Source organism: Martelella limonii (assembly GCF_013344475.1).
GTDB lineage: Bacteria > Pseudomonadota > Alphaproteobacteria > Rhizobiales > Rhizobiaceae > Martelella > Martelella limonii.
Genome location: NZ_JABUOU010000004.1, coordinates 198,399 through 256,069, shown reverse-complemented (window position 1 = coordinate 256,069; position 57,671 = coordinate 198,399). Strand labels below are relative to the sequence as shown.

The window sequence follows — 57,671 nt, the reverse complement described above, 5'->3', positions numbered from 1 at the left end:
GGGATTTTTAAATTGGCAATTCGTATCATATTAGGCTTGACCGTTTTAATTTTGCTGACTTAGTGTATCAGTCAGTTGAAACAAAGGGGAACATAAAATGACAAAGTCATTCCTGAGATCCGCCGTTACGGCGCTTGCCTTGATGGCCGCCGCTCCGTCCGTCTATGCCGAGGATCTGATCATCGGCCTGCGTGCCGGCCCGGATTCGATCGACCCGCACTGGTCGACGCTTGGCAGCCAGGCCGAAGCGCTCCGCCACATCTACGACACGCTGGTTGATGTCGATGACAAGCTGCAGCTGAAGCCCGGCCTTGCCGTCAGCTGGGAGCCGATCGACGAAACCACCTGGGATTTCAAGATCCGCGAAGGCGTCAAATTCCATGATGGCACGGACCTGACCGCCGAAGACGTGAAATTCTCGATCGAGCGCATTCCGGAAGTCACCGGCCCGATGCCGATGACGCTCTACACCAAATATGTCGACAGCGTCGAAGTCGTCGATGACTACACGCTGCGCGTTCACACCAAGGGCAAGGCGCCGGCGCTGCCGAACGACTTTACCCGCCTGTTCGTCGTGCCGTCCGAAACCGGCATGGAAGCCCGCAACGAGGAGTTCAACTCCGGCGAGGCGGCGATTGGAACCGGCCCCTACAAATTCGTGTCCTGGCAGCCGAAGGGCGATCTGGTCCTCGAGCGTTTCGATGATTACTGGAATGGTCCCGCCGCCTGGGACAAGGTCGTCCGCCGCGAAATCCCCGATGATGCCGCCCGCGTTGCCGCTCTTCGCTCCGGCGAAGTCGATCTCATCAACTATGTCCCGGCCTCAGACTATCTGGCGTTCAAGAACGACAGCGATCTCGAGACTTTCGTCTCGGATTCGATCTACATCCTCAACATCGCGCCGAGCGTGAAGGATGAGGAGCCGCAGCCGATCACGGTGAACGGCGAGCCGGTCGATGGCAACCCGCTGCAGGATCTGCGCGTGCGCAAGGCGCTTGATCTCGCCATCAACCGCGACGTCCTCGTCAACGTCGTGCTCGAAGGCCTCGGCAAGCCCGCCAACCAGCTGATGCCGGAAGGCTTCTTCGGCTACTCGGACGATCTCCCGACCCGCGAATACGATCTGGAGCAGGCCAAGGCGCTGCTCGCCGAAGCCGGTTATCCGGACGGGTTCGAGATCGACTTCACCTGCACCAACAACCGCGTTCCCGGCGATGCCGTGGTCTGCGAGGCGCTGGCGCAGATGTGGGCCCGGCTTGGCCTGAAGGTCAACGCCCAGGCGCTGAACGGCACGGTGTTCTTCCCGGCGGCAGCGCGTGAGGAATACACCATGACGATGTCGGCCTGGGGCACGCTGACAGGTGAGGCGGCCTATACCTACGGCGCGCTGACCCACACCAAGGATGCGGAAAAGGGCTTCGGCAACTTCAACCGCACGGGATATTCCAATCCGGAATTCGACAAGGTGTTCGACGAAGGCACGCAGACGCTTGACGCCGACCAGCGCAAGAAGCTCTACGAGGAAGCCTCCGTCATCGCCATGGAAGACCGGGCCATGATCCCGACCGTCATCCTGCAGACCGTATGGGCGGCCGATGCCGACACGCTCAACATCACGCCGCGCGTCGACCAGGAAACCCGCGCCTATGAAATCACGCCTGCCGAATAAGGCGTGACAAGGCCGCAACAGCGCGCTCCCGCTGTTGCGGCATCCTCTTTTTACGGACGGTGGCGGGCTTTCGGCAGGAACGGCTTTTCCCGGTCCGTCCGTTCCCGCATAGTGAGGGCGGCGGCAGCAGGCGCCATCGTGTCTCTCCGCCCCCATCAGTTCACGAGGCTTTCATGCTCGCATTCCTGATCAGACGGTTGCTGCAGGCCATCGTCGTGGTGTTCGCGATGTCGCTGATCGTGTTTCTCGGCGTCTACGCCATCGGAAACCCGATCGATGTGCTGATCGATCCGGGCGCGACCCAGGCGATCCGGCAACAGCTCATCGAGCAGTATGGTCTCGACCAGCCGCTGTGGCGGCAATATCTGACCTTTCTCGGCAATGTCGCCCATGGCGATCTCGGCAAGTCGATGGTCTACAACATTTCCGTGACCGGTCTTGTGTTCTCCCGCCTTCCGGCGACCGTGGAACTGGTGGCCGTTGCCGTTTTCATTGCCACCGCCATCGGCATTCCCGCTGGCCTTTATGCCGGTTACCGCCCGAAGAGCCTTGCCGGCCGCGCCATCATGGCGCTCTCCGTCCTCGGCTTCTCGGTTCCGACCTTCTGGATCGGCATGCTGCTGATCATGGCATTCGCCGTCAATCTCGGCTGGCTGCCTTCCGGCGGCCGCGGCGATGTCGGGGAGATCTTCGGGATACCCACGTCGCTTGCGACCGCTGATGGCTGGCGCCACGTGATCATGCCCGCCTTCAACCTGTCGCTGTTCATGATGGGGCTTTTGATCCGGCTTACCCGCGCCGGCATGGTGGAGGCGATGCAGGCCGACTACGTCAAGTTCGCGCGCGCCCAGGGGCTGCCGGACCGCCAGATCGTGTTCCGGCATGTGATGCGCAACATCTCGATCCCGATCGTCACCGTCTTCGGCCTTGAGGTCGGCTCGACGCTTGCCTTTGCCGTGGTCACCGAATCCGTGTTCAACTGGCCCGGTGTCGGCAAGCTGATCATCGATTCCATCCTCCAGCTCGACCGTCCCGTGATGGTCACCTATCTGGTGCTGGTGGTGATCCTGTTCGTGCTGATCAATCTGATCGTCGACATCGTCTATGCCCGCCTCGATCCGCGCGTGCGTCTGAAGGGAGGCAAATGATGGCCGATACCGTTGCCGCCCCCGTCGAGGCCCGTCCGGCGCGCTTTCGCAATTTCTGCGCCGATTTCGCGCGCTCGCCCGTCGCCGTCGTCTCGCTGATCCTGATCTTTGCCCTGCTGTTCGTGTCCTTTGCCGCGCCGCTGGTTTCGCCGCAGGACCCCTATGATCTCGCCAATCTCGACTGGCTCGATGCCTTTCTGAGACCCGGCACGGTCGGCTCGGGCGGCTATGTCCATATCCTGGGCACCGACAATGCCGGGCGCGACATGCTGTCTGCGATCTTCTACGGTCTGCGCACCAGTTTCGTGATCGGGCTTTCGGCAGGCGTTCTGGCGCTTGTGATCGGCATCTGTCTCGGCCTTGCCGCCGCCTATTTCGGCGGCCGGCTGGAGGCGCTGATCATGCGCGTCGTCGATCTGCAGCTGTCGATGCCGGCGATCCTTCTGGCGCTTGTGCTGGTCGCCGTGCTGGGGCAGGGGGTCGGGCAGATCATCCTGGCGCTGGTGGTCGCGCAATATGCCTATTTCGCCCGCACCACCCATGGCGCTGCGACCGTGGAGCGCGGCAAGGACTATATCGAGGCCGCCCGCTCGACGCCGCTGCCCACGGCGCGGGTGCTGTTCCGTCATCTGCTGCCGAACGTGCTTCCGCCTCTGATCGTGGTCGCGACCGTGCAGGTCGCAAGCGCCATCGCGCTGGAGGCGACATTGTCCTTCCTCGGCGTCGGCCTGCCGTTGACAGAGCCCTCGCTCGGCTCGCTGATCGCCAACGGCTTCAAATATATCCATACCGATCGCTACTGGCTTTCGATCTATCCGGGCATTTTCCTGATGGTGACGGTGGTCGCGATCAATCTGGTCGGCGATCAGGTCCGCAACGTACTCGATCCGAGGCAGAACCGATGAACAAGGCACTCGATGTCCGCGGGCTGACCACCCGGTTCGAAACCCGCGGCGGCATGGTGACGGCCGTCAACGGGGTTAGCTTTTCCGTCGAGCGTGGGCGGATCATGGGGCTGGTCGGCGAAAGCGGCTCCGGCAAGAGCGTCACGGGCTTTTCGATCCTCGGCCTCATCGACGAACCGGGCAAGGTGACGGACGGCGAGGTTCTGGTCGACGGCAAGGATTTGCGCGCGCTGTCGCCTGAAGCGATGCGCCGGCTGCGCGGTTCCAAGGTTGCGATGGTGTTCCAGGACCCGATGATGACGCTGAACCCGGTTCTCCGCGTCGGCGATCAGATGGCGATGGCGGTCCGGGTGCATGAGAAGATGTCGAAGAAGGCGGCCTGGGAGAGGGCGCGGCAGACGCTTGAGATCGTCGGCATTCCGGCCCCCGCCGAGCGGCTCAAAGCCTATCCGCATCAGCTGTCCGGCGGCATGCGCCAGCGCGTGGCGATCGCGATCGCGCTTCTGCATCGCCCGTCGGTGATCATCGCCGATGAGCCGACGACGGCGCTCGATGTCTCGATCCAGGGACAGATCCTCGCAGAAGTCCGCCGCCTTGCCGATGAAACCGGAACGGCGATCGTCTGGGTGACCCATGACCTCGCCGTGATCTCCAGCCTCGCCGACGATATCTGCGTGATGTATGCCGGGCGGATCGTCGAGCGCGGACCGGCGGCTGACGTGATCGCCACCCCGCGTCACCCCTACACCGTCGGCCTGATCGGGTCAGTGCCAAGCCTGCATGAGCCTGGAACGCCGCTGCCGCAGATCCCGGGATCGACGCCGCAGCTTTCCAGCCTGCCCTCCGGCTGTCCGTTCCGGCCGCGCTGTCCGCGCGCGAGCGATATCTGCGCAACCGAACCGCCGATCGTCGGCGAAGGCGACCATACCGTTTCCTGCCACCACCCGATGGAGGCCCCATGAAAGAGCCGCTTCTTATCGTTGAAGGCGTTCACAAGCGCTTCACCCGCAAGCCTGGCCTCGTCATGCGCGGCATCGACAAGCTGTCGGGCAAGCAGTCGGGCTCCACCGTGCATGCGCTCTCCGATGTCACGCTTTCGGTTGCAGCCGGCGAGGTGCTTGGTCTCGTGGGCGAGTCGGGCTGCGGCAAGTCCACGCTCGGGCGCATCATTTCCGGGATTTATACGCCGAGCGATGGGCGCGTGCTGCTCGAAGGCAAGCCGGTCGCGCGGGAGCGGGGCAATAATGTCGAGAAGCTCACCACCCGCGTGCAGATGATCCATCAGGATCCGTTCGCAAGCCTCAACCCGCGCATGAAGGTCGGCGAGACCATTGCCGAGGGGCCGCGCGTCCACAAGCTCGCAGGCGCCGAGGATGTGCGCCGGCGCGTGCGCGATCTCTTGCAGCAGGTTGGGCTTGAAGGCGCCTATGCCGACCGGCTGCCGCACCAGTTCTCCGGCGGCCAGCGCCAGCGCATTGCCATTGCCCGCGCGCTGGCGATGGAGCCCGATCTTCTGGTGCTGGACGAGGCGGTCGCCTCGCTCGATGTTTCGATCCAGGCGCAGGTGCTGAACCTGTTCATGGAGCTCAGGCGCAAGCTCGATCTGACCGCCGTTTTCATCAGCCACGATCTTTCCGTCGTGCGCCATGTCTGCGACCGGGTGGCGATCATGTATCTCGGCCGGATCGTGGAACTCGCCTCTGCGCGCGAACTCTACGATAAGCCGCAGCATCCCTACACGAAGGCGCTGTTCGCCTCCGTGCCGACGCTTGGCACCGGACGCGCTGCATTCCAGCCGATCAAGGGTGAAATTCCCTCGCCGCTCGATCCGCCGAAGGGATGCGCCTTCCATCCGCGCTGCCCGATGGCGGGGCCGCGCTGCAAGGTGGAGCTGCCGCGCCTGAAGCCGGTCGCGGGAACGGCAACGACGGTCGCCTGCCATCTCAATGATGGCGGCACGGGCATTGAAATGGGGAGACACGCCGCATGACCTTTTCCGAACGGATCGCACGCCTCAACGATATTCTCTGCACCGTCAACGTGCTGCGCTGGGATGCCCGCGTGATGATGCCCGCGGGTGGCGCGGTGTCGCGCGGTCACCAGATTGCAACGCTCCAGGGGCTTGCCCGCGACATGCTTGTCGATCCCGCCATGGCCGACGCCGCCGAAGAGGCGCGCGCGACGGCGCGCGATGCCATTGCAATTTCCGCGGCCGAAGCCGTGCTCCGGGCGCGCGAATGGCATCTGAAGATCCCCCCGCAGCTTTTGCGCCAGCAGGCGGAAACCTCCGTTGTGGCCGGACAGGCGTGGGCCAAGGCGCGTGCCGGGGGCGATTTCGCATCCTTCAAACCCTACCTTGAAGACGTGGTGGCGCTCGCGCGCCAGATGGCTGATGCGATCGGCCACGACGGCCATCCCTATGATCCGATGGTTCAGATCTACGAGCCGGGCGAAACGGCCGCCTCGCTTTCCTCCCTGTTCGACACGCTGCGCGCCGGCATCAAGCCGCTTCTCGACAAAGCCCTGTCGCGGCCGGCCCCGCGCAGCAATTTTCTCTATCGCGACTACCCCGTCGAGGAGCAGAAGGCGCTGTGCGCAGAGCTTGCCGCCGTCATCGGCCTCGACATGGAGCGAAGCCGGCTCGATACCGCTGTTCACCCTTTCGAGGTGTCCTTTACCCGGCAGGATGTGCGTATTACCTCGCGCTGGGACAGGAACTACCTGCCGATGTCGGTGTTCGGGGCCATGCATGAAACCGGCCACGCCCTTTATGAACAGGGCATCGCCGAGGCGCTGACCCGAAGCGCCCACACCACCGATCTGATCGGCCTCTACGCCGTCGGCGGCAGCAGTTTCGGCATGCATGAGAGCCAGTCGCGGCTGTTCGAAAACCACATAGGCAGGTCCGCTTCCTTCTGGTCGCATCATTTCGGCAGGCTCAGGGATCATTTCCCCGAACAGCTTGCCGATGTCAGCGAAGAGGAATTCGTTGCTGCCATCAACCGAGTCGAGCCGGGCCTGATCCGCGTCGAGGCGGACGAGCTGACCTATGACCTTCACATCATGTTGCGGGTCAGGATCGAAATGGCGCTGATGGACGGCTCGCTCGCGGTTGCCGACGTGCCTGATGCCTGGAACCGTGCGATGCGCGAGGATCTCGGCCTGGACGTGCCGCATGACGGTCTGGGCTGTCTCCAGGATATTCACTGGTCGACCGGCTATATCGGCTCGTTCCCGACCTACACGATCGGCAATGTGACCGCTGCCCAGCTGATGGCGCGGTTCGAGGAAACCCGTCCGGAGCTTTCGCGCGCCGCCGCTGCGGGCGATCTTTCGCCCTTGCGTGGGGCGCTCGGCGAGACCGTCTGGCGCCATGGACGGTCGAAAAGCCGTCATGAAATGCTGGCTTCGATCGGGGCGGATGCGCAAGATTGCACACCCTATCTGGCCTATCTCGGCAGCAAGTTCGGCTGAAGGCGGCCGTTCGAGCGTGGGCAAAAACAGCGGGGGTTCGGTGATAAGTCCTAGGCAATCACTGCGGTGACGATGGCATCGAGCGCCTTCACCGCATCTGGGGGAGAAAGCTTCACCTGCAGGCCGCGCTGGCCGCCATTCATCACCACATAGGGCTCGCCAAGGGCTGCCGCTTCAAAAACCACGGGCACGCGTTTCCTCTGGCCGAAGGGCGAGATGCCGCCGACATGGTAGCCGGAAAGCCGCTCGGCTGCCTTTGGGTCCAGCATCTCCGCATGCTTGCCGGAAAAGGCGGAAGCAAGCTTCTTCATCGAGACCTCGGCATTCGATGGCACGACGGCGCAGACCGGCTTGCCATCGACATTGGCCATCAGCGTCTTCAGCACCCGGTCTGCCGGTTCCCCGATCGCTTCTGCCGCCTGAAGCCCGACTCGCGGGGCGTTCGGATCGTAATCATATTGCTGGACGCTGTAGGCGACCCCCGCCTTGTCGAGAAACTGCGTCGCCCGCGTCGTCTTCGCCATCGCTTCTTCCTCAGGCCTTGTCGAACAGCGCCGCGTAGGTCTCGGGCGAAAAGCCGACGGTGATGGTGCCGTCCGTTTCGAGCACCGGCCGCTTGATCATCGACGGATTGTCGAGCATCAGCGAAATCGCCTTGTCGCGGTCAAGGCCGGCCTTGTCCGCCTCGGGGAGCTTGCGAAACGTGGTGCCGGCGCGGTTGATCACGCGCTCATAGCCTGCCGCATCCGCCCAGCGCTCGAGATGCGCCCGGTCGATGCCGGCCTTCTTGTAATCGTGAAAGCTGTATTCGATCCCGCGCTCATCCAGAAAGCGTCGCGCCTTCTTCATCGTGTCGCAGTTGGGAATCCCGAAAATCGTCGTCGCCATGGTCCTCTCCTGTCCGCCTCCGGTCTAGGATATTTTGCCGCGCAAGGAAATCGCCAGCCATCAACAAAAAAGACCACCGGAACGCAGGTTCCGGTGGTCGCCATATCCGCTCGTGCGGGATGAACTATTCGTTGATGAGCCGCTTCAGGAGTTCAACCTCCTGGGAGAGCTTGTTGTCCTTTTCGAGGAGATCCTCGATCTTGCGCACGGCATGCAACACGGTGGTGTGGTCGCGCCCGCCGAAGCGGCGTCCGATTTCGGGGAAGGAGCGCGGTGTCATCGTCTTCGCCAGGAACATCGCGATCTGGCGCGGCTTCACGATCACGCGCGTGCGCCGGTTGGAGACGAGCTCCTGCCGGGTCACGCAGTAATGGCGGGCAACCACGCGCTGGATGTCCTCGATACGCACCCGCTTCGGCTCGCCGGTGCCAACGAGATGCACCAGCAGCTCATCGACGCGCTCGATCGAGAGGTCGGGTTCGAAGGAGCGGCGGAACAGGAGCTGGTTGAAGGCGCCTTCAAGTTCGCGGCCGCTTGCCGTGACCTTGCGGGCGACATGGTCGAGCACGTCCGGCGCGATATCGATCGACGGGTCTTCCTGGCGGGCAAGCTCGAGACGACGCTGCAGCATTTCAAGCCGCATCGGGTAATCCGGCCCATCCATCTCCAGCGAGACGCCGCCGGTCAGCCGCGAACGTACCCGCGGATCAAGCGATTCCAGCTCCCAGGGTGCCCGGTCGGCGGCCACCACCACCTGCTTGGCGCTGTCGAGCAGCGTGTTGATGAGATGGCAGAATTCATGCTGGATCATCTTGCCCTGCAGGAACTGCATGTCGTCGATGACCAGAAGGTCGATGTTGCGGAGCGAATCCTTCAGCGTCAGCGCGTCATTGTCGCGGATCGCGGTGGCGAACTTCCACATGAAGTATTCTGCCGTCAGATAGACCACGCGCTGCTTGTCGGGCGAGGCAAGGGCGGCATTGGCGATTGCCTGCAGCAGATGGGTCTTGCCGAGGCCGACCGAGGAGTGGATGAACAGCGGGTTGAAGCGCACCGCCGCCATGCCGGATTCGGCAATGGTCTTGGCTGCGGCAAAGGCCACGCGGTTCGAAGGGCCTTCGACAAAGCTGTCAAAGGTAAAGAAGGGATCAAGCGGCGATCCGAACACGGTCTGGCCACCGGTATTGGCGCCGCGCGCGACCGGGGTTTCCGGTTCCGGCATCAGCGGCTGGCCTGCATTGGGCCGTGACAGCGGCCGTGCGATCGGGGCCGGTGTCGCGGCAGCCGGCTTCGGCTGATCGACGACGACTGCCTGGCGCGGCGCACGGGTGGCAGAACGCACGAGAACCTCGATCTTCAGCACCTGCGGCCGCTCGCTGCGGGCAATCTCGCCCATGAGGTCGAGATAGTGGTTGTTGATCCAGGATTTCAGGAATGCGGTCGGAACGGAAAAACGGATCACGCTCTTGTCGGAAGAGTGCAGTTTCAGCCGGCCGAACCAGCTGGCATAGACATCGGTACCGACATGCGCCTTCAGCGCCGTGCAGAAACGTTCGAAGAAGATGTCATCCGTGGAATTCATGGCAGCTACCGCCGGTTTCGCGTCATCTCCACCGACCTCAAAATCGCCCGCATTGTCCTCGGTGCGAGAGGCCACCATTCTCATGCTCATCTTTGCCGCCTTTCAAACGTCATCACCTGGCGCAAGCTTATTGTCTGCCTGCTGCCTTTTCTGCCCTGCTGCCGGTGTCTTGCCGGCATGTCTATGGATCCGGCTTCGTGCCGGTAGGTAGATTTCACGCGCCTGACGATCGATCCTCGTATCGAAGGATGCAGGCTGCATGATGTCCGGAGTTTCCGATCCCTGAAGTCTTGTTGTGCCCCCATTCTCTGTCGCAGTGCGCCGAAGACGCACAGCAGCAATCCCGGAATTCGAGTGAAAACCGGAATACAACCTGAAATTGTCGGAAAAACGGTGCCAGATAGCACCGCTCCCAGCATAGGGAAGACAACGTATCCTGTGTGTCGGACACGCCCCTCCCGAAATCTTCGGGAGCTCAATCCGTCGCTGTCGTGAGGGCATTTAGGCAAGAACGACCGACAATTTCAACAAGGAATTTTCCGCGAATCATCGCCCGGCGCATTGACTCTGAGGGGTGACTTTGCCTTCCCGGCGGTCCTTCCAGAAGAATCGCTTTTGAATCAATTAGATTCAGAAATGGGCTGTTTCAGAACGCGGTGCGGGGGCGGAAAAATAAATTTTCCCCATGTCATTTTCGGGGTGCTTTAGCAGGTGCGAAAATGGTGGAAATGTGACTTACCTTCCGCAAGCCCTTGAAAAGGCTCGTATTTATCCGTCATTTTTGTGACATTTGGCTGTGATCGCGCTGTCACACGCGCCAAGTGCATGAAGTCAAAACAAAAAACCCGGCACGAGGCCGGGTTCTGCAAAAAGTATCTAGTTCAGCCGTTGATCAGGCCGAAATTGCCTTCACGCGCTGAGCAAGACGCGACACCTTCCGCGAGGCGGTGTTGCGGTGGAGGACGCCCTTGCTGGCTGCGCGTGCCAGTTCCGGTTCGGCAACCGCCAGAGCGGCCTTTGCCTGATCCAGATCGCCAGCGGCGATCGCTTCTTCCACCTTGCGTACATAACCGCGAACGCGGGTGCGACGGGACTTGTTGACGGCTGTACGGCGGGCCATCTTGCGCGTCGCCTTTTTCGCCGAAGTTGTATTGGCCATGTAAGTCTCTCTTCGAAATCTGTCTCGAGCTCCGACAAATGCGGATTGCCGTTGCCGGCCAATGTCGCTTTTGTGACGGGAGCAAATGATGAAGCCCATTGAGCTTTCAAATACTGTGGCCGGGCATATAAAGGCAATCCGGCTATCCGTCAATGCATAATCCCGCGAAATCGGGCGCCACAGGCCGTTGTTGTGGATTATGGCGGGGTTGCGGGCATTGCCATTGCGTCAAAGCCTCTTAAACTCGAGCGGCCCGCCGATCAAGCAACAGGAACAGCCATGCGCGTCACCGTGTTTTCCGCCAAGCCCTACGACGAAGAGTTTCTGAAGGCCGCGAACGAGGGGCGGCACGAGCTGATCTTCACCGAGGCCGGCCTCCACGCACAGACCGCGCGGCTTGCGGCGGGCTCGAAGGCGATCTGCGCCTTCGTCAATGACGATCTCGGCGCTTCCACGCTTTCCGTCCTGAAAGAGGTCGGGGTCGAGATCGTGGCGCTGAGATGCGCCGGCTTCAACCGACTCGATCTTTCCGCCGCCGAACGGCTTGGAATCACCGCCGCCCGGGTGCCGTCCTATTCGCCCTACGCCATCGCCGAACACACGCTGGCGCTGGTGCTGACGCTGAACCGCAAGATCCACCGCGCTTATAACCGGGTGCGCGAAGGCAATTTCGCGCTCACCGGCCTGCTCGGATTCGATCTGCATGGAAAGACGGTAGGGGTGGTGGGAACCGGCGGTATCGGCCGCAATGTGATGCGCGCCTTTGCCGGCTTTGGCTGCGAAATCCTGGCTTATGATCCGTTTCCGAGCGAGGAGGCCGAATCGCTCGGCGCGCGCTATGTCGGCAAGGACGAGCTGCTCGAGAAATCCGAGATCATCACGCTCCATTGCCCGCTGACGCCGGAGACACGCCATTTCATCGACGAGAAGGCGATTGCGGCGATGAAGCACTGCCGCATGTTGGTCAACACCAGCCGCGGCGGGGTGATCGATACCCATGCGGTGATCGAGGGGCTGAAGTCGGGCAGAATCGGTGCGCTGGCGCTCGATGTCTATGAGGAGGAGGAGGATCTGTTCTTCCGCGACCTGTCGTCGACCGTGATCCGGGACGACGTCTTCGCGCGGCTTCTGACGTTTCCGAATGTGCTGATCACCGGCCATCAGGGTTTCTTCACCCAGGAGGCGCTCTTCAACATCGCCCATACCACAATCGAAAACATCACGGCCTATGAAGAGGACGGGCAGGCGCTGCATCCGATCGGCAAGCGCTAGGCTGGGTCAAAAGCGCGCATAGCCGCATTCGATGGCACCAATCCGCCGCCCGTCCGTTTCAGACTCGAATGTGTTTCACGAAAACGGCACGAAAGGGGTGCGGACATGGCCAAGACTGTTGCAGAAATCGTCGTCGACACACTGGAGAAAGCGGGTGCGCAGCGCATCTACGGCATTCCCGGCGACACGATCAATCACTTCACCGATGCCGTTTCCCGGTCCGCGCTCAGATGGGTTCACGTCCGTCACGAGGAGGCGGGCGCCTTTGCCGCCGGCGGCGAGGCCTATCTGACCGGCGAGCTTGCCGTTTGCGCGGGTACATGCGGGCCCGGCTCGCTGCACTTCGTCAACGGCATCTATGAAAGCCACCGCAACGGCGCGCCGGTGCTGCTGATCGCATCCGAGGTCGACCGTCCGGAAAAGGGTTTCAATTTCCCGCAGGATGTCGACCAGAAGAAAATCTACGAACAGCATTCGGTGTTCTGCGGGCATATCTCTCATCCGGCCCAGGCGCGCCGCATCGTGACGCTTGCAGCACAGGCGGCGCTGACCAAGGGCGGCGTCGCGGTCGTGATCGTCAGCGGCGACATGTTTCAGGAAACCGACAAGGACGAGGCCGACTGGCGCGTCCACCGGCCCCGCCCGATGGCGCGTCCGAATGATGAGGAACTCGGCGAACTTGCCGCGCTCGTCGATGAGGCAAAGCGGGTGACGATCTATGCCGGCATCGGCGCGCGGGAGGCCCGCGATCAGATCGTCGCGCTCTGCCGCAAGGTCAAGGCGCCCATGGTGCATACCACCCGCGCCAAGGAATGGCTGGAGCCCGGCAATCCCTTCAATGTCGGCGTCAACGGCATTCTCGGCAACCGCGCCGGCGTCAATGCGCTGGAAAAGGCCGATCTGGTGATCTCGGTTGGCTGCGACTTCGCCTATACCCAGTTCTATCCCGATCGGAAGATCGTCCAGATCGATATCGATCCCACCCATCTCGGACGCCGCGCGCCGATCCATCTGGGTCTTGTCGGTGACGCCCGCACCACGCTTGAGGCGCTGTTGCCGAAAGTGGCTGAAAAGTCCGACGAGAAGCATCTGAACCGCCACCTCAAGGAATGGGAAGAGGATCTGAAGGGCTATGATACCGAGGGCGATGAACCTGATCCGGGCCTCATCCATCCGCAATTCGTCGCCAACATGCTGAATGACAAGGCGGCTTCCGATGCGATCTTCATCTCCGATGTCGGAACGCCAATGGTATGGATGCTGCGCCATCTTCAGGCCAATGGCAGCAGGCGGTTTCTCAACAGCCTGCTCCACGGCACCATGGCGAACGCCATGCCGCAGGCGATCGGCGCCAAGCTTGCCTATCCCGACCGGCAGGTGATCGCCATGTGCGGCGATGGCGGGTTGTCGATGCTGATGGGCGATCTGTTGACGCTGGTGCAGGAAGAGGTGCCGGTGAAACTGCTGGTGTTCCACAATTCATCGCTCGGCTTCGTCGAGATGGAGCAGCGCGTGGAAGGGCTGGTCGATCACTATACCACGCTCAAGAATCCGGAATTCTCGCGGGTTGCCGAAGCCTGCGGAATTACCGGGCTCAGCGTCGACAAGGCCGACAATCTGGCATCCGCCATGGATGCCTGGCTCTCGACCCCCGGGCCGGCGCTTCTCGATGTGAAGGTCAACCGGATGGAACTGGTGATGCCGCCCAAGGTGAAGGTCGGGCAGGTGGCCTCGACCGCCATGTTCGGCGTCAAGGCGGTGCTCGACGGTCGGGTGAAGGAAGTGGTTTCGCTGGTCAGGAGCAATTTCCTGAAATAGGCGGCTGCCCGTTCACCCCTTCTGGCAGGCCGGGCAATAGAAGGTGGAACGCCCGGTCTGGACCGCGCGGGCCACCGTGCCGTTGCAGTCTTCGTGGCGGCAGGACGCGCCGGTGCGGTCGTAGACGGAGAAGGAATGCTGGAAGTAGCCGAGCGTGCCGTCCGTCTTGCGATGGTCTCTGAGCGTCGAGCCGCCGGCCTCGATTGCTTCCGCGATCACCTCGCGGATCGCTGGCACGAGGCGTTTCAGCCCGTCGCGCGGCTTGCCTGCGGGGGTCACAAGATGGCCGGCTGCCCGAAACGGTGACAATCGCGCCCGCCACAGCGCCTCGCAGACATAGATATTGCCGAGGCCCGCAATATTGCGCTGGTCAAGCAGCGCTGCCTTCACGCTCTGGGTCTTGCCGGCAAAGCGGGTTGCGAGGAATTCGGCGTCGAGGCTGTTGCCGGTCGGCTCGGGGCCAAGGCCGATGAAGCTCGGATCAGCATCGAGACCGGTGCGGGTGAGAAGCTTCATGAAGCCAAAGCGGCGCGGGTCGTTGTAGATCACCCGTCCGTCGCCGAGGTGGAAGACGACATGATCGTGGGTGGCTGCGGCATTTCGCGGCAGGTGAAAGTCTCCGGGCGTCTCCGCAACGCCGTTTGCTTCCACCCTGTAGGAGCCGGACATGCCGAGATGGGCGACGATGGTCATGCCGTCATCGAGATCGATCAGCAGATATTTCGCCCGCCGCCCAAGCGCTGCAATCCGCTTTCCCTCAACCGCGCGGGCGAAATCTTCAGGGAAGGGAAAACGCAGGTCCGCGCGGCGCAGTTCCAGTCTTTCGATGACGCGGCCTTCCATGGCCGGCGCCAGGCCGCGGCGCACGGTTTCGACTTCGGGCAGTTCCGGCATGGGATTTTTAAGCCTTTGACGTTTCGCTTTTTTCGGTTTCGGTTTATAGCCGCAACGGTGTCTGTTGTGTATCGCTCTATCGAACCCGATATAGCAACGAGTGTCGGACAGACAAAACAGCTTCAAGCGTGAGGTGCGTGATATGACGGATAGCCGGACCCGAGCCGATGGCGGCATGGAAACGTCTTTTGGTTTCCGCGATGTTGCAGATGGCGACAAGCAGCCGCTGGTCAATGACGTCTTCCACAAGGTCGCCAAGCGCTACGATATCATGAATGACGTGATGTCGGCCGGGCTTCATCGCGCATGGAAGGCCGGAATGGTCGGCGCGCTGAACCCGCCCGCCAATCCCGATTACCATGTGCTGGACGTTGCAGGCGGCACGGGCGATATCGCCTTCCGCATCGTGGATGCATCCAAGGGCCTTGCGCAGGCAACCGTGCTCGACATCAATGGCTCGATGCTTGGCGTCGGCGAGGAGCGGGCCCAGAAGAAGGGCATTGCCGAAAACCTCACCTTCGTCGAGGCCAATGCCGAGGAGCTGCCCTTCGAGGACAAGACCTTCGACGCCTATACGATCGCCTTCGGCATCCGCAACGTGCCCCATATCGACCGGGCGCTTTCCGAGGCCTACCGCGTGCTGAAGCGCGGCGGCCGGCTGCTGGTGCTCGAATTTTCCGAAGTCGAGGCCCCGATCCTCGACAAGGTCTACGATCTCTGGTCGTTCCACGCGATCCCCCATGTCGGCAAGGCGATCGCGGGCGATGGGGAGCCCTATCGCTACCTGGTCGAATCGATCCGCAAGTTCCCCAACCAGGGCGATTTTGCGAAGATGATCGAGCGGGCCGGCTTCTCGCGGGTCAAGTTCACCAATTATTCAGGCGGTATCGCTGCCCTTCACTCCGGCTGGAAACTCTAGGTATTCACCATGGGCGCGCTTCGATCCTATCTGAACCTTCTCGGCGTCGGCTGGGTGCTCGCCCGCGAGGGCGTGATCAACGCGCTGCCCTCGGAAGGGCTGCCGCCCTATGCCCGCTTCGTCAAGGCGATGCTGGTGCCGTTTGCGCGGCCTGGCGCGCGCAAGCAGGCGCGCTCCGACAGGCTCTCCAAGGCGGTCTCGCGGCTCGGTCCTTCCTATGTGAAGATGGGCCAGTTTCTGGCGACCCGCCCGGATGTCGTCGGCGCCGGCTTTGCCGAGGATCTGGCCGAGTTGCAGGACCGGATGCCGTTCTTCCCCGTGGAGGCCTCCAAGGCCACGATCCGTGCCTCTCTCGGCAGGCCGGTCGAGGAGCTTTATACCGATTTCGAAGATCCGATCGCCGCCGCCTCGATCGCGCAGGTGCATCCCGCCCGCATCGCGACGCCGGAGGGCGAGAAAAAAGTTGCCGTCAAGGTGATCCGGCCCGGTATCCGTCAGCGCTTCAGTGAAGATCTCGGCGCGATGTATCTGGTCGCGCGCATGCAGGAGCGGTTCATCCGGTCCAGCCGCAGGCTGCGGCCGGTCGATGTCACGCGCACGCTGGAACAGACAACAAGGCTTGAAATGGATCTGCGGCTCGAGGCCGCCGCGATTTCGGAAATGTCCGAAAACACCGCGGACGATCCGGGCTTTCGCCTTCCCAGGGTCGATTGGGAACGCACCGGCCGCGATGTCGTCACCATGGAATGGATCGACGGCGTGAAGATGTCCGATCTCGAGGGGCTGAAGGCTGCGGGACATAATCTCGAAGAGCTTGCGGTGACGCTGATCCAGTCCTTCCTGCGCCACACGCTGCGCGACGGCTTCTTCCACGCCGACATGCATCCCGGCAATCTGTTCGTCGACAAGGACGGCATTATCGTCGCCGTCGACATGGGCATTGTCGGAAGGCTTGGAAAGAAGGACCGGCGTGTGCTCGCCGAAATCCTCTATGGCTTCATCACGCGCGATTACATGCGCGTGGCCGAAGCCCATTTCGAGGCAGGCTATGTGCCCGCACACCACAACAAGGCCTCGTTCGCCCAGGCGATCCGCGCCATCGGCGAGCCGATCCACGGTCAGTCGGCCGAGACCATCTCGATGGGCAAGCTGCTGACCCTTCTGTTCGAGATCACCGAAATCTTCGACATGACCACCCAGACCCAGCTGATCAATCTGCAGAAGACCATGGTCGTGGTCGAGGGCGTGTCGCGCATGCTCGATCCGCATTTCAACATGTGGAAGGCCTCCGAACCCGTGGTCGGGCGCTGGATCGAACAGAATCTCGGCCCCCGCCGCCTGCTCGCCGACATGCAGGATGGCGTCAAGGCGGTGATCAAGATTGCCGAGGCAATCCCCGAGATCGCCGACAAGACCGAGCGATTCCACAACGACGTGATTGCCATGACCGAAAACGGTCTGCGCTTCGACGAGCGCACCTCGGAGGCCATCGGCCGCGCAGAAGCCCGCCATACCCGCTCCGGCCGCGTGGCGCTGTGGCTGATCGCGGCCGTGCTGGTGTATCTCGCCGTCGTGGCTTCGGTTGCGGTGTTTTGATGGGTTTGAGGCTGGTCGTTCAGCGGCGCGAGTCGTGTTTTAGGGCGTTTCCTCCCTACGCGGCGTCATCCTCGGGCTTGACCCGAGGATCCAATCACCTTTCACCCCGAGCGGCGTGCCGGGCTACGCGCCATGGAGTGCGGCCGAGTTCGAACAAACCAGCGCCGCGCGTTTGGTCGGCATGGGTGGATCCTCGGGTCAAGCCCGAGGATGACGCAGAGGGGAGGGAGAGGAGCAACCTTTCTCCAACGCTTCGGAATGATTCATCCTTTCTCGCGGTTTGGCGCGCCGCCGCTCAATCACCCCAAGGAGCATAAAACATGCGTATCGGCGGACGTCTTCAGGGCGCGATCGAGGTTCTGGCAGAGGTGGAGGAGCGCAAGCGCCCTATCGCCAACGCGCTGAAGGACTGGGGCACGGCGCACCGGTTTGCGGGCTCGGGCGACCGCGCAGCGATCGGCAACATCGTCTATGATGCGCTGCGGCTGAAGCTTTCGCATGCCTTCCTGATGGACGATGACAGCCCGGCAGCGCTTGCCCATGCGGTGCTCTACCGGCAGTGGGGTTTTACGCCCGAAGGACTTTCCGAAAAGCTCGAGGGCGACAAGTTCGCACCGGAGCCTCTGTCGGAGACGGCAATGGCTGCCTTTGCGAGCCGTGATCTTTCCCAAGCGCCCGATCATGTCCGCGCCGACGTGCCGGAATGGATCGTCCCGTCGTTCAAGGAGAATTTCGGTGACGCCTGGCTTCAGGAAGCCGAGGCGCTGAACCTCAGGCCTTCGCTCGACCTCCGCGTCAATACGCTCAAGGCTGGCGAAGAGAAGGTGAAGAAGGCGCTTGCCCGCGCAGGCGCCGAGCCGACCGCGATTGCGCCCCATGGCCTGCGGATTGCGCCGGGAAGCGGCGCCGACCGGCTTCCCAATGTGACAGCTGAACTCGCCTTTCAGAAGGGCTGGTTTGAAGTGCAGGACGAGGGCTCGCAGATTGTCGCGCGCCTTGCCGATGCCCATGCCGGCCATCAGGTGCTGGATTTCTGCGCCGGCGGTGGCGGCAAGACGCTGGCGCTTGCAGCCGACATGGACAATGCCGGTCAGGTCCATGCCTATGACGCCGACCGCACCCGGCTCGCGCCGATCATCGAGCGGCTGCGGCGCGCGGGAACCCGCAATGTCCAGGTCCATGACGATGCCGCCGCGCTCGAAGGTCACGCCTTCGACCGCGTCCTTGTCGATGCGCCCTGCACCGGCACGGGCACCTGGCGGCGCCGGCCCGACATCAAGTGGCGCTTGTCGGAAAAGAACCTTGAGGAGCGCACGGCCCAGCAGGCCGGCGTGCTGGCCGCAGCCTCGCGTTTCGTCAAGCCGGACGGTCTGCTGGTCTATGTCACATGCTCCCTGCTGCCGGCCGAAAACCAGGCGCAGATCGCAGCGTTTCTTAAGGGCAGGGACGATTTTACGGTCCTCGACATGGCCGAGATCTGGCAGGCCCGCTTCGGCGATGCAGCATTGAGGCCGCACTTCACCGATGGCCGGTTCGTAACCCTGACGCCGGCCTCGACGGCGACGGACGGGTTCTTCTGCGCCGTGCTCGGCAGGAAAGGCTGAGACCACCGCGCTTGACGATCGGCAAGGATGCATCCCAGACCCCACCGAATGATCCAAAATATAACTGGATTATTTGACACAAGTTTGTTTTTCCGCCATGTAGGCGCAATCACAGTGTCATTGAAGGAGAGGGACCCATGATGCACACGATCCGTACGCGCGCCCTGATGGCGGGTGTCGCCGCCCTGTTCGCGAGCCCGGCTTTTGCCGCAGACGTCACCCCGGAAGCGGTTGTCGAGCACTATGCCGCTGTTGCGCATGCGAAGTATCAGGATTCGCTGACGACGGCGAAGGCGCTGGACGAGGCCATCCAGGCCCTTATCGCCGATCCGAGCGCTGAAACCCAGAAGGCCGCCAAGGAAGCCTGGATTGCAGCGCGCGTACCCTATCAGCAGACCGAGGTTTACCGTTTCGGCAACCCGACCGTCGACGACTGGGAAGGCAAGGTCAATGCATGGCCGCTTGATGAAGGCCTGATCGACTATGTCGATGCCTCCTACGGCATGGAAAGCGACGAGAACGGGCTCTATACCGCGAATGTGATCGCCAGCAAGGAAATCCAGATCAACGGCGAAACCGTCGATCTGACCGAGATCACGCCGGCGCTGCTGTCCGACACGCTACAGGAAGCAGGCGATATCGAGGCCAATGTCGCAACCGGCTATCACGCCATTGAATTCCTGCTCTGGGGCCAGGACCTTCACGGCACGGAAGCCGGTGCGGGTGAGCGTTCCTACACCGATTATCTGACCGGGGACGATTGCACCAACGGCAATTGCGACCGCCGTGCCCAGTATCTTGCCGCAGCCTCGGAGCTTCTGATTTCCGACCTCGAGGACATGGTTGCTGCCTGGGAACAGGGCGGCGAGGCCTATGCCTATGTCACCGAAGATCCGACCACCGGGATTGCCGCGATCCTCACCGGCATGGGTTCGCTTTCCTATGGCGAGCTTGCCGGCGAGCGCATGAAGCTCGGCCTGCTGCTGCACGATCCGGAAGAGGAGCATGATTGCTTCTCCGATAACACCCATGCCTCGCATCTCAACGATGCAATCGGCATTCTGCAGGCCTATACCGGCGACTATGTCCGCGTTGACGGCACGGAAATGACCGGACCTTCCGTCTCCGATCTGGTGGCGGCGAAGGACAAGGCTTTGGACGAGGAAATCAAGGCGAAGCTCATCGACACTGTCGAGGCGATGGAAGCCATGGCAACCCGCGCCCAGACTGTTGAAGCCTACGACCAGATGATCGGTGAGGGCAACGAGAAGGGCAATGCCGTCGTTCAGGCGGCGATTGATGGCCTGATTGCCCAGACGCCCTCCATCGAACGCGCGATCGCAGCGCTTGATCTCGGCCAGATCGAGCTCGAAGGCTCCGACAGCCTTGACGCGCCGGAAGCCGTGTTCCAGTAGGAGCGGGATTTAAGGGCGTTGCTGCGGCCCGTCTGGTTCAAGACGCGGCGCTCATCCCAGACTATGCAACATCCCCTGGTCACGCCCGGGGATGTCGCCGAGACGAAAGGCGAGACGGGTGCCAAAGCGCAGGTGCCGGTCCGACAAGGGCGGCTCTGTTCGCCTTGAAGCAACAAGGGGCGGCCGGTACGACCGTGGTAACATGACGAAGCGGCAAATTGTTGGAATGACGACTGCGGCGCTTGCCGCTTGCCTTTGTTTTACGGCGGTTCATGCCGGCGACTGGATGCCGCCTGACCAGCGCAGCGATATCACCGCCGAAGACAAGGCGCGGGTCGAAAAAGTCACCCGGCCGACGCAGGACTTCTCCAAGGCCGAAGCCTTTGAGATCATGCAGGGCGGGGCCGCCACCAGCACGGCCAGTGTCAACCGCGACAGCTATTCCCATTCCTCCGCCAACATCACCTTCGCCGAGGAAGAAACCTTCAAGCTCGGCAATGCGCTGTTCCGCAAATTCTGGGTGTCGTCGCCGTCCTCGACACAGGCATCCGATGGTCTTGGCCCCCTGTTCAACGCGCGGTCGTGCCAGAGCTGTCACCTGAAGGATGGACGCGGCCATCCGCCGGCGGCGGGTGAGGACGCAAGCTCGATGTTCCTGCGGCTTGCCCGGCCTGCCCGCACGCCCGAGGAACAGGCGCGCATCGACAATTACGAGACCATCAACTTTCCCGATAAGGTCTATGGCGGACAATTGCAGGATTTTGCGGTTCCCGGCCTTTCCGCCGAAGGGCAGATGAAGATCGATTATACCGAACGCGAGGTGACGCTTGGAGATGGCACCACCGTTTCGCTGCGTCACCCGACCTACAGCGTCGAAAATCTCGCCTATGGCGATCTGGGTGAGGACACCACGCTGTCGCCGCGCGTTGCCAATCAGATGATCGGTCTTGGCCTGGTCCAGGCAATCGAACCCGCCGACATTCTGGGCCTTGCCGACCCCGACGACGCCGATGGCGATGGCATTTCCGGCCGGCCCAACATCGTCAGCGATACCGTCACCGGTGAGGTCAAACTTGGCCGTTTCGGCTGGAAGGCGCAGAACGCGACGATCCACGATCAGTCCGTCGGCGCCATGAGCGGCGATATCGGCGTGTCCTCGCCGAACGCGCCGAACCCTTACGGCGATTGCTCCGAGGCGCAGGCCGAATGCCTGGCCATGCCGAACGGCGTGCAGCCGCGCCTCGGCGATACCGAGGCGCCCGATCCGGTGATGGAACTCGTCACCTTCTATGCCGAAAATCTGGCCGTCCCGGCGAGGCGCGATGTCGATGATCCGGACGTGCTGCGCGGCAAGCAGGTATTCTACGAAGCTGGCTGCACGGCCTGCCACACGCCGAAATTCGTGACGAGCCGCGACGCGGAAAACCCGGCCCACCAGTTCCAGCTGATCTGGCCCTATTCCGATTTCCTGCTCCATGATATGGGCGAGGGGCTTGCCGACGGTCAGCAGGTGGCGATGGCCTCCGGGTCCGAATGGCGCACGGCGCCGCTCTGGGGCACGGGGTTGACGGAGGTGGTCAACGGCCACTCCTTCTTCCTGCATGATGGTCGTGCGCGCAACAGAACCGAAGCGATCCTCTGGCATGGGGGCGAAGCGCAGCAGGCGCGCGACAATTTCGCCAATGCGCCCAAGGATGACCGCGAAGCCCTGATCAAATTTCTGGAGTCCCTGTGAAACACGTCCTCGCCGCCACGCTCGTTCTTCTGTCAGCCGGCGGCGCAGCCGCCATGAACCGCGATGCCGTGCCGGGCGTCCTGGAACAGGCGGTGGATGGCTTCATCCGCCCAGGTTACCAGACATTCGCCGAAAACAGCGCTCAGATGGCCGCAGCGATGCGCGATTTCTGCGAAAGCCCCGACGAGGCCCGCTACGAGGGCGCAAGGGCCGCCTTTGACGAGACGGTTGCGGCCTGGTCCGAGATCGAGATCGTGCGCACCGGTCCGGTGCTGGACGACCACCGTTTCGAGCGCATCCTGTTTTACCCCGACCGCAAGAGCATCGGTCTGAAACAGGTCCAGGCTGCGATCGCGACCAGCGACGAGACGGCGACCGATGCCGATACGCTTGCGGGAAAGAGCGTCGCCATGCAGGGCCTTCCTGCGCTTGAATTCGTGCTCTTCGGAACGGGCCATGAGGACATGCTCGGCGGAGGTGAAACCTACCGCTGCCGTTACGGGGTGGCGATCGCCGAGAATATCGACCGGATTGCAGGCGAACTCGCTGCTGCATGGGACGCGCCGGCCGGCGTGGCGGATGACTGGAAGGAGCCCGGTCCCGACAATCCGCTCTATCGCACCGACGATGAGGCGCTGACCGCTCTGCTCGGCATTCTCGTGCACGGTGCGGAGACGGTCCGCGACCAGCGGATCGAATATTTCTATGCCGGCGAGGAGGGCCCGAATTTCGCGAAACGCGCGATCTACTGGCGTTCGGAAAACACCTGGCCCTCGATCCTCCATAATCTCGACGGCTTGCAGTCCCTTCTGAACGGCGCCGGAATGGAAGACCTTCTCGATGAGGACGTTCGGTCGATCGTGTCGTCGATCAATTTCCTGTTTTCCGCGCTCGAAGGTGTCGTAGGCAACATGGACCCCGATATCGAGGTTGTGCTCGCCGATCCCGATCAGCGTGCCAAGCTCGACTATCTGATCCTCAACATGAAGGATCTGATCCTCCGCCTGAATGACAATTACGGCAGCGCGATCGGGCTTGGCGCAGGCTTTTCCTTTTCCGACGGAGACTGAGATGGCGGCGCGTTCGGGGCTGATCGACCGGCGCAGTTTCATCCGCGCTGCGGGAGCGGCCTTTCTGGCGGGGCTTTCGCCGCGCGCCGGCTTTGCGCTCGAGCGCACTGATGCCGTCTATGCCACTGGTATTCGCAGGCCCGACGGGCGGTTCGCGCTGGCGCTGATGGGGGAAGATGGCACCTTCATTTCCGACGTGGCGCTACCGGATCGGATGCATGGCCTCGCTGTGTCTCCAAGAACCGGACAGGTCGCGGCCTTTGCCCGGCGGCCGGGTACGTTCATTTACGTGACGCCCGCGCCGGAGGACGGTGCCGACACCATCGTCAACGCGGTGCCCGACCGGCATTTCTATGGTCATGGCACGTTCTCGCCCGACGGCCGGCTTCTCTATGCCAGCGAGAATGACTTCGACAACCGGCGCGGCGTGATCGGCATTTACGATGCGCGGAATTTTCTCCGGCTCGGCGAGTATCCAAGCTACGGCATCGGCCCCCACGATCTGTCGGTAACGCCGGATGGGCGGTATCTGATTGCGGCCAATGGCGGCATCGAGACCCATCCCGATTTCGGCCGCACCAAGCTGAACCTCGATCATATGGAGCCGTCGCTCGCGCTGATCGATGCGGCAAACGGCGCGCTTCTCGAAAAGCATGAACTGCCGGAAAGCCTCGCGCAGCTTTCCACCCGGCACCTTGCGATTGGCGAAAAGGGACGGATCTGGTTTGCCTGCCAGTTCGAAGGCCCGCGCAACGAGACGCCGCCGCTTGTCGGCCATTTCGCCATGGGCGAGGGGCTTTCCTTTACGCCGCTGCCGGAGGACGTCACGCGCGGGCTCGGCAATTATGTTGGTGCAATTGCCTATGGCAACGGCCTGATCGGACTGACCTCGCCCAAGGGCGTGGTGGTCTCGCTCGAAGAGGCTTCGGGCAGGGTGGTGGAGACCCGCGCCGTGCCGGATGCGGCGGGCATCGCGCCTGCAAAGACGGGGTTTGCGGTGGGAACCTATGGCGGTGTGTTCGCGGACCGGCAACACGATCTCGCCTTTGATCAACATGCGGTCCGGCTCTCTGGTCTTTCGTTTTGAACGCGCTATCTTCCCCGCCATGAAAACACTTGTCCACGCTCTCTTCATCATCGGCGTCGTTGCCGCCGGCCTTGCTGCCGGTTTTCTCAACATGCCGGGCGAATGGTACGCCTCGCTTGCCAAACCGCCCTTCAATCCACCAAACTGGCTGTTCGGGCCGGTCTGGACCGTGCTTTACGTCCTCATCGGCTGGGCCGGTGCGCGCAGCTTCCTGCGCAGGAGTGAATATCCCGGCACATTCGGCCTGTGGATCGTTCAGTTTGTGCTGAACATCTGCTGGACGCCCGTATTCTTCGGCATGCGGAACATGGTGCCGGGGCTGGTGATCATCCTGCTGCTGCTTGCGGCCGTTCTCGCCTTCATCGGCCGGGCGCGCCATCACGACAGACTGTCAGCAGCACTCTTCGTGCCCTACGCCCTCTGGGTCGCCTTCGCCTCGCTGCTGAACGCGTCGCTGATCTATCTGAACTGATGTTTTCGTGACCATGGGCGCGCAGCCGTTGCGGCGCGCCTTTGTGCTCGAACGATGCAGTGTGCGCGATTGCCCGGCCGCCCGGGCTTGACCCGAAGCGCGATGCCGGGCTTATCTTGGAAATTCCCGCTTTGATGCGGGCCGCGGCTTCCGCGTGCGGACCAGGGGGATCGATGGCGAATTTCGAGCATGGCGATTTTCACGCGCGGATCGTGGGAAGTTTCGCAAGCCAGGGCGCAATGGAGATGATCGGCGCGGAGCTGACCCGCATCAGCCATGGCGTCGTCGAGATCGAGCTGCCCTTTGATGTGCGGCTTACCCAGCAGCACGGTATTCTGCACGCCGGCATGATTGCGACCGGTCTCGAGACCGCATGCACCTATGCCGCCTATACCATGATCGATACCGATGCCTCGCTTCTGACGATCGAGTTCAAGGTCAACCTGATGTCGCCCGGGCGGGGCAGCCGCTTCCTGTTTCGCGGCGAGGTGACGAAACCCGGCACCAATATCATCGTCACGGATGGACGGGGTTATGCGATTGGCGACGGCCCTGCCAAGCTGATCGCCTCGATGTCCGGCACGGCGATGGTGCTGCGCGACCGGGAAGGGTTTGAAGGCTGATGCGGGTTGAACTGATTGCCGGCCGTCGCGTGCTTTTCGTGATGGCAGCCGCCGCCGAATATGGCGCCTGCCTTCAGGGGCGGATCGCGCCGCTGATGACCGGCATCGGCCCGGTCGAGGCCGCGGTGACGCTGACGAAGGCGCTTGCGATGCTGGACGGCACGGATGCCGCACCGGAACTCGTCGTCTCGCTCGGCTCTGCCGGATCGGCAACGCTCGCGCAGGCCGAAATCTATCAGGCGTCGTCCGTCTCCTACCGCGACATGGATGCCTCTCCGCTGGGTTTCGACAAGGGCCGCACGCCGTTTCTGGACTTGCCGGCGGAGGTGGCGCTGCCATTCACGATACCGGGTCTGCCTCAAGCGCGGCTTTCGACCGGCGCCAATATCGTGACCGGCTCGGCCTATCTTTCGGTCGATGCCGATATGGTCGACATGGAGACCTTTGCGGTGCTGAGGGCGTGCCAGTCCTTCGCCATGCCGCTGATTGCCCTGCGCGGAATCTCCGACGGCAAGGCGGAGCTGAAGCATGTTACCGACTGGACGCAATATCTGCACATAATCGATGAAAAACTCGGCCTTGCCATCGATCGGCTGGAAACCGCCATTGAAACGGGCGCGATTCCCCTATAAGGCCGGTTTTTAGCTTTCACCGACAGGAAGGCCCCAGCCGTGACCCCAGAGATTACCCATCCCGATTCCGTCCTGATCATTGACTTCGGCAGCCAGGTGACGCAGCTGATCGCGCGTCGCGTGCGCGAGACCGGCGTCTACTGCGAGATCGTGCCGTTCCAGAAGGCGGAGGAGGGGTTCGAGCGGTTGCAGCCGAAGGGCGTGATCTTCTCCGGCGGTCCGGATTCGGTGACCCGCGACGGTTCGCCGCGCGCGCCTCAGTCGGTGTTCGACAGCGGCGTGCCGATCCTTGCGATCTGCTACGGACAGCAGACCATGTGCGTCCAGCTCGGCGGCGTTGTCGAGGGCGGCCATGCCGCCGAATTCGGCCGAGCCGATGTCGAGATCCTGAAGGCCTCGCCTCTGTTTGAAGGCATCTGGGACGTCGGCAAGAAATATCCGGTCTGGATGAGCCATGGCGACCGCGTGACAAAGGCGCCGGAAGGCTTCGAGATCATCGGCGTCTCGCCGAACGCGCCGTTCGCGATCTGCGTCAACGAAGAGAAGCGCTATTACACCACCATGTTCCACCCGGAAGTGGTGCATACGCCGGATGGCGGCAAGCTGCTCGCCAACTTCGTGCACAAGATCGTCGGGCTCAAGTCGGATTGGTCGATGGCGGCCTACCGCGCCGAGATGGTGCAGAAGATCCGCGACCAGGTCGGCGACGCACGCGTGATCTGCGCGCTGTCGGGCGGCGTCGACTCATCCGTCGCTGCCCTCCTGATCCACGAGGCGGTCGGCGAACAGCTGACCTGCATCCTCGTCGACCATGGCCTGATGCGCAAGAACGAGGCCAATGAAGTGGTCGCGATGTTCCGCGAGCACTACAATCTCCACCTGATCCATGTCGATGCGGTCGACAAATTTGTCGGCGAGCTGGAAGGCGTTTCCGACCCGGAAACCAAGCGCAAGATCATCGGCCGGCTGTTCATCGAGACCTTCGAGGACGAGGCCAAGAAGCTCGGCGGCGCCGATTTCCTCGGCCAGGGCACGCTCTATCCGGATGTGATCGAAAGCGTGTCCTTCTCCGGCGGCCCCTCGGTCACCATCAAGTCGCACCACAATGTCGGTGGCCTGCCCGAACGCATGAACATGCAGCTGGTGGAGCCGCTGCGCGAACTGTTCAAGGACGAGGTGCGCGTGCTCGGGAAGGAGCTCGGCCTGCCCGATTCATTCATCGGCCGCCACCCCTTCCCGGGGCCGGGCCTTGCGATCCGCTGCCCGGGCGGCGTGACCAAGGAAAAGCTCGACATCCTGCGCGAGGCCGACGCGATCTATCTCGACGAGATCCGCAAGAACGGCCTCTACGACGTGATCTGGCAGGCCTTCGCCGTGCTGCTGCCGGTCCAGACCGTCGGCGTGATGGGCGACGGGCGCACCTATGAATATGTCTGCGCGCTGCGCGCCGTGACCTCGGTCGATGGCATGACCGCCGACTTCTACCACTACGACATGAACTTCCTCGGCAAGGCCGCCACCCGCATCATCAACGAAGTCCGCGGCATCAACCGCGTCGTCTACGACGTGACGTCCAAGCCGCCTGGCACGATCGAGTGGGAATAGGCACTGCATTTCTTCTGCTGATCTGAAGAGTGTCTCTTCGCGGATGCCATTTCAGCCGCGCAGGAAGGTCGCCTTCCGCGCGGCTTTAAGTTGACCTTAAGTATGAATAGGTGTTTATATTTTGATATATAGACACGGAGCTTGTTCATGGCACACGGCAATACGGATGGCCAGGCGGGGCATCGCCATGGTCCGCATGACGGTCACAATGACGATCATGATGACCATCATGATCATCACGATGATCACGGTCATCACCACGGCGAAGGGCATCATAGCCATGCGCCCAAGGTATCGCGGAACAATGAACGTGTTGTGTTGATCGGTCTGACGCTGACGGCCGGCTTCATGGTGGCTGAATTCATCGGCGGCTGGTTGTCCGGATCGCTGGCGCTGATTGCCGACGCCGCGCACATGCTGACGGATACGGCAGCGCTTGGTCTTGCCTGGGCTGCCTTCCGTTTCGGGCGCATGGGATCGGATGAGAAGCGGACCTTCGGCTATATGCGCTTCGAGGTGCTGGCCGGTTTCGTCAATGCGCTCACCCTGTTTCTGCTCACCATCTGGATCGCCTATGAGGCCTTCCAGCGGCTGGCGACGCCGGAACCCGTGCTTGCGGGACCGATGCTCGTCGTCGCCATTCTCGGCCTTCTGGTCAATATCGGCATCTTCCTGCTGCTGATGCGTGGCGATCGCGATCATGTCACGATCAAGGGCGCCATGCTGCATGTCATCGGCGACCTGCTGGGTTCGGTCGGCGCCATCGCCGCAGCCCTCATCATCTATTTTACCGGCTGGACCCCGATCGATCCGATCCTCTCGGTGGTGATGGCGGCACTCATCCTGCGCGCGGCCTGGGCATTGCTGAAGAGCGCCGCCCATATCCTGATGGAGGGCACGCCCAGCAATATCGAGATCGAGGCATTGCGCCGTTACGTGCTCGATGAGGTCCCCGATATCAGCGACGTGACCCATGTCCATGTCTGGTCGATCACCTCCGGACGGCCGGCGGCGACCATGGAGATCAGCCTCGGTGAAGGCGCCAGTGCGGAGACAGCTGCCGAAAGGGTGAAGGCCGTGCTGGCGCGTCAATATGACATCCGGCATGCAACGGTCGAGATCAATTGGAAGCAAAAGTCCGCCGATTGCCCGCTGGAGGGGCAGGCATGAGCGTCTGCCCGTCAGATGGCCCAGCACCGCTCGATGAGGCGCTGGGAGACAGGCAGGCCGAAATTGCCGTCGTCGCCGAAACCTTCAAGCTTCTCGGCGATCCGACCCGGCTGAAGATCCTGATCGCCTGTCTCGCCGAGCCTGTTGCCGTCGGTGATATTGCGGAAAGGGTGGAGGCCTCGCCATCGCTCGTCAGCCATCACCTGCGGCTCTTGCGCGGCGCACGGCTGGTCCGGCGCACCCGCAAGGCGCGGCAGATGTATTACGAGGCCGCCGACCACCATATCCGCCATGTCGTATCGGACATGATCGTCCATGCCGGCGAACATGACGCCGACGAGGCTGACCTGTAGGTCCGCGAACAAGCGCTTAGGTCTGGAGAAGAAAAGGCCGGCGCTTTATGACGCCGGCATCAGTCTGCTGAAAAAGCCACAGCTTTTTAGTTTTTCACGTACAGCAGCCTCAACCCCGGAGACATGCTCGGACTTGATCCGAGCATCCAGGTGGCTCACGCGATTGAGTTTGCCAAGTCCGATTGCCGAACACGTCCCGTGCTCCCTGGATCCTCGTGTCAAGCACGAGGATGACTCCGAGTGTAAGGACAGGTTTTGTCAACAAATCGAGGCCGGCGCTTTGCAGCGCCAGCCTCTATGTTTCGCACCGGAAAAGCATCACTCCGCAGCGGACTGCGTGCCCGGCGTCGAGATGGCGTTGGCCTCATAGCCATGCGCTTCCTTCAGCGCGGCGCGTACGCCGGCTTCATAGTCCGGGTGGACCTGCTTGAAGAGCGCGAGCTGACGCTCGATGATCTCGCCGGGAACGCCACCCATGGCGGCGGCGACGTTATCGTAGAGGCGGGACTTTTCGCCGTCATCGAACAGTTCGAACAGCGCGCGCGGCTGGCCGAAATCGTCATTGCCGTCGCGGTGATTGTAGCGCGCCATCGCGCCTTCGATTTCAAGCGGCGGCTCCATCGCCGACTTGTCCTCGACCGCGCCGCCCATGCTGTTGGGCTCGTAATAGGCGTCCGTCGCGCCGGTCTTCTGGCCGAAGAAATTCATCTGGCCATCCTTGTGGTAGTGATGGACCGGACATTTCGGCGCGTTGACCGGGAGCGCTTCGTAATGGGTGCCGAGGCGGTAGCGGTGGGCGTCGGCGTAGGAGAAAATGCGCGCCTGCAGCATCTTGTCCGGCGAATGCGAGATGCCGGGGACGATGTTGGAGGGCGAGAACGCCGCCTGCTCGATTTCCGCGAAGTAATTGTCGGCGTTGCGGTTCAGCTCCATCACGCCGATGTCGATGACCGGATAGTCGCCATGCGGCCAGACCTTGGTGAGATCGAAGGGGTTGTACTCGGTCTTGCCGGTATCGCTTTCCGGCATGATCTGGACCTGCACCTTCCAGCGCGGATAATCGCCCTTCTCGACCTTGTCGAAGAGAGCTTCCTGATAGGTCTCGCGGCTCTTGCCGATCAGCGTTTCGGCCTCGTCATTGGTGTAGTGCTTGTGGCCCTGCTCGGTCTTGAAGTGAAACTTGACCCAGAACCGCTCGCCGGCATCGTTCCAGAACGAATAGGTGTGCGAGCCGTAGCCATTCATGAAGGTCGGATCGACCGGGATGCCGCGGTCAGACATCAGGATCGTGACCTGGTGCAGGCTTTCCGGCGACAGCGACCAGAAGTCCCACATCGCCTTCGGCGAGCGCAGGTTGGTGCGCGGATGGCGTTTCTGGGTGTGGATGAAGTCCGGGAACTTGTAGGGGTCGCGCACGAAGAACACCGGCGTGTTGTTGCCGACGAGATCCCAGTTGCCGTCCTCGGTGTAGAATTTCAGCGCGAAACCGCGCACGTCGCGCTCGGCGTCGGCGGCACCCAGTTCGCCGGCAACGGTCGAGAACCGGGCGAGCATCGGCGTTTCCGCGCCCGGCTGGAGACACTTGGCCTTGGTGTATTTCGAAATGTCGCCGGTGATCTTCAGCGTGCCGAACGCGCCCCAGCCCTTGGCATGGACCACGCGCTCGGGAATGCGCTCGCGGTTCTGATGGGCGAGCTTCTCGATCAGCTGATAGTCCTGGACCATCAACCCGCCGCGCGGGCCGGCGGTCATCGAATTCTGGTTGTCCGGCACGGCAGCGCCGGCGGTTGTCGTCAGGGTCGGTTTATCGGCCATGGTTTCCTCCATTGTGATTGATAAGGATGGTCTCACGAAGCGTCGATAGTTTCCAATTGTGATTTCCTGAGATTACGATAGGATTATCTTATCATGATTACGCTCAGACAATTGCGCTATTTCGAGGCGCTGGCGCGTGAGCGCCATTTCGGCCGCGCGGCGGAGGCCGTGCATATCAGCCAGCCTGCGCTTTCAGCCCAGATCATGGACATGGAGGCGGAGCTTGGCGTCGCTCTGTTCGAACGCACCCGCAGGCAGGTGCTCTTGACGCGGGAAGGCGAGCGGGTGCTTGCCCATGCCGCGACCGTGCTGGCAGCCATGGCGGCGCTTGAACAGGCGGCACGCCCGGCAGCCGGTCCCCTGTCGGGTCCCGTTGCGATCGGCCTGATCCCGACCGTTGCTCCCTATCTGATCCCGAAACTCGTGCCCCACCTCAAGCGCCGCTATCCGGATGCCGAGGTGGCGCTGAAGGAGGCGGTGACCGACCAGCTGCTCGCCCATCTGGAAGATGGGACGCTTGATGCCGTGGTCGCCGCGCTGCCGGTGGAACGCGACGGGATCGAAAGCGTCGATCTTTTCGAGGACCGGTTCTTCATGGCGGTGGCGCGCAATGATGAAACCGTGCTGGTGTCGCCGCTGACGCAGGCAAGCATTGCGGCCGATCGGCTGCTGCTTCTGGAAGAGGGGCACTGCCTGCGCGATCAGGCGCTGGCGCTTTGCGAGCGCAAGCCGAGGCGCGATATCGTCAATGTCGGCGCGACCTCCATGACGACGCTGCTGCAGATGGTGGCAAACGACATGGGCATGACGCTCATACCCGAGCTGGCGATAGCGGCCGAAACCGCCCGGACGCCGCTCACCATCCTGCCTTTCGCCGATCCCGCCCCGTCGCGCAGGATCGGCCTTTGCTGGCGCCGTTCCGACAGGCGCCAGCAGGACAAGGCCGTGCTGGCACAGGCGATCATCGAAAGCCGCAACGCCTGATTGCCGGACCCCGCCGGATCAATCATGAGATTGACGGTGGGAGATCCACGGAAAGAGTGGATATTTACGCCCGGACAAGGCATGATTGCATCGGCGGCTTCCAGGGGACCGGAAGCGCGTTTGCAAGCGAGAGGGAATTCATGGCGCATAAGGCAATCGGGCTGGCGGTGGCAATGGCGATCACATTGCTGCCGGGCATCAGCATGGCTGATGACGACTTCACGGTATTCGGCGGCGATACCTATGCCAGCGGCCAGACCCCGAAGCTGGATGATCCGAGCCCGCGCAGCGTCTTCGTTTCCGGCTTCAGCCCGTCCATCGATGCCTCCGTGGCGAAGGACGCGCATATTGCTGGCGGGCATGTCAGCATCGATGCGCCGATTGCCGGCGATGTCTATGCGGCTGGCTTCTGGGTTTCGATCGACGGCCCGGTCAGCGGCGACGTCTCGGCATCCGGCTACTCGGTGTCGCTCGGCAAGGCGGCAGACGTTGGCGGCAACACCCGGGTGGCGTCGCGCTCTCTGGAGATTGACGGCAATCTGTCCGGCAGCCTTCTTGCGGTGGCGCAGAATGTAACGATCAACGGCGAAATCAGCGGCGATGTGCTGGTCGCGATCGACCACCTGACCTTCGGCCCCGATGCCAGGATCAACGGCAGCCTCGTCTATCTCGGCCCGCGCGATGCCGACATTCCGGCGAGCGTGATCGATCCCGACCGCGTCATCCACAAGCGGATCGCGGGCAGGGCGATCACCACGCTTGCCGAACTCACTGCCGCCGGCGAGACGCTGAACAAGCTGAAGGACGGCAAGGCCGTGAAGACGGCTGTGGAGGTGACTGCAGCGAAAAAGGCCGTCCAGGTCACCGCTGTTGCGCTTTCCGGCCACGAGCAAAAAAGCTTCTGGACAGAGCTTGCCGACTTCATCGCCGCGCTGGTGATCAATCTGATCGTCGTCGCGCTGCTCTTCTGGTTGATGCCGAGGCGCACCGAGCTGACGCGCGCGCGTCTGCAGGATCGCCCGCTCGGGTCTCTCGGCTATGGCTTCATTGCCATGGCAGCGCTGATCGGCGCGGTTCCGGTCGCGGCGCTTACCATTGTCGGCATCGTGCTGATCCCGTTCTTCATCCTGTTTGCGGTCATCGTCTGCTACATCGCCTATCTTCTGGCGGCCTATGCGCTGGCATGGTGGGCGCTGAATGCGATCAAGCCGGTCCCGCAGACCTTCGTGAACAGGCTTCTGGCAACGGCTGCCGGGCTCGCCCTGTTCTCGCTTCTGCATTACGTGCCCTATGTCGGCTGGATCGCCAATATCGCGATCACCTTCCTGGGCCTTGGCGCCGTCTTCGCGCTTGCCGGACTGCACATGCTGACGCGACGGGAACGGCCGTCGGCTGAGGTCATCGCGACGCCGCCGCCGGCTCCGCCGGCCGGGACAACGGATCCGGTGAACCCGCCGGACGAACCGCCACGGGCCTGAACAACCCGATCAAGGCCTCATGGTTGCCGGATGCGGCCATGAGGCCCTTGCCTCTGCGGCAAAATCATGTTTCCTTTTTGTTCCGGTCTGGAATCAGGAGAGGCATGTGAGCGCGACGGCAGGATTGATCACGGGTGATGATGGCAGGGATCGGTGCTTCTGGCACGGCAACCTGCCGGATTACCTGCGCTATCACGATGAGGAATGGGGCCGGCCCGTTACCGACGATTTCAGGCTGTTCGAGAAGATCTGCCTGGAGGGCTTCCAGTCCGGGCTGTCATGGCTGACGATCCTGCGCAAGCGCGAGAATTTTCGCGCGGCCTTTGACGGTTTCGACTTTCACAAGGTGGCGCGCTACGACGAGCGCGATGTAGAGCGACTTCTGGGTGATGCCGGCATCATTCGCCATCGCGGCAAGATCGAGGCGACGATCAACAATGCAGGGCGCGCGATCGAGATGGAGCGGGAATTTGGCTCGCTCGCCGCCTGGTTCTGGTCGCAGGAGCCGGGCCCGGAGGATCGGCCGGCTGTGGTGGACCTCGAAACGCTGAGGGCCAACCCTACGACGCCGGTATCGGTGAAGATCTCGAAGGCGCTGAAGAAGCGGGGATGGAAGTTTGTCGGCCCCACCACCGTCTATGCTTTCATGCAGGCGATGGGGCTCGTCAATGACCACCTCGAAGGGTGTTGCTGCCGCAGCGAGGTGGAGCGGCTGAGGGAGGGGCTCAAGAGGCCCGCCCATTCCTGATCAGTCGCCCTGATCAACCGACGTTCAGGACGAAGATCAGGCCAAGCGCGATGGCGGTCAGGACGAGGATCGAGAGCACGGCTGTTGCCACCACCCGCCCGCCGGCGCGGCCGAGCGAACGGATATCGACCGAAAGGCCGAGTGCGGCCATGGCGAGCACGGTGAGCGCGTTGGATGTGTGGGCAAGCGGCTCCACCATCGCCTCGGGGAAAGCACCGGCCGAGCGCAGGCCCATCATGATGGCAAAGCCGATGATGAACCAGGGCGCGATATGCTTCAGCTTGATCTTGGCGCCGCCGGAGCCGCCGCTGCGGGCAGCCAGACCAAGCGCAAACAGAACCGGGCCAAGCATCATCACGCGGATGAGCTTTACCAGCGTGCCGGTCTGGACGGCGATCGCGCCGCCCGGCTGGGCTGCGGCCAGCACCTGCGGCACGGCATAGACGGTAAGGCCCGACAGCACGCCATATTGCGCCCCCGTCATGCCGAAGCCGACGAGAGCCAGCGGCAGCGCCAGCACCATGATGACGCCGAGAACGGCGGTAAACGCGATCGCGGAGGCGATGTCGCCGGGTTCGGCATCGATGACGGGTGCGGCGGCCGCGATTGCCGAATTGCCGCAGATCGAATTGCCGCACGCCACCAGCGTTGCAAGCTTCTTGTTGAGCCCGAAGGCGCGGCCGATGCCATAGGAGATCGCGATCGCCACGATCACCGTGCCGACGATGCCGAGCACCAGCGTGGGGCCGGCGGCCTTCAGCGCCTGCACGCTGATCGAGGCGCCGAGCAGCACGATCGCAACCTCAAGGATGAATTTTTCGCAGAAGCGGATGCCCGGATGGAACGACGCCGACAGCGGGATGAGCGAGCGGATCGCGGTGCCAAGCAGGATCGCGATCACCAGGTTTTCGATGAAGCGGTGGCCGGTGACCTTCACTTCCGCAGCCTCGATCCCGAAGGCGGCAACCGCCACGATCAGAGACAGGATGATGCCCGGCGCAAGCGAGAGGATCGGTGCGGTCCAGGAGCGGTCGTTTTGATGTGTGAGGGCCATGCGCATTCATCTTTTCCTTTGTTGCACAAAGCATGCTCTTCTCCAATGTCGACTTCCATCGAATAATAATTGACGTTTTGTTCGATTAGAGAGAATGTTTTCGCATGATGACCCTTGAACAGCTTGTCGTGTTCGTGGCGGTGGCCGAGCGCGAGCACCTGACCCGCGCCGCAGAAGCGCTGCATCTGACGCCCTCCGCAGTCTCGAGCGCGATCCGCAAGCTTGAGGACTTCTACCGCGTGACCCTGTTTGACCGCGTCGGGCGCGGCCTGGTGCTGACGGCAGAAGGCCGCGTGTTTCTGGATGAGGCGCGCGCCACGCTGTCGCGCATCCGCTCGGCCGAGCGGGTGCTGGCAGAGCTTGGCGGGCTTGAACGCGGCGCGCTTTCGATCTTCGCCAGCCAGACGATTGCGAGCTATTGGCTTCCGGAAGTGCTGATGCGCTTCCACGCGCTCTATCCCGGCATCGAGCTGCAGATGTCGATCGCCAATACCACGACGGTCGCCGATGCCGTGGCGCGCGGCGAGGCGGAGCTCGGCTATATCGAGGGCACGCTCGACAATCCCCGGCTTGCCAAACGCCACCTCACCGATGATGCGCTGATGGTGGTGGTCGGGCCCGGCCATCCGCTGGCAGATGGCCGCAAGGTGACGGCGGCGGAACTCGTCGGCGCCACCGGCTTCGTGCTGCGCGAGGAAGGCTCCGGCACGCGCTTCGAGTTCGAACATGCCATGGCCGACCTTGGCTTTGCCGCAGGCGATCTCAACGTGGTCATGGTGCTGCCGTCGAATGAGGCGGTGCTGTCGGCGGTGCGCTCCGGCCATGCGGCGACCGCGATTTCGGGCGCGGTCGCTGCTCCCTGGCTCGCCTCCGGCGGGCTCAAGCGCGTCAATTTCGATCTCCCCTCGCGCGCCTTCCAGCTTCTCAGCCACAAGGAACGGCACCTGAGCAAGGCGGCGGCGGCGCTGGTCGAATTTTCGCTGCACGCCTGAAGGCTTGCCGCGACGCCGCGCATCTTTTAAGAAAGCGCCAGATTTTCCCGGCAAGACAGGCGATTGACCCATGAGCGACAAGAAGAACAAGAAGCCGCCGAAACTGAAGGCGCGCCTGCCGCGCGGCTTTGGCGACCGCTCGGCAGCCGATATCCGCGCGACCGAGGAAATGGTGGCGAAGATCAAGGCGGTCTACGAGAATTACGGCTTCGATCCGGTGGAGACGCCGCTGTTCGAATACACCGATGCGCTGGGAAAATTCCTGCCCGACCAAGACCGGCCGAACGAGGGCGTGTTCTCGCTCACGGACGATGACGAGCAGTGGATGAGCCTGCGCTACGACCTGACCGCGCCGCTTGCCCGACATGTCGCGGAGAACTTCAACGAGATCCAGCTTCCCTACCGCACCTATCGCGCCGGCTACGTGTTCCGCAACGAAAAGCCCGGCCCCGGCCGCTTCCGCCAGTTCATGCAGTTCGACGCCGACGTCGTCGGCGCCCCGGGCGTCCAGACCGACGCCGAGATGTGCATGATGATGGCCGATACGATGGAGGCGCTCGGGATCGCGCGCGGGGACTATGTGATCCGGGTGAATAACCGCAAGGTGCTGGATGGGGTGCTGGAGGCACTTGGGATCAACGAACCTTTGCAGAAACTTGCCGTGCTGCGATCGATCGATAAGCTCGACAAGTTCGGAGTTGACGGTGTGGAGCTGCTCCTCGGTGAGGGACGTAAGGACGAGAGCGGTGACTTCACGAAAGGGGCGGGGCTTGGCCAGGATGCCATCGGGGCCATTATCGGCACCGTGATCTTGAGCACGCCAGACGAACTTTTCGAAACGCTTGATGCGCCAAGAGAAGGCGCACCCGACAACGAGACATTCAACAGCGGAGTCGAGCAGTTGAATGCAATGCAAAAGATATTCAGTGCGTGCGGTTACAAGGAAGATCGCATCAAGATCGACCCTTCCGTCGTCCGCGGTCTCGAATATTACACCGGCCCCGTTTACGAAGCTGAACTCACCTTCGACGTCACGAATGAAAAGGGCGAAAAGGTCGTGTTCGGTTCTGTCGGCGGCGGTGGGCGGTATGATGGGCTGGTGTCGCGCTTCATGGGGCAGCCGGTGCCGGCAACAGGCTTTTCCATCGGCGTGTCGCGTCTGATGACCGCGCTGAAGAACCTCGGCAAGCTCGGCGCCTCGGAGATCCTTGAGCCGGTGCTCGTTACCGTCATGGATGGCGACGCGGAGGCGATGGGCCGCTACCAGAAAATGACGCAGGATCTGCGCCGCGCCGGCATCCGCGCCGAGATGTACCAGGGCAACTGGAAGAAGTTCGGCAACCAGCTGAAATATGCCGACCGCAGAGGTTGCCCGATCGCGATCATCCAGGGCGGCGACGAGCGCGCGGAAGGCGTCGTCCAGATCAAGGACCTGATCGAGGGCAAGCGCCTCTCCGGCGAGATCGCCGACAACGCCGAATGGCGCGAGGCCCGCGTCGCCCAGGAAACCGTTCCGGAAGCCGACCTCGTCGAAAAGGTCCGCGCCATGCTGGAAGCACAGGCGGAAGATCGGCGCCGGGCGGGCTGAGCCTTTCCTATTTTGATGAGCCGCTAACGTCCGAAAACGCTGCAGCCCCCCATCTCCCCCTCATGGGGGGAGATGTCGCGAAAGCGACAGAGAGGGGTATGCAGGATACGCCGCTTGCTCTGAACCTGTTGAGAGGGTTCACCCCCCTCTGCCCCTGTCGGGGCATCTCCCCCTCACGGGGGGAGATTGTGGGCTGAGAGGTTCGCCGGGCCAATCAAGGATGGAGCACTCTTTGTAGGTCCACCGGACTCGCTCGCTTCTCTTTTCGTCGCGCAACACACCAATAAAAAGCCCGGCGCAAGGGCCGGGCTCAAGCTGGTGACAAAGCTGGAGCTTCAGAATTTTTCGCGCGCGGTGGTCACACACAGGTGTCATGCTCGGACTTGATCCGAGCATCCAGGCAACTCGAGTGATTGGATTTTTGAAGCCTTAATGCGAACGCTTGCCATCTCGCCTGGATCCTCGTGTCGAGCACGAGGATGGCACAAGACAGGACTGTCAACAAAAAAGCCCGGCGCAATGGCCGGGCTTTTCGTATTCCGATAAGGCGCAAGCCTTACTTGGTCGCGCCTTCGTAGAGTTCGGCGACATAATCCCAGTTGATGAGATTGTCGACGAAGGCTTCCAGATATTTCGGGCGGGCGTTGCGGTAGTCGATGTAGTAGGAGTGTTCCCACACGTCGACGCCGAGGATCGGCTTGGCGCCGTGAACGACCGGGTTTTCGCCGTTCGGCGTCTTCATGATTTCAAGCTTGCCGTCCTTGACAGCGAGCCATGCCCAGCCGGAGCCGAACTGGCCAACGCCTGCGGCGATGAAATCGGCCTTGAACTTGTCATAGCCGCCGAGATCGGAAGAGATCGCGCTTTCGAGCGCGCCCGGCAGCTTGGTGCCGCCGCCATCCTTCTTCATCCACTTCCAGAAGTGCATGTGGTTGAAGTGCTGGGCTGCGTTATTGAAGAGCGGCTGGTTGGAACCGTAAGCCTTGACCATCACGTCTTCGACCGACAGATCGCCGAGACCGGCTTCTTCCGCCAGCTTGTTGCCGGTGGTCACATAGGTGTTGTGGTGCTTGTCGTGGTGGAACTCGAGCGTTTCGGCCGACATATAAGGACCGAGGGCGTCATAGGCATAAGGCAGATCGGGCAGTTCAAAAGCCATGTGTAATACTCCTTTTGGCAGCCTAACGTGGTAGTGGGTGCTGGCCCATTAGATAGGTGCGATACATGCGAAGGGCAACCATGGAAATGCTAAAAACCCGTTCCAGCGCGGCAAAATGAGAAGCCTTCTGCCGCGCTTCCTATCCGATCATTCGTGCTGCATATGGGCAACGGCGTGCCTTGCCGGGCGACCGAAGCCTGTGAACGCGACGATCGCCGCCGCTGTCGCAAAACCTGCCATGATCACCATCAGCGGTATGGCCGTGCCATCGGCGAATGCGCTGACGAGACCCGTGCCGATCGCGCCGAAGCCGAAGCCGAGCGCGCCCGTCAGTGCAGCGGCGACGCCGGCAATCTGGCCGTGGGCTTCCATCGCCAGCAGGTTGCAGTTGGTCATGATCGCGCCCATGGCCGTCATCGCGATGAAGAACAGCAGCGTCATCAGCCAAAGATCCGCGCCGATGGTCAACTCGACGGCGAGCAGGGCGATCAGGGCCATTGCATAGGCTGTCGCGGCGATTTTGACGACCCGGCGCGCGCCGAACGGCTTGATGAGCCTTGCGCCTGCCTGGGCGCCGATCGTCATGCCGATGGCGTTCAGGCCGAAGACGATGGAAAACATCTGCGGCGACAGGCCCTTGATGCTGATGAAGACGGCAGAAGACCCGCCGATATAGGCAAAGAACCCACCCTGTGCGAGCGCCAGCGTTCCGGCGAACGGGATGAAATTCGAGCTGAAGAGCAGGCGCGCATAATAGAAAACCGCGTGCCCAGGCCGGGAATGCGCCCGCAATTCCTGCATCCGCGTCTCGGGAAGCAGGAACTTGATGTAGAGCAGGGCAAAGATGCTGAACGCCACGAAAAAGGCAAAGATCGCCCGCCAGCTGGCAAAGAGAAGAATGACGCTGCCGACAATGGGCGCGACGATTGGCGCCAGCCCAGTAATCATCATCACGACTGCCAGAAGTTTCGCGGCGGTTTCGCCGGTGTAGAGATCCCGCACCATGGCCATCGAGGTGACCATTCCGACCGAACCGCCGAGCCCCTGAAGCAGGCGCCACAGCAGCAGTTCCGTCACGGAATGGGACAGCATCGTTCCAAGCGAGCCGAGAGCGAAGAGCGCCAGAGCGAAATAAACAACGGGCTTGCGGCCGACCTTGTCGGAAATCGGGCCATAGAAAAGCTGTCCAACCGTGAAGCCTGCAAAAAAGGTCATCACGGAATAGGAAACCGCCCCGTCGCTTGCCGAAAGCTGGGCAGAGATGGCGGGAAGGGCAGGCAAATACATGTCGGTCGCAAGGGGAGCGAGCGCAGTGATGGCGCCGAGACCGACCGCCATCGTGAGCGTGTTCACGTGTTTCATTGAAATACTTTTGATGAACTACGGGACCAGTCTTCCGCTCAAGGCACGGTTAGGTCGCGCGTTGCGGGCTGGCGGGTGTATGTCCAATAAAAACAGAGTTTGTGACGAAAGTCAATAATCGTCACTTTGTGTGGTTTTTCGATGGGTGATGTCTGGCCGCAGACTGCGGACGAAAAAAAAGCGCCGGATTTCCGGCGCTTTCTCATCTTTCCCGTATCGGAAGCGGCCTAACTTTTCGGCAGCTTGTAGGCGAGGATATAGTCGCCGGTCTTGGTGCCGACCGAGCCGTGGCCGCCGGCGACGATCAACACATACTGGGTGCCGTCCGACGTCTGATACGTCATCGGCGTTGCCTGGCCGCCTGCGGGAAGTCGGGCTTCCCAGAGCTGGGCTCCTGTGGTGACGTTATAGGCCCGGATGTAGTTATCCATCGTGGCGCCAAGGAAGGCCACGCCGCCCCTGGTCATGATCGGACCGCCAATGCCCGGAACGCCGAGCTTGATCTTCAACGGCAGCGGCGTCATGTCCTCGATGGTGCCGTTCTTGTGCTTCCAGATGATCTCGCCGGTCGTCAGATCGGCGCCAGCGACATAGCCCCACGGCGGCGCCTGGCACGGCACGCCAAGCGGGCCGAGCAGGGTGGAAAACGCCACGGCATAGTCCGCGCCATTGTTGGAGTTGATGCCTTGGGTGGGGGCACCCGGTTCCGTCTTCGGCACCAGCGTCGAGGTGTAGGCCATATAGACCGGCATCGCGAACATCACCTGGCGTTCCGGGTCGACGGCAACCGAGCCCCAGTTGAATGTGCCGAAATTGCCCGGATAAACGATCGAACCCCGTTCCGAAGGCGGCGTGTAACGGCCCTCGTAATTATACTGTTTCAGCTTGATCCGGCATGCGAGCTGGTCAAGCAGGGATGCGCCCCACATATCCTTGCCCGTCAGCATCGGCGGGTTGAAGGACAGTTTGGAAACCGGTTGCGTTGCCGACAGGTTTTCGCCTTCCAGTCCGCCATCCTGCGGGGCGGGAACTTCTTCCACCGGCACGATCGGCTGACCGTTCTCGCGGTTGAGGACGAAGATCTCGCCCTGCTTGGTGGTCATCACCAGCGCCGGCACGCTCGCGCCATCAATCGTGAGGTCGAGAAGGGCAGGCTGCGCCGGAACATCCATGTCCCAGAGGTCGTGATGAACGCCCTGGAACACCCAGGCCGGCTTGCCGGTTGCGGCATCAAGCGCGGTCACGGATGACGAGTAGCGCTCTACCGAGGGCGAACGGTTGAGACCGATCTGGTCGGGCGTCCTGTTGCCGAAGGGCACATAGATGAGCCCCAGATCGCTGTCTCCGGACATGACCGACCAGCTGTTCGGCGAATTCTTGGTATAGGTCTCGCCGGGCGCGAGCGGCTCGGTCTGGTCGGGGTTTCCGCTGTCGAAGTTCCAGACGAGTTCGCCGGTGTCGATGTCGAAGGCGCGGATGACGCCCGAGGGGCTATCGGTCGAGTAATTGTCGTTCACCGCACCCCCGACGACAATCTTGCTGTCGATCGCGAGCGGAGCGGATGTGGAGTAATAGTAGCCCTGCGTCTTGTAGGGCATGTTGGCTTCAAGGTGCAGCGTGCCGTTGTCGCCGAAGTCCTCGCAGATCGTGCCGTCTTGCGCGTTGAGCGCGATGAGACGGGCATCAGACGTCGGCAGGTATACGCGGGTCTTGCAGCGCGCCCCCTCTGCAATATCGGGGTCGTCGTAATAGGTGACGCCGCGGCAGGTCTGGTGCTGACGGTTGCCATCGACCGGAACCTGGGGGTCGAACTTCCATTTCTCTTTGCCCGTCGTGGCATCAAAGGCCATGGCCCAGCTATGGGGCGTACAGACATAGAGCGTATCGTCGATCATCAGAGGCGTGTTCTCATAGGTCGTCTCGACGACGTCGTTAACGCCCTTCATGTCCCCGGTCTGAATCTGCCAGGCAAGTTCCAGCGCGCCGACATTTTCGGTGGTGATCTGGTCGAGCGGCGACCAGCGCTGGCCGCGCTCGGTGCGGCCATAGGCATGCCATTCCGTGTCGGGGATGTCGCCATCGGTCGCGCTCGCGGTGCTGCGCACCGTCGGAAGCGAGCCCTTGATGTCGTGGGTATCGGTAAAGAGCGCCGCACCTGCCACCAGCACCGACACGGCGACCATGCCGAGCAGCGGCCAGACGGCGGAATGGCTGACCATGCGCTTTTCGGGGAATCCGTATTCGTCACGCACCAGCGGCTTCATGATCCAGGGCATCAGCATCCAGATGCCGATCAGTACGACAAGACCGCCGCGGGCGCCGAGCTGCCACCAGTCGAGCCCGACCTCCCAGAGCGCCCAGATCAGCGTGACGAGGATCGTGGCTGCATAGACCCAGATCGCCAGGGCGTTGCGCATGAAAAGAAGAAGCGCCGTTGCCAGAAAGGCGATGCCGGCAACGGCATAGAACCAGCTGCCGCCGAGCATGATGAGCCAGACCCCGCCGCCGGTGAGAAACAGACCGATCAGGGCAATGACAAGGGAAGTGATGATAACGAGCATGGCGCCTCTCAGGGAGGGGCTAGAGGCGAGAGCGAGCGCTGTCATGCGCCGCAGAAGCCGTCAGCCGCCGTCCGCAAATACCGAAACTGGACTTAAAGGGGGCATCCCCTCAAGAAGGCCAACGGATCACCGTCAAGAAAGTTCCAGCCCTTATTGATCTCAACCCTTGAAGGCGGTTTCCGCAAGGCGCGCGCGGTCGCTTTCAAAATCCAGTTTTGCGAGGCTGCGTTCCAGCGCTGTCGCCGCGTAGAAGCGCGCTGTATCGCCGTAGCCAGCATAGGGAAGGAAGGAGAGAGATTCGAAGGCGCGTTGCAGGCGCATGCCAACCTCTATCTTGTCGGCGCCATCGCGCGAAATACCGGTAAAGGCGGCATCGAAGAACTCCGAGGTCTTGATCTCGGGCATATAGACCCGGTCATGATGCACCACCTTGCTCTCCGGCTCGCCCGCTGCCATCACCCGCACGAGGTTGCCGATGACATCGATCGCGGTTCCGGGGTCGTTGATGCCGGGCGAAAGCGCCCGCATGGCGATCTGCGAAAGAACGGTGAGGCCGTAAAGCGGATCCTGGTCATAGCTTCGGGTATCGCCCACGGTGAAGGCTTTGCGCAATTCCTCGAGGATTTCCGTCGATGGCGTGCCCTTGCCGTTGGCGAGCGCAATGCCCGCTATTGGTCTGCCGGGGGTAACGAACATGCCGCAGCGATCGACGACATGGATGTCTGCGCCAAGCCTGTCGGCAATGCTGTCGAGTGCTGCAAGATCGATGAAGCGCAGATAGCCGATTTCCTTGTGTTCGACCATCAGCAGCCCGGTCGGCAGATCTCCCTGGCGTTTCTGGGCCAGCATGAACGGCGCCTGCCGGAATGCGGCCATTGAACGGCTCGCGGGCGATTCCACCTGCGCGATCGTCTTGGTAACCTGACCGAGATGGCCGAGATAGTTGATCCAGCGGACCAGCATGATGATGATCAGCAGGATAACCGCAAGGGTTACCACAAACTGTATCAGGCGACCGCCACCCCCATAAAGGTGGGTATTGAGCGCAATCAGACCGACGAGGCTGAAGATGAAGGCGCCTAGGAAGGTTGAAAGCGCCGACTGGGCAGTGCGATCCTGCAACAGCGTGCCGACCGCGCGCGGCGTGGCGTTGCTGGCAGCGGCAGTCGACGCCTGAACCAGTGTGTTGAGGGAAAATACCAGCACCGAGAGCATGCTGGAGGCAATGATGGTGAGCAGGCTGCCTACAGCCTCGGGCGTGATGACTTCGCGAAACTCATAAGGAACGAAGGGTTCCACAATGACGCCGAGAAAAGCGGTCAGAACCGCCACAACACAATAAAGTGCGGCGACCGACCACACCTCACGCAACGCCTGTATCACGATCCACCAGCGTTTCGTCAGATTGAGTTTCATGCATCACGCCCTTTTTGTGGAATGTCAGAAACGCGCCGCGCGGCAGCCGGTTCCTGTACGCGGCCCCAAGCTGGCACCGCGCATGGCTATTTTCAAATCCGACCGGTCAACCCGTGCTCGCTTTCCAGTGCTCCGCTCAGGCCTCCTCCGCCTTGCCCGCAACCTTCAGCGCAAAGGCATATTCAAGCGCGATTTCCTCCAGCCGCTGGAAGCGGCCCGAGGCGCCGCCATGGCCGGCATCCATGTTGGTTCGCAGCAGGATCGGCTCGGAACCGGTCGTATGGTCGCGCAATTTTGCCACCCATTTCGCAGGCTCCCAATAGGTAACGCGCGGATCGGTCAGACCCGCCAGCGCCAGAATGGCCGGGTAGGGCTTTGCTGCCACATTATCGTAGGGGCTGTAGCTTGCGATATAGTCATAGGCCGTTTCGGAGGCGATCGGGTTTCCCCATTCATTCCATTCGGGCGGCGTCAGCGGCAATGTGTCGTCGAGCATCGTGGTCAGCACGTCAACGAAGGGGACGGCGGCGATGATGCCTGCGAATTTCTCCGGAGCCATGTTGGCGATGGCGCCCATCAGCATGCCGCCCGCAGACCCGCCCTGGGCAACGATATTGCCGTATGAGGTATAGCCTTCCGCAACAAGCGCGTCGGCTGCGGCGATGAAATCGGAAAACGTGTTCTTCTTGTTTTCCATCTTGCCGTTTTCATACCAGGCAAAGCCCTTGTCCTTGCCGCCGCGGATATGGGCGATGGCATAGACGAAGCCGCGGTCGACCAGCGACAGGCAATTGGTGGAAAACGAGGCGGGTATGGTGATGCCATAGGCGCCGTAACCGTAAAGCAGGGCCGGCGCGGTCCCGTCGAGCGGGGTATCTTTCCGGTAGACGAGGCTGACCGGGACCAGTTCGCCATCTTCCGCCCGCGCCTGGATGCGGCGCGTCACATACTCCTCCGGGTCATGGCCTGAGGGCACTTCCTGGGTTTTCAGCAGTGTCCTTTCCCGCGTGGCCATGTCGTAGTCGAAGAGCTGGCTCGGCGTCGTCATCGAGGAATAGGAGAAGCGGATGACATCCGTGTCGTATTCCGATGCGCCCTGGAGGCCGAGCGCATAGGCCTCCTCATCGAAAGCGATCGCATGTTCCTCGCCGCTGTTGCGATCGCGGACCACGATCCGGGGAAGGCCGCCGGCGCGTTCGAGCCATACGAGATGGCGGGCAAATACCATATGCGCGAGGATCAGGCGTCCGTCCTGGTGCGGCACAACCTCCCGCCAGTTCGCTTTTTGAGGCGCGGTGACGGGTGTTTCCATGATCTTGAAATCCTTGGCGCCGCCCTCATTCGTCAGGATGTAGAACACATCGCCGCCTTCGCAGAGGTCGTATTCGACCGAAGTCTCGCGTTCGGCCACCAGCTCCGGCGTCGCGTCGAGATCGGCCGTGGCAATGATCCGCACTTCCGATGTCTGATGGTCGTGAATCTCGATGAAGATGAAATCATCGAGCAGCGAACCGCCAAGCCCGACGAAGAAGCCGGGATCCTTTTCCTCGTAGACCAGCCGGTCCTCGTCCTGGCCGGTGCCGATGATGTGGTGGTAGACCTTGGAGGGGCGGTGGTTTTCGTCGACCTCGGTATAGAAGAAGCTGTTGCCGTCCGGCGCCCAGACACCGTCGCCGCCTGTGTTTTCGAGAACATCGTCGAGGTCCTTGCCGCTTTCAAGGTCGCGGACCTTCAGCGTGTAGAATTCCGAACCCTTGTCGTCATAGCTCCACAGCGCGCGCCCGTGGTCGGTGGTGTGATCGAAACTGCCGAGGTCGAAATAGGACTTTCCTTCTCCCTCATGGTCGCCATCGAGGAGGATCGTCCTCAGCGACACATCTTTGTGATCGCCGTCGCGGGGAATGCGATAGAAATAGGGCTGCTCGCCGCCCGTGCGGAAGGCAGAGCCATAGGCATAGGGGCCGTCCTTGGCGGGCACGGAGCTGTCGTCTTCCTTGATGCGGCCGCGCATTTCGGCAAACAGCGTCTTCTGAAACGCCTCGGTGTCCGCCATGGCGGCCTTCATATAGGCATTTTCCGCCTCGAGATGATCGCGGATGCCCTTCTCGAGGATCGCGGGATCCTTGAACATCTTCTGCCAGTCGGCAGCCCGGAGCCAGGCATAGTCATCGGTGCGGGTCTTGCCGTGCCGGGTATCTTCGAGGGGCTGCTTCGCCGCTTTCGGCGCGTCGGGGAGGGGCTTGAAATGCGCCATGGGAAGACCTTTCCGGTTATTCGTTTTGCGGCAAGATAGGGGGGAGGAAGAAGGACATCAAGCGGTGGCCGCAGACTTGCCGCATTCGTCTGATCAGACATCCGGTCTGGGCTTACATGCGTGGAGTATAGATATTGAAGACGGCTTACATGGCGCTCATCGCGCTGGCACTGACCGCTGCCCCCGCACTCGCCATCAGTCAGCGGATCGAAGACGAACTCGATCAGCTGGATCCGGAAGAAAAGCTCGAGCAGCGCTGCGATGTCGAGGCGCTAGGCCGCATCGACGATGCGCGCAAGGATATGAGCCCGGACAAGGTGATTGCCTATACATTTGCGCCGACCACTGTCACCGGCACGACGATGGAAGCGCCGGGTGCGGCGGTGAGATCAGGCGGGCGTTGGTACAAGCTGTCCTACCGCTGCGTTGCCGCCAGGGATGAGATCGCGATCAAATCCTTCAGCTTCAAGCTCGGCGATGAGATCCCGCGCGATTCGTGGGACCGGCTCTACCTCTACCCCTGAAGATTTTTCAGCGCGCACGGCAGCGACGACCGACCTTTTTTCGAAGGTGCGGTCTTTTGGCATTGCATCAATGATGGTGAGAGGCGGTGCGCGGGGTCGAACGTCGGGTGCGTGACATGCGCACATGAAAACGCCCACCGGGGGAGGAGGATCCGGTGGGCGTCATCGTGGAGATCGGCGATTTGGGAGGAGGAGGAGGATCGCCGATCCAATCGAAGAGCGCCGGGAGGAGGATAGCGCGCTTCGAAAACTTGTTGTCAGATCGCTTCCTTGCGGGCGACGCGACGGATATCAGAACGGCTGATACCGAGGTCGGAAAGTTCGCGATTGCTCATGCGGCCAAGTTCGGCGACGGTTTCGCGGTACTTGAGCCAGTTGTTGAACGAACGGCTGATGTTCATGGTGCGGCTCCTTTCTGGTGTTCGGTGCGCTGTTGTTGATTGGATATATATCGAGCCCGATCGCACGGAGGCAGGGGGGTAGAAGCATTGCCCGTATGCAAAAAATGCAGGGCTCGTGCTTTTGGCCTGTTTTCGCGGCGGCCGTGCTTAAAATTTGCTCTTTCAGCCGCTGCGCGTTCTGCTGTCTCTCCATGAATCTGGTCCGTTTCGACCGAAATCGCTTCTCCCCGGGAGGTCTGAGCGTTCGAGTTTCTTTCCGCCGGTCAAGAAAGTGACCGCCTTTCCTGACCGCAGTTCTGCGCGCGACCCGGTCAAATATCCGTGATTCCGGCGCAAAAACGGGATTTGCGGGGGCGAGTGATTCGAAATTGAATTCGGCTGTGCTAATTTACATGACGATGTTGCGGCCGAGCCCGGGCCCTGCCGGGCGGCGCAGCGTCCATGCCTCCGACGGACAAGAGTTTCAGGAAAGGTGCGCTGACTGAAACTCAAAGGGAGAAGGCCGAATGCCCGGTAAAAAAGGGTAACAGGCCTTCTCCCGCCGATTTTCCCTTCCAGATCTCCGATGTTCCTGACTGACTTTTGCCGAAACCGCTCCGCTTGCCGCGTCGATGGGAGGCTGAAGGGTTTTGCCGTGAGTCATCTACAGAAAAAAAGAGCGGTTCCGCCTGTGCGAAACCGCTCCCTCAATGTCTGTCTGTCAGGGCTTGCCGCCTCGGCGGTCTGTCAGCTGACCCCGCCGAGAAGCTTGGCATTGCCGCCGGCTGCAGTGGTGTCGACGCAGACATGGCGTTCCTTCAGCGCATGGCCGGCATCGGGCGCACCCGTCACGAGTGGCAGGATCGGGCCGTCGCGCCTGGAAAGTGCCGTGCGGATGGCACGTGCGGTGTCCGCATCGCCCCACCAGATCACACCGGAAAACCCGTCCAGCTTGCCAAGGTCTTCGCTGGCGACATTGCCGGTGGCAAGGGCAGCACGGCCGCCCAGCGCGCGGACAAGGTCGGCCTGCCGCTCGGCTGCGGCCTTGCCCGGGCCAAGGCAAAGCACCGGCGCGCGGGGAAGCCCCGTCAGCACGTTGGATTCGCCGGTCGGACCGGGCAGCGTGTCGCGAACGGTCCGGCCGGCTTCGCCTGCAGCCCGTGACAGTTCGATCTTCAGCGCATCGGCCGACATGTCGCCGTCGAATGCTGCTGTCTCCGTCTCTGCCGGATGCCTGCGGAACCGATCGAGATAGCGCGGGCCGCCGGCCTTGGGACCGGTGCCGGACAGGCCTTCGCCCCCGAAAGGCTGGCTTCCGACGATGGCGCCGATCTGGTTGCGGTTGATGTAGACATTGCCTGCGCTGATGCGGTCAGAAACATGCTGCACACGGTCATCGATCCGGGTCTGGAGCCCGAAGGTCAGTCCGTAACCGGAGGCGTTGATCGCGTCGATCACCTTGTCGAGGTCGTTTGCCTCGAAGGTTGCGACATGCAGAACGGGGCCGAAGATCTCGCGCTCCATATCCTCTATGCCGCCGACCCGGATCAGTGTCGGTGCGACGAAGTGGCCGGTGTCGGGTGTGGTTGTGGTTCGGACCACGCGACCCTCGTCCTCGGCGATCGCAATATAGTCGGCTATGCCCGCCTTGGCTTCGGCGTCGATCACCGGACCGACATCGGTGGAGATGTGCCACGGTCTGCCGATCTGAAGCACATCCATCGCGCCCGTCAGCATCTTCAGGAAGTGGTTGGCGATATCCTTCTGGACATAGAGGCACCTCAGCGCCGAGCAACGCTGGCCGGCGGACTGGAAGGCCGACTGCACGATGGCGGCGATCGCCTGTTCGGGAAGCGCGGTGCTGTCCACGATCATGGCGTTGAGGCCGCCGGTTTCGGCGATGAACGGCGCGCCGGGCGCCAGGTTCTCGGCCATGGCGCGGTGGATATGCTGTGCCGTTTCGGTGGAACCGGTAAAGGCCACGCCGCCGACAGCGGGGTTCGATGTCAGTGCCTTGCCGACATCGCCGGCGCCGGGCAGAAGCTGAAGCGCGGTTTCGGGCACGCCTGCCTCATGAAGAAGCTGGCAGGCGCGGTAGGCGATCAGCGGCGTCTGTTCGGCAGGCTTGGCAAGCACGGCATTGCCGGCGGCAAGGGCTGCAGCGATCTGGCCGGTGAAGATCGCCAGCGGAAAGTTCCACGGGCTGATGCAGGCGAACACGCCGACGGGCGGGGCGCCCTCGGTCTGCTTTGCATAATAGCGCAGGAAGTCGACCGCCTCGCGCAGTTCGGCAACGGCGTCCGGAAGGGTCTTGCCGGCCTCGCGGGCCAGAAGCGCAAAGATCTCGCCGAAATTTTCCTCGTAGAGATCGGCCGCCTTTTCGAGAACGCGCTGGCGCTCGACGGCCTCAGCCGCCCATGGCCGAGCGGCCGCACAGGCAGTGGCGACTGCTGCTTCCGATGCCCATGTCACGGTGCCGACAATGTCGTGCTGGCGGGCGGGGTTGCTCATCTCGGCCTTTTCGCCGCCATCGGCAGTCATGCCCGCGACCAGCGGTTCAGCCTGCCATTGATGGTTTTCGAACGCGCCGCGCGCCGCCTCGATCATGTCGAGGGTCGGACGGTGGGCGAGATCGAAGCCGGTCGAATTGCGGCGTTCCGGGGAGAACAGGCGCGTTCCGGTGCGCAGTTCCGTCGGCTTGTGATGGTCGAATGGATCCGCAGCCACCGTTTCAGGCGCCACATCCTCGTCGACGATCTGGTTGACGAAGGAAGAATTGGCGCCGTTTTCCAGCAGGCGGCGGACCAGATAGGCCAGAAGGTCGCGGTGCGCACCGACGGGCGCATAGATACGGCAATGGGTATTGTGGCGTTCCTTCAGGATCGCATGCAGCGCCTCGCCCATGCCGTGAAGGCGCTGGAACTCCCACGCCTGGTTGTCGCCTGCCATCTCCAGGATCGCGGCGCAGCTATGGGCATTATGGGTTGCAAACTGCGGATAGATGCGGTCGGTCATGCCGAGCAGCTTGCGGGCATTGGCGATGTAGGAAATATCGGTCGCGGACTTGGCGGTGAACACCGGGAAACTGTCGATGCCTTCGACCTGCGCAAGCTTGACCTCGGTATCCCAGTAGGCGCCCTTGACGAGGCGGACCATGATCTTGCGGTCGAGGCGGTCGGCGAGCGCATAAAGCCAGTCGATCACCTTGCCGGCGCGCTTGCCATAGGCCTGCACCACAACGCCGAACCCATCCCAGCCGGCAAGCGAGGGTTCCGACAGCACGGCTTCGATCACGTCCAGCGACAGGCTCAGGCGGTTGGCTTCCTCGGCGTCGATATTGAGGCCGATGCCGGCGGAACGGGCGAGCTGGGCAAGCGTGCGCAGGCGCGGCACGACATGGTCCATCACCGTTGCGTGCTGGGCTTCCTCATAGCGCGGGTGGAGCGCTGAAAGCTTGACGGAAATGCCGGGATTGTTGCGGATGTCGTCTGCGGTCGCCGCCTCCGAAATCGCGCCGATCGCACGCGAATAGGCAAGGTGGTAGCGCTTGGCATCGCTTTCCGTGCGGGCGGCTTCACCCAGCATGTCGTAGCTGTAGGTGTAGCCCTTGGCTTCCATGGTCGCGGCACGCTTCAGGGCCGCCTGGATCGTCTCGCCGAGAACGAATTGCGAGCCCATTTCCTTCATCGCGCGGCCGACGGCGGTGCGGATCACGGGCTCGCCGAGACGGCGCACCGCGCCGCGCAGCGTGTTGACGAGGCCCTTGTTCTCATCCTTCAGCACCCGGCCGGTCAGCATCAGCGCCCATGTGGAAGCATTGACCAGCGGCGAGGTCGACTGGCCCATGTGGCGGCCCCAGTCTGACGGCGCGATCTTGTCCTCGATCAGCGCGTCGATGGTTTCGGCATCCGGCACCCGGAGCAGGGCTTCGGCCAGGCACATCAGCGCAATGCCCTCATCGGTGGACAGGCCGTATTCCGCCAGAAACACTTCCATCATGCCGGGCTTGGAGTGGCTGCGGATTGCGCGCACCAGATCTGCTGCATTCCCGGAAATACGGGCGCGGACGTCATTGCTGAGGTCCACCTGCGCGCGCAGTGCCTCGATCAGTTCTGCTTCGTCGACATAAGTACCCGCGTCGATTGCAGAGCGCAGGCTGGATTCAGAAATTTCTGTCATGGAAAGACCCTCCGGGATGGCGTATTATAGGGCGGTTTCGAAAGGTATTCGGCCTGATTATTTTACCAGTTGCAGGCTTTTTGCCTGATTTTTGGAGTTTTTCTGGTGAGTGATGATGTTGCAGAGCTCGACCGGTTCGACCGGGCGATCATTAGCACGCTTGCAGCCGACGGCCGGATTGCAATCACCGATCTTGCAAAGCAGATCGGGCTCTCGAAATCGCCGACGCAGGCGCGGGTGCGCAGGCTGGAAGAGGCGGGCGTGATCAAGGGCTATCGCGCCATCCTCGATCCCATTCAACTGGGTCTCGATTACGTCGCCTTTGTCGAGGTGAAGCTGTCGGATACGCGCGAAAGGGCGCTTGCGGAATTCAACAAGGCCGTGGTGGGGCTGGCGGAGGTCGAGCAGGTGCACATGATTGCGGGCCGGTTCGACTATCTGTTGAAAATCCGCACGGCCTCGATGCGCTCCTACCGGCGCATGCTGGCCGAGCGGGTGTCGACCTTGCCGCATGTCTCCTCGACCTCAACCTATGTTGCGATGCAAGCCGTCAAGGAAAACGGGCTTTCCGACGTCGTCTGATCGTTTTGCGGCGCAATAGCCATTCCCCTGCGCCGTCATCGGGCGGGTTGATGGGTATTGTCATCGGCGGTTTTGTGGCATGCCGGATTGCAGATTCGGAGAGCGAGATGAGACATTCACTGAGACAAAAAGCCATCGCGGTTTGCGATGACAAGATCGCCAGGAAAGGTGACGCGGTCGGCCTGTCCTTCTACGCCTTTTTTGCCAACAAGAATGATCATCCAGAGCTGCTGATGGAAGCGGCCGAGTGGTGGATCATGACTCACAAGTTTGATCACTTCGAGAAAGCGGCAAAGGTCAAAAAGACGCTCCAGGCGGGGCTCTAAGCCGTTGCAACGATCATTCGGGTGACGCGGGTGGCGGAAAGCCGGCGCCTGTCGCGGCGCCGGCTGCCAAGATCACGTGTGGCGGATTTCGGTGCCGAGCACCTTCAGGCATTCGCGGATGAAGGCGGCAAGCGCCGTCCAGCCCTTGGCGGACACCATGGTGCCATCGACCAGCGCCTCGGTCGGGGACAGGTCCACATAGGTGCCGCCGGCGAGGATGACTTCGGGTTCGCAGGCGCCGAGCGCGCCGACGCGTTTCCCCTTCACCACGCCATCGACCGCGATCAGGATCTGTACGCCGTGGCAGATGGTGAAGATCGGCTTTTCCTTCTCGTGGAAATGACGGACCATGGCCTGGATGCGCTTGTCGGTGCGGATATATTCCGGCCCGCGCCCGCCGGCGGCATAGACCGCGTGGTAGCTGTCGAGCTCCTTCTCTGCCTCCGAGAAGGTCTTGTTGATGGTGACATAATGACCAAGTTTCTCGGTATAGGTCTGGTCGCCCTCGAAATCGTGAAGCGAGGTCTTGATCAGGTCTCCGGCCTTCTTGTCCGGGCAGACCACATGGACCGTGTGGCCGACGGCCTCCATCGCCTGCTGATAGACGAAGATTTCGTATTCCTCGGTGAACTCACCGGTGAGCATCAGTATTTTCTTGCCTGGCATTTTGTGTCCTCCTCAGTGAGAGCGTCGCATCGTCCGGGCATTCCCGCAAGGATGCATGCGTGATAATGCCTCCCGAAGGAGGCGCGGATGGCGGACGTTGCGAACGCCCGCCATGCCGGTTGTCAGAAGGGTGAATCCGGGAAGTAGAATTCCTCGGCGTTTTCCTTGGTGATCAGCGGCGCGTCGAGCTTGACGGTGCCGCGCACCGGCGCCTGGCCGACGAGGTTCGCAACCGTCATGTAGATTGCCGTCTTGATCATGGACGGCGGGTAGGGGGTTTCGACCGGGGTCATTGCGTCTTCGGCCATCACCTTCTCGATGATTTCCTTCATGCCGTTGCCGCCGAGCGCATACTGGATCTCGGTGCGGCCAGATTCCTTGATGGCTTCCAGAACACCGAGCAGCATGTCGTCGTCATTGGCCCAGACCGCGTCGATATGCGGATATTTGGCGAGATAATCCTGCATCAGCGTGAAGGCTTCATCGGCATTCCAGTTGGCATACTGGATGTCGAGGATCTTCATGTCGGTGCCTTCGAGGCCCTGCTGGAAGCCCTCGATGCGCTCGTCATCGATGACCGTCGGAATGCCGCGCAGCACCACGACATCGCCCTTGCCGTCCATCTGTTCGACGAGGAACTTCGCTGTGTTGCGGCCGACGGCGATGTTGTCGCCGGCGACGTAAAGATCCTGGATCGACGGATCGTTGAGGCCGCGGTCGACGACGGTGATGAAGGTGCCGCCATCCTTGACGTCCTGCACAGGCAGCGTCAGCTCTTCCGAGGTGTAGGGCAGGATCACGAGCGCCGCGAGATCACGGGTAGCCGCGAGGTCTTCAAGCGCGCTGACCTGGGCAGTCGCCGACGGCGAGGTCTTGACCACGACCTCGACATCATCGAAGGCCTCGTTGATTTCGGCTGCGGCCTGTTCGGCGTGGTAGACGACGCCTGCCGTCCAGCCATGGTCGGCGGCGGGGATCGAGACCGCCACGACCTTCTTTTCCTGGGCAAATGCGTTGCCCGCGAAGATCAGCACGCCGATTGCGGCGGCAGTCATCCATTTCGATTTCTGCATGTTACTCCTCCTCCCAAAGAGATATGGACCCAAAGTCGAGCGGGCTCCGTGTGGTCCGGACACGGAACGCTATTTCGAAAACCTCTGAATGAGCATGGCGATGATGATGATCGAGCCCTGCACGGCGGCGACCAGATATTCCGACACCATGTCGGAGAGCACCATCAGATTGGCGATCAGCTCGAGGATCACGGCGCCGGCGATCGTGCCCCAGACCCGGCCCTTGCCGCCGCGAAGCGCGGTGCCGCCGATGACGACCGCCGTGATGACCTGCAGCTCCCAGAGCAGGCCGGTGGTGGGCGTCGCAGCGCCAAGCCGCGGCACGTAGCAGATCGCTGCGATTGCCACGCAGGCGCCCTGGAACATGTAGGCGAGCGTGCGGGTCTTGACGATCGAGATGCCGGAATAGCGCGCCACTTCCTCGTTCGCACCGGTGGCTGCGCATTTGCGGCCGTATTTGGTCTTGTAGAGAATGAAGGCGCCGAGAAGGGCGACGGCGAGCGAGATCAGGATCGGGATCGGCACGCCCAGAAACGAGCCGAAATAGACCGGGCGGTAGTCGGTCCTGAGCGTGCGGTCGATCGGGATCGTTCCGCCATCGGTCATGTAGGTGATCAGCGCGCGGAAAATTCCCATCGTGCCGAGCGTCGCGATGAACGGTTCGATCTTGCCGACGGTCACGATCAGGCCGTTCAGCAACCCGCAGGCAAGGCCCGCGAAGATCGCGAACACCATGCCGGCGGGGATCGCCCAGATGCCGTAGGTGGGCGCCAGCGCGTTCATCACCATGATCATCAGCCCGGTGACGAAGGCCATCATCGAGCCGACCGAGAGGTCAAGTCCCCCGGACGAGATCACGAAGGTCGCGCCAACCGCGATGATCGCCACGAAGGCCGAGCGGGTGATGACGTTGCTCAGATTGTTGGTCGAAAGAAAATCCGGATTGATCAGATAGCCGACGACGAGAAGCGCCAGGAGCGCCAGATACGGGCCGGCATCGCCCCAGCTTATCGGGAATTCCCGCTCCCGCCTGATCCGCGTCGTTTCTGTTATCGCGCTCATTTTTTTCCTCCCAGATGCGCGGCTTCGGTGGCGGAATCCGTGGTCGCCAGAAGCGCGATATTGTGCTCGGTCATGTCCTCGCCCGTGAGTTCGCCGTTCAGACGGCCCTCACGCATGACCAGAATGCGGTCGCAGATGCCGATCAGCTCCTGCATTTCCGATGAGATGACGATGCAGGCCTTGCCGGCCTGGACCAGATCCTGAATGAAGGCGTAGATCTGCGCCTTGTTGGCGATGTCGATGCCGCGCGTCGGCTCGTCGATGATCACCACGGACGGTTCCGTCAGCAGCACCTTCGCCAGAAGCAGTTTCTGCTGATTGCCGCCGGAAAGCTGTCCGGCCCTGGCGCGCAGGCTTTTGAGGCGGATGTCGTATTCCTCGACGGCTTCATCCAGGGCTTCGGTTTCGCGACGGCCTTTCATCACCATGCCGGGATGGAACTTCCCGATTGCGGAGAGCGTCAGGTTTGGCGCAAGCCGTTCCTGCAGCAGCAGGCCCTTGCCCTTGCGGTCTTCGGTCAGATAGCCGATTCCTGCATCGATCGCCTCGCGCGGCGAGCCGATCTCAAGCGGTTTGCCGTCGAGTTCGATTGTGCCCGAACCGTTTCGAAGTCCCGTCAGCCCCTCGAACAGCTCCGTTCGGCCGGCGCCGATCATACCGGCAAAGCCGAGGATTTCACCGCGCCTGACACTGAAGGAAACATCCTTGACGAAGCCCGGGACCCTGGCGTTCTTCACAGACAGCAGCGGCGTGTCGGATTTGCCGACCGGCTTCTTTTCCGGGTAGAGCTGCGAGAGTTCGCGCCCCACCATCAGCCGCGCCATGTCCATCTGGCTCAGCGTGTGGCCGGGATAGGTGCCGACCTTGAGGCCGTCACGCAGCACCGTGACCTTGTCCGCAAGCTTCTGTACCTCCTCCAGTCGATGGGAGATGTAGAGAACGGCAACGCCGCGCGCCTTCAGCGCGAAGATGATGTCGAACAGGCGATCGACTTCCTCATTGGTCAGTACTGCCGTCGGTTCGTCGAAGATCACCACCCGGTGGTCATCGAGAAGCGCGCGCGCGATCTGCACCAGTTGGCGGTCGGCCAGGGATATGTCGCGCACCAGCGCCCTGGGCGAGATCGAGGTGCCGAGTTCGGCAAGCTTGTCTTCGGCAACGCGCCGCATGGTGCGGTCGTCGACGAGGCCGTTCTTCGTCAGTTCGCGCCCCAGATAGAGGTTTTCGGCAACGGTCAGCGCCTCGGCGAGCAATATTTCCTGATGCACCAGCACAATGCCGGCATCCTGCGCCTGATGCGGGTGGGTGAAGTGGACATCCGCCCCATCAATCGTCAGCCGTCCCGCACTCGGCGCGGCATAGCCGGACAGGACCTTCATCAGCGTGGATTTGCCTGCGCCGTTCTCGCCGATGATGGCGTGGATTTCGCCGGCGGCGATATCGAGGTCGATATCGGTCAGCACCGTCACCGGGCCGAAGCTCTTGCAGAGCTGTTCGACCCTGAAGAATGGCGCTTTGGCCTCAAGCTCAGGCATCGGTCCTCCCGTAAACCTTTCCGGTCTGAGCGCGGTCATCTGCGAGCCTATTCGAACGCCGGCAGCAGCCGGTCGCGTGAGTGCTCTATATGCGTGCGCATCGCAGCTTCCGCCGCGTTTCCATCCCTGGCGGCGAAGGCGTCGAGCAGGGCCTGGTGTTCATCCAGAGCCTCCTCGGTGACGCGCCAATGGAACATCAGACGGAAGATATGGAAGTGGGTGTGCTGGTGGGCGAGCGTCTCGCGGATCAGCTCATTGCCGGAAAATGCGATGATGCAATCGTGAAAGACGGCGTCCTGGCGGGCGAAGGCGGAGTAGTTGCGGCGTTCGTCGCGGCCGTCCTTCGCGGCCATGACGCCGGCGGCCTCGTGCAGAACCGAAAGTTTCTCGTCATCCATGTTGATGGCTGCCCGCGCGGCCGCATGCGGCTCCAGAAGCAGGCGCAATTCGTAGAGTTCGTCGAAGCGGCGGCGGGTGATCTGCGGCGCGGCGCGGTAGCCGACAAGGTGCTGCTTGACCACCAGGCCTTCACCCTCGAGCCGGCCCAGCGCCTCGCGGATCGGGGTGTGCGACACGTTGAATTCCTTCACCAGCGTATCCACCGTGATCCGCGCATCCGGCGCGATCTTCAAGGCCATCAGCTGGTTGAAGATCGCCTCATACACATCCTCCGCCAGGCTGTTCGCCCGCTGGATCTGAGTGCTGCCGCCGCTGTCCGTCGCTCTGCCCGAAATCATTTCTCGCCTGCTGTTTTGCCTCTTGACAGTTTTCACCGCTAGCACGATGCTCTGGCAAATGCAATACGATATCCTATACGATTTTATCTGGGGGGGGTCGTGAGGG

At 62.1% G+C, this 57,671-nt stretch carries 48 protein-coding genes; 29 read left to right on the top strand and 19 right to left on the bottom strand.

Translation table 11 applies throughout. From position 1 onward, the window contains the following. Positions 1 to 97 precede the first annotated feature (97 nt). The 6 genes from HPQ62_RS11065 to HPQ62_RS11040 all read left to right on the top strand — a co-directional run bounded on the left by HPQ62_RS11065 (position 98) and on the right by HPQ62_RS11040 (position 7,196). On the top strand, positions 98 to 1,669 hold the full coding sequence (locus HPQ62_RS11065; protein WP_174802604.1) for an ABC transporter substrate-binding protein: 1,572 nt from the start codon (positions 98 to 100) through the stop codon (positions 1,667 to 1,669). Between the two features lie 173 nt (positions 1,670 to 1,842). Next, a complete protein-coding gene (locus HPQ62_RS11060) occupies positions 1,843 to 2,817 on the top strand; it encodes an ABC transporter permease (protein WP_174802603.1) in 975 nt (324 codons plus the stop codon). Beyond that, the gene (locus HPQ62_RS11055) at positions 2,817 to 3,722 is read left to right on the top strand and encodes an ABC transporter permease (RefSeq protein ID WP_174802602.1); all 906 of its coding nucleotides are present in this window, start codon (positions 2,817 to 2,819) and stop codon (positions 3,720 to 3,722) included. The genes HPQ62_RS11060 and HPQ62_RS11055 overlap by 1 nt, the downstream gene beginning before the upstream one ends. Continuing rightward, entirely contained in the window at positions 3,719 to 4,684 is a 966-nt protein-coding gene (locus tag HPQ62_RS11050; protein WP_174802601.1) for an ABC transporter ATP-binding protein, read from the top strand. The genes HPQ62_RS11055 and HPQ62_RS11050 overlap by 4 nt, the downstream gene beginning before the upstream one ends. Continuing rightward, positions 4,681 to 5,712, top strand: coding sequence for an ABC transporter ATP-binding protein (locus HPQ62_RS11045; protein ID WP_174802600.1), 1,032 nt, complete (start codon positions 4,681 to 4,683; stop codon positions 5,710 to 5,712). The genes HPQ62_RS11050 and HPQ62_RS11045 overlap by 4 nt, the downstream gene beginning before the upstream one ends. Further along, positions 5,709 to 7,196 carry a carboxypeptidase M32 gene (locus tag HPQ62_RS11040; RefSeq protein WP_174802599.1) on the top strand — a complete coding sequence of 496 codons (1,488 nt, stop codon included), beginning with the start codon at positions 5,709 to 5,711 and terminating at the stop codon, positions 7,194 to 7,196. Before HPQ62_RS11045 ends, HPQ62_RS11040 begins: the two co-directional genes overlap by 4 nt. Before the next feature lie 50 nt (positions 7,197 to 7,246). Here the strand turns inward: HPQ62_RS11040 and ybaK are convergent, their stop codons facing one another. The 4 genes from ybaK to rpsT form a co-directional block, all read right to left on the bottom strand. Further along, positions 7,247 to 7,720, bottom strand: coding sequence for a Cys-tRNA(Pro) deacylase (gene ybaK / locus HPQ62_RS11035; RefSeq protein ID WP_174802598.1), 474 nt, complete (start codon positions 7,718 to 7,720; stop codon positions 7,247 to 7,249). A gap of 10 nt (positions 7,721 to 7,730) precedes the next feature. Next, positions 7,731 to 8,084, bottom strand: a complete 354-nt coding sequence (locus tag HPQ62_RS11030) for an arsenate reductase (protein WP_174802597.1) — start codon at positions 8,082 to 8,084, stop codon at positions 7,731 to 7,733. Positions 8,085 to 8,208: 124 nt separating this feature from the next. Next, positions 8,209 to 9,666 (bottom strand): chromosomal replication initiator protein DnaA, encoded by a 1,458-nt coding sequence (gene dnaA / locus HPQ62_RS11025; protein ID WP_244629656.1) that lies wholly within the window; start codon positions 9,664 to 9,666, stop codon positions 8,209 to 8,211. Between the two features lie 892 nt (positions 9,667 to 10,558). Then, the gene (rpsT, locus tag HPQ62_RS11020) at positions 10,559 to 10,825 is read right to left on the bottom strand and encodes a 30S ribosomal protein S20 (protein ID WP_174802596.1); all 267 of its coding nucleotides are present in this window, start codon (positions 10,823 to 10,825) and stop codon (positions 10,559 to 10,561) included. Positions 10,826 to 11,104: 279 nt separating this feature from the next. Here rpsT and HPQ62_RS11015 point away from each other — a divergent pair, with 279 nt between their 5' ends. Both HPQ62_RS11015 and HPQ62_RS11010 read left to right on the top strand, forming a co-directional pair. Then, positions 11,105 to 12,097 carry a 2-hydroxyacid dehydrogenase gene (locus tag HPQ62_RS11015; RefSeq protein WP_174802595.1) on the top strand — a complete coding sequence of 331 codons (993 nt, stop codon included), beginning with the start codon at positions 11,105 to 11,107 and terminating at the stop codon, positions 12,095 to 12,097. A gap of 105 nt (positions 12,098 to 12,202) precedes the next feature. After that, entirely contained in the window at positions 12,203 to 13,915 is a 1,713-nt protein-coding gene (locus tag HPQ62_RS11010) for a thiamine pyrophosphate-dependent enzyme (protein WP_174802594.1), read from the top strand. Between the two features lie 12 nt (positions 13,916 to 13,927). On the opposite strand, the gene mutM is transcribed toward HPQ62_RS11010, so the two are convergent. Beyond that, positions 13,928 to 14,809, bottom strand: a complete 882-nt coding sequence (mutM, locus tag HPQ62_RS11005; RefSeq protein ID WP_174802593.1) for a bifunctional DNA-formamidopyrimidine glycosylase/DNA-(apurinic or apyrimidinic site) lyase — start codon at positions 14,807 to 14,809, stop codon at positions 13,928 to 13,930. A 142-nt stretch (positions 14,810 to 14,951) separates the two neighbouring features. Here mutM and ubiE point away from each other — a divergent pair, with 142 nt between their 5' ends. The 13 genes from ubiE to HPQ62_RS10940 all read left to right on the top strand — a co-directional run bounded on the left by ubiE (position 14,952) and on the right by HPQ62_RS10940 (position 29,090). Then, a complete protein-coding gene (gene ubiE / locus HPQ62_RS11000; RefSeq protein ID WP_174802592.1) occupies positions 14,952 to 15,728 on the top strand; it encodes a bifunctional demethylmenaquinone methyltransferase/2-methoxy-6-polyprenyl-1,4-benzoquinol methylase UbiE in 777 nt (258 codons plus the stop codon). Between the two features lie 9 nt (positions 15,729 to 15,737). Continuing rightward, positions 15,738 to 17,324: a 2-polyprenylphenol 6-hydroxylase gene (gene ubiB, locus HPQ62_RS10995; protein ID WP_174802591.1), complete on the top strand. Its 1,587-nt coding sequence runs from the start codon at positions 15,738 to 15,740 to the stop codon at positions 17,322 to 17,324. 320 nt (positions 17,325 to 17,644) lie between these two features. Then, positions 17,645 to 18,928, top strand: coding sequence for an RsmB/NOP family class I SAM-dependent RNA methyltransferase (locus HPQ62_RS10990; RefSeq protein WP_174802590.1), 1,284 nt, complete (start codon positions 17,645 to 17,647; stop codon positions 18,926 to 18,928). Between the two features lie 137 nt (positions 18,929 to 19,065). Then, on the top strand, positions 19,066 to 20,343 hold the full coding sequence (locus HPQ62_RS10985) for an imelysin family protein (RefSeq protein WP_174802589.1): 1,278 nt from the start codon (positions 19,066 to 19,068) through the stop codon (positions 20,341 to 20,343). A gap of 226 nt (positions 20,344 to 20,569) precedes the next feature. Next, positions 20,570 to 22,078, top strand: coding sequence for a di-heme oxidoreductase family protein (locus HPQ62_RS10980; protein WP_174802588.1), 1,509 nt, complete (start codon positions 20,570 to 20,572; stop codon positions 22,076 to 22,078). Between the two features lie 53 nt (positions 22,079 to 22,131). Beyond that, positions 22,132 to 23,148, top strand: a complete 1,017-nt coding sequence (locus HPQ62_RS10975; RefSeq protein WP_174802790.1) for an imelysin family protein — start codon at positions 22,132 to 22,134, stop codon at positions 23,146 to 23,148. A 1-nt stretch (position 23,149) separates the two neighbouring features. Continuing rightward, positions 23,150 to 24,235 (top strand): DUF1513 domain-containing protein, encoded by a 1,086-nt coding sequence (locus HPQ62_RS10970; RefSeq protein ID WP_174802587.1) that lies wholly within the window; start codon positions 23,150 to 23,152, stop codon positions 24,233 to 24,235. Between the two features lie 19 nt (positions 24,236 to 24,254). After that, positions 24,255 to 24,707 carry a TspO/MBR family protein gene (locus HPQ62_RS10965; RefSeq protein ID WP_174802586.1) on the top strand — a complete coding sequence of 151 codons (453 nt, stop codon included), beginning with the start codon at positions 24,255 to 24,257 and terminating at the stop codon, positions 24,705 to 24,707. 173 nt (positions 24,708 to 24,880) lie between these two features. Then, positions 24,881 to 25,330 (top strand): PaaI family thioesterase, encoded by a 450-nt coding sequence (locus HPQ62_RS10960; protein WP_174802585.1) that lies wholly within the window; start codon positions 24,881 to 24,883, stop codon positions 25,328 to 25,330. Further along, a complete protein-coding gene (locus HPQ62_RS10955) occupies positions 25,330 to 25,962 on the top strand; it encodes a 5'-methylthioadenosine/S-adenosylhomocysteine nucleosidase (protein WP_174802584.1) in 633 nt (210 codons plus the stop codon). Before HPQ62_RS10960 ends, HPQ62_RS10955 begins: the two co-directional genes overlap by 1 nt. A 39-nt stretch (positions 25,963 to 26,001) precedes the next feature. Further along, on the top strand, positions 26,002 to 27,567 hold the full coding sequence (gene guaA, locus HPQ62_RS10950; protein WP_174802583.1) for a glutamine-hydrolyzing GMP synthase: 1,566 nt from the start codon (positions 26,002 to 26,004) through the stop codon (positions 27,565 to 27,567). A gap of 147 nt (positions 27,568 to 27,714) precedes the next feature. Continuing rightward, the gene (locus HPQ62_RS10945; RefSeq protein WP_174802582.1) at positions 27,715 to 28,737 is read left to right on the top strand and encodes a cation diffusion facilitator family transporter; all 1,023 of its coding nucleotides are present in this window, start codon (positions 27,715 to 27,717) and stop codon (positions 28,735 to 28,737) included. After that, on the top strand, positions 28,734 to 29,090 hold the full coding sequence (locus HPQ62_RS10940) for an ArsR/SmtB family transcription factor (RefSeq protein WP_174802581.1): 357 nt from the start codon (positions 28,734 to 28,736) through the stop codon (positions 29,088 to 29,090). The genes HPQ62_RS10945 and HPQ62_RS10940 overlap by 4 nt, the downstream gene beginning before the upstream one ends. 318 nt (positions 29,091 to 29,408) lie before the next feature. On the opposite strand, the gene HPQ62_RS10935 is transcribed toward HPQ62_RS10940, so the two are convergent. Continuing rightward, a complete protein-coding gene (locus HPQ62_RS10935) occupies positions 29,409 to 30,905 on the bottom strand; it encodes a catalase (protein ID WP_174802580.1) in 1,497 nt (498 codons plus the stop codon). Between the two features lie 93 nt (positions 30,906 to 30,998). Between HPQ62_RS10935 and HPQ62_RS10930 the strand changes: the two genes are divergently transcribed. The 3 genes from HPQ62_RS10930 (at position 30,999) to HPQ62_RS10920 (ending at position 34,115) form a co-directional block, all read left to right on the top strand. Then, positions 30,999 to 31,889, top strand: a complete 891-nt coding sequence (locus HPQ62_RS10930) for a hydrogen peroxide-inducible genes activator (RefSeq protein ID WP_174802579.1) — start codon at positions 30,999 to 31,001, stop codon at positions 31,887 to 31,889. Positions 31,890 to 32,029: 140 nt separating this feature from the next. Beyond that, complete coding sequence (locus tag HPQ62_RS10925; RefSeq protein WP_174802578.1) at positions 32,030 to 33,367, top strand: DUF8173 domain-containing protein; 1,338 nt, start codon at positions 32,030 to 32,032, stop codon at positions 33,365 to 33,367. 106 nt (positions 33,368 to 33,473) lie between these two features. Then, positions 33,474 to 34,115: a DNA-3-methyladenine glycosylase I gene (locus HPQ62_RS10920; RefSeq protein ID WP_174802577.1), complete on the top strand. Its 642-nt coding sequence runs from the start codon at positions 33,474 to 33,476 to the stop codon at positions 34,113 to 34,115. Between the two features lie 13 nt (positions 34,116 to 34,128). Here the strand turns inward: HPQ62_RS10920 and HPQ62_RS10915 are convergent, their stop codons facing one another. Further along, positions 34,129 to 35,175, bottom strand: coding sequence for a YeiH family protein (locus tag HPQ62_RS10915; RefSeq protein WP_425312621.1), 1,047 nt, complete (start codon positions 35,173 to 35,175; stop codon positions 34,129 to 34,131). Between the two features lie 101 nt (positions 35,176 to 35,276). On the opposite strand from HPQ62_RS10915, the gene HPQ62_RS10910 reads away from it, so the two are divergent. Further along, a complete protein-coding gene (locus HPQ62_RS10910; protein WP_174802789.1) occupies positions 35,277 to 36,161 on the top strand; it encodes a LysR family transcriptional regulator in 885 nt (294 codons plus the stop codon). Positions 36,162 to 36,231: 70 nt separating this feature from the next. Continuing rightward, on the top strand, positions 36,232 to 37,749 hold the full coding sequence (gene hisS, locus HPQ62_RS10905; protein ID WP_174802575.1) for a histidine--tRNA ligase: 1,518 nt from the start codon (positions 36,232 to 36,234) through the stop codon (positions 37,747 to 37,749). Between the two features lie 556 nt (positions 37,750 to 38,305). On the opposite strand, the gene HPQ62_RS10900 is transcribed toward hisS, so the two are convergent. From HPQ62_RS10900 to HPQ62_RS10880, 5 genes are all read right to left on the bottom strand, one after another. Next, positions 38,306 to 38,908 (bottom strand): superoxide dismutase, encoded by a 603-nt coding sequence (locus HPQ62_RS10900; RefSeq protein WP_174802574.1) that lies wholly within the window; start codon positions 38,906 to 38,908, stop codon positions 38,306 to 38,308. 147 nt (positions 38,909 to 39,055) lie between these two features. Next, positions 39,056 to 40,270: a multidrug effflux MFS transporter gene (locus HPQ62_RS10895; RefSeq protein ID WP_174802573.1), complete on the bottom strand. Its 1,215-nt coding sequence runs from the start codon at positions 40,268 to 40,270 to the stop codon at positions 39,056 to 39,058. Between the two features lie 227 nt (positions 40,271 to 40,497). Further along, a complete protein-coding gene (locus tag HPQ62_RS10890; protein ID WP_174802572.1) occupies positions 40,498 to 42,831 on the bottom strand; it encodes a glucose/quinate/shikimate family membrane-bound PQQ-dependent dehydrogenase in 2,334 nt (777 codons plus the stop codon). 159 nt (positions 42,832 to 42,990) lie between these two features. Next, positions 42,991 to 44,247, bottom strand: a complete 1,257-nt coding sequence (locus HPQ62_RS10885) for a DUF2254 domain-containing protein (protein ID WP_174802571.1) — start codon at positions 44,245 to 44,247, stop codon at positions 42,991 to 42,993. Positions 44,248 to 44,383: 136 nt separating this feature from the next. Beyond that, a complete protein-coding gene (locus HPQ62_RS10880; protein WP_174802570.1) occupies positions 44,384 to 46,501 on the bottom strand; it encodes a S9 family peptidase in 2,118 nt (705 codons plus the stop codon). A gap of 134 nt (positions 46,502 to 46,635) precedes the next feature. Between HPQ62_RS10880 and HPQ62_RS10875 the strand changes: the two genes are divergently transcribed. Then, entirely contained in the window at positions 46,636 to 47,025 is a 390-nt protein-coding gene (locus tag HPQ62_RS10875) for a DUF930 domain-containing protein (protein ID WP_174802569.1), read from the top strand. A 257-nt stretch (positions 47,026 to 47,282) separates the two neighbouring features. On the opposite strand, the gene HPQ62_RS10870 is transcribed toward HPQ62_RS10875, so the two are convergent. Beyond that, entirely contained in the window at positions 47,283 to 47,426 is a 144-nt protein-coding gene (locus HPQ62_RS10870) for a DUF1127 domain-containing protein (RefSeq protein ID WP_174802568.1), read from the bottom strand. Between the two features lie 726 nt (positions 47,427 to 48,152). After that, positions 48,153 to 51,584 (bottom strand): bifunctional proline dehydrogenase/L-glutamate gamma-semialdehyde dehydrogenase PutA, encoded by a 3,432-nt coding sequence (gene putA / locus HPQ62_RS10865; protein ID WP_174802567.1) that lies wholly within the window; start codon positions 51,582 to 51,584, stop codon positions 48,153 to 48,155. A gap of 105 nt (positions 51,585 to 51,689) precedes the next feature. Between putA and HPQ62_RS10860 the strand changes: the two genes are divergently transcribed. Both HPQ62_RS10860 and HPQ62_RS10855 read left to right on the top strand, forming a co-directional pair. After that, a complete protein-coding gene (locus tag HPQ62_RS10860; RefSeq protein WP_174802566.1) occupies positions 51,690 to 52,166 on the top strand; it encodes an Lrp/AsnC ligand binding domain-containing protein in 477 nt (158 codons plus the stop codon). A gap of 107 nt (positions 52,167 to 52,273) precedes the next feature. Beyond that, positions 52,274 to 52,492 (top strand): DUF6500 family protein, encoded by a 219-nt coding sequence (locus HPQ62_RS10855; RefSeq protein WP_174802788.1) that lies wholly within the window; start codon positions 52,274 to 52,276, stop codon positions 52,490 to 52,492. Positions 52,493 to 52,564: 72 nt separating this feature from the next. Here HPQ62_RS10855 and HPQ62_RS10850 read toward each other — a convergent pair whose 3' ends face one another. The 5 genes from HPQ62_RS10850 to HPQ62_RS10830 all read right to left on the bottom strand — a co-directional run bounded on the left by HPQ62_RS10850 (position 52,565) and on the right by HPQ62_RS10830 (position 57,565). Further along, the gene (locus tag HPQ62_RS10850) at positions 52,565 to 53,158 is read right to left on the bottom strand and encodes a DJ-1/PfpI family protein (RefSeq protein ID WP_174802565.1); all 594 of its coding nucleotides are present in this window, start codon (positions 53,156 to 53,158) and stop codon (positions 52,565 to 52,567) included. Positions 53,159 to 53,280: 122 nt separating this feature from the next. Then, positions 53,281 to 54,231: a substrate-binding domain-containing protein gene (locus HPQ62_RS10845; RefSeq protein ID WP_174802564.1), complete on the bottom strand. Its 951-nt coding sequence runs from the start codon at positions 54,229 to 54,231 to the stop codon at positions 53,281 to 53,283. 69 nt (positions 54,232 to 54,300) lie between these two features. After that, entirely contained in the window at positions 54,301 to 55,293 is a 993-nt protein-coding gene (locus HPQ62_RS10840) for an ABC transporter permease (protein ID WP_174802563.1), read from the bottom strand. Then, on the bottom strand, positions 55,290 to 56,828 hold the full coding sequence (locus tag HPQ62_RS10835; protein WP_174802562.1) for a sugar ABC transporter ATP-binding protein: 1,539 nt from the start codon (positions 56,826 to 56,828) through the stop codon (positions 55,290 to 55,292). The genes HPQ62_RS10840 and HPQ62_RS10835 overlap by 4 nt, the downstream gene beginning before the upstream one ends. Before the next feature lie 47 nt (positions 56,829 to 56,875). Continuing rightward, the gene (locus HPQ62_RS10830) at positions 56,876 to 57,565 is read right to left on the bottom strand and encodes a GntR family transcriptional regulator (RefSeq protein ID WP_174802561.1); all 690 of its coding nucleotides are present in this window, start codon (positions 57,563 to 57,565) and stop codon (positions 56,876 to 56,878) included. Positions 57,566 to 57,671 lie beyond the last annotated feature (106 nt).

Bases quoted from the DNA above. Each gene is read 5' to 3' on its own strand.
- HPQ62_RS11065 (WP_174802604.1), top strand. From the start codon at position 98: ATGACAAAGTCATTCCTGAGATCCGCCGTTACGGCGCTTGCCTTGATG.
- HPQ62_RS10925 (WP_174802578.1), top strand. From the start codon at position 32,030: ATGGCGCATAAGGCAATCGGGCTGGCGGTGGCAATGGCGATCACATTG.
- HPQ62_RS11015 (WP_174802595.1), top strand. From the start codon at position 11,105: ATGCGCGTCACCGTGTTTTCCGCCAAGCCCTACGACGAAGAGTTTCTG.
- HPQ62_RS10945 (WP_174802582.1), top strand. From the start codon at position 27,715: ATGGCACACGGCAATACGGATGGCCAGGCGGGGCATCGCCATGGTCCG.
- HPQ62_RS10955 (WP_174802584.1), top strand. From the start codon at position 25,330: ATGCGGGTTGAACTGATTGCCGGCCGTCGCGTGCTTTTCGTGATGGCA.
- rpsT (WP_174802596.1), bottom strand. From the start codon at position 10,825: ATGGCCAATACAACTTCGGCGAAAAAGGCGACGCGCAAGATGGCCCGC.
- HPQ62_RS10935 (WP_174802580.1), bottom strand. From the start codon at position 30,905: ATGGCCGATAAACCGACCCTGACGACAACCGCCGGCGCTGCCGTGCCG.
- HPQ62_RS10885 (WP_174802571.1), bottom strand. From the start codon at position 44,247: ATGAAACTCAATCTGACGAAACGCTGGTGGATCGTGATACAGGCGTTG.
- HPQ62_RS10930 (WP_174802579.1), top strand. From the start codon at position 30,999: ATGATTACGCTCAGACAATTGCGCTATTTCGAGGCGCTGGCGCGTGAG.
- dnaA (WP_244629656.1), bottom strand. From the start codon at position 9,666: ATGAATTCCACGGATGACATCTTCTTCGAACGTTTCTGCACGGCGCTG.
- HPQ62_RS10970 (WP_174802587.1), top strand. From the start codon at position 23,150: ATGGCGGCGCGTTCGGGGCTGATCGACCGGCGCAGTTTCATCCGCGCT.
- HPQ62_RS10965 (WP_174802586.1), top strand. From the start codon at position 24,255: ATGAAAACACTTGTCCACGCTCTCTTCATCATCGGCGTCGTTGCCGCC.
- HPQ62_RS10940 (WP_174802581.1), top strand. From the start codon at position 28,734: ATGAGCGTCTGCCCGTCAGATGGCCCAGCACCGCTCGATGAGGCGCTG.
- HPQ62_RS11050 (WP_174802601.1), top strand. From the start codon at position 3,719: ATGAACAAGGCACTCGATGTCCGCGGGCTGACCACCCGGTTCGAAACC.
- HPQ62_RS11045 (WP_174802600.1), top strand. From the start codon at position 4,681: ATGAAAGAGCCGCTTCTTATCGTTGAAGGCGTTCACAAGCGCTTCACC.
- HPQ62_RS10895 (WP_174802573.1), bottom strand. From the start codon at position 40,270: ATGAAACACGTGAACACGCTCACGATGGCGGTCGGTCTCGGCGCCATC.
- HPQ62_RS10980 (WP_174802588.1), top strand. From the start codon at position 20,570: ATGACGACTGCGGCGCTTGCCGCTTGCCTTTGTTTTACGGCGGTTCAT.
- HPQ62_RS10915 (WP_425312621.1), bottom strand. From the start codon at position 35,175: ATGCGCATGGCCCTCACACATCAAAACGACCGCTCCTGGACCGCACCG.
- putA (WP_174802567.1), bottom strand. From the start codon at position 51,584: ATGACAGAAATTTCTGAATCCAGCCTGCGCTCTGCAATCGACGCGGGT.
- HPQ62_RS10880 (WP_174802570.1), bottom strand. From the start codon at position 46,501: ATGGCGCATTTCAAGCCCCTCCCCGACGCGCCGAAAGCGGCGAAGCAG.
- HPQ62_RS11010 (WP_174802594.1), top strand. From the start codon at position 12,203: ATGGCCAAGACTGTTGCAGAAATCGTCGTCGACACACTGGAGAAAGCG.
- HPQ62_RS10975 (WP_174802790.1), top strand. From the start codon at position 22,132: ATGAACCGCGATGCCGTGCCGGGCGTCCTGGAACAGGCGGTGGATGGC.
- HPQ62_RS11055 (WP_174802602.1), top strand. From the start codon at position 2,817: ATGGCCGATACCGTTGCCGCCCCCGTCGAGGCCCGTCCGGCGCGCTTT.
- HPQ62_RS10850 (WP_174802565.1), bottom strand. From the start codon at position 53,158: ATGCCAGGCAAGAAAATACTGATGCTCACCGGTGAGTTCACCGAGGAA.
- ubiE (WP_174802592.1), top strand. From the start codon at position 14,952: ATGACGGATAGCCGGACCCGAGCCGATGGCGGCATGGAAACGTCTTTT.
- ybaK (WP_174802598.1), bottom strand. From the start codon at position 7,720: ATGGCGAAGACGACGCGGGCGACGCAGTTTCTCGACAAGGCGGGGGTC.
- HPQ62_RS10830 (WP_174802561.1), bottom strand. From the start codon at position 57,565: ATGATTTCGGGCAGAGCGACGGACAGCGGCGGCAGCACTCAGATCCAG.
- HPQ62_RS10870 (WP_174802568.1), bottom strand. From the start codon at position 47,426: ATGAACATCAGCCGTTCGTTCAACAACTGGCTCAAGTACCGCGAAACC.
- HPQ62_RS10960 (WP_174802585.1), top strand. From the start codon at position 24,881: ATGGCGAATTTCGAGCATGGCGATTTTCACGCGCGGATCGTGGGAAGT.
- HPQ62_RS10845 (WP_174802564.1), bottom strand. From the start codon at position 54,231: ATGCAGAAATCGAAATGGATGACTGCCGCCGCAATCGGCGTGCTGATC.
- ubiB (WP_174802591.1), top strand. From the start codon at position 15,738: ATGGGCGCGCTTCGATCCTATCTGAACCTTCTCGGCGTCGGCTGGGTG.
- HPQ62_RS10990 (WP_174802590.1), top strand. From the start codon at position 17,645: ATGCGTATCGGCGGACGTCTTCAGGGCGCGATCGAGGTTCTGGCAGAG.
- HPQ62_RS10835 (WP_174802562.1), bottom strand. From the start codon at position 56,828: ATGCCTGAGCTTGAGGCCAAAGCGCCATTCTTCAGGGTCGAACAGCTC.
- HPQ62_RS10890 (WP_174802572.1), bottom strand. From the start codon at position 42,831: ATGCTCGTTATCATCACTTCCCTTGTCATTGCCCTGATCGGTCTGTTT.
- HPQ62_RS11060 (WP_174802603.1), top strand. From the start codon at position 1,843: ATGCTCGCATTCCTGATCAGACGGTTGCTGCAGGCCATCGTCGTGGTG.
- HPQ62_RS10985 (WP_174802589.1), top strand. From the start codon at position 19,066: ATGATGCACACGATCCGTACGCGCGCCCTGATGGCGGGTGTCGCCGCC.
- HPQ62_RS10855 (WP_174802788.1), top strand. From the start codon at position 52,274: ATGAGACATTCACTGAGACAAAAAGCCATCGCGGTTTGCGATGACAAG.
- HPQ62_RS10910 (WP_174802789.1), top strand. From the start codon at position 35,277: ATGACCCTTGAACAGCTTGTCGTGTTCGTGGCGGTGGCCGAGCGCGAG.
- HPQ62_RS11040 (WP_174802599.1), top strand. From the start codon at position 5,709: ATGACCTTTTCCGAACGGATCGCACGCCTCAACGATATTCTCTGCACC.
- HPQ62_RS11030 (WP_174802597.1), bottom strand. From the start codon at position 8,084: ATGGCGACGACGATTTTCGGGATTCCCAACTGCGACACGATGAAGAAG.
- mutM (WP_174802593.1), bottom strand. From the start codon at position 14,809: ATGCCGGAACTGCCCGAAGTCGAAACCGTGCGCCGCGGCCTGGCGCCG.
- HPQ62_RS10840 (WP_174802563.1), bottom strand. From the start codon at position 55,293: ATGAGCGCGATAACAGAAACGACGCGGATCAGGCGGGAGCGGGAATTC.
- HPQ62_RS10900 (WP_174802574.1), bottom strand. From the start codon at position 38,908: ATGGCTTTTGAACTGCCCGATCTGCCTTATGCCTATGACGCCCTCGGT.
- hisS (WP_174802575.1), top strand. From the start codon at position 36,232: ATGAGCGACAAGAAGAACAAGAAGCCGCCGAAACTGAAGGCGCGCCTG.